Here is a 57,671-nt window from a genome sequence, read left to right as displayed (position 1 = left end):
GCTACTTGGACCCAGACGAGCAAATTTGAACATCAAGAACATTTCTGCGATCAAGAACAAAGTGTACAGACCACAAATCAGTACCATTGAGAAAATCAGATCACCAACACTGCGTGTCGAAGCAGCAACTGCGGTTGGCAGAATTTCACCAATCGCCCACGGCTGACGACCATATTCCGCAACAAACCACCCTGCTTCAATAGCAATCCACGGTAATGGGATGCTGAACAGCGCTGCACGCAGCAACCATTTCTGCTGACCAATGCGATTACGGATAACACTCAGAAATGCCAGACCGATAACCAGCAACATGAGAAAACCTGAAGCGACCATAATACGGAATGCAAAGTAGAGTGGCGCTACACGTGGGATAGAATCTTTCGCAGCGGATTTAATCTGTTCTTCTGTCGCATTTGCTACATCTTGGGTATAACGCTTCACGAGCATGCCATAACCAAGATCTTTCTTACTTTCATTAAATGCATTACGAACCGTTGGATCAATATTGCCAGAACGCAACTCTTCCAGTAATTCGTACGCTTTAATGCCGTTACGGATACGCTGCTCATGCTGGCCCATCAAGTCACGCAGGCCGACAACTGGCGTATCAGTGGAACGAGTGGCAATCAGACCAAGAATATAAGGAATTTGAATGGAGTATTTATTTTCCATTTTATCCTGATCTGGAATACCAATAAGAGTGAATGAAGCTGGAGGGGGTTGAGTTTCCCATTCAGCTTCAATGGCAGCCAGTTTGGTTTTCTGTACGTCCCCCATTTCGTATCCAGATTCATCACCCAGAACAATGACGGACAGTATCGCAGCAATACCGAAACTTGATGCAATCGCAAAAGATCGTTTAGCGAACGGAATATCGCGTCCTTTAAGCAGATAGTAAGAGCTGATGCCCAAGACGAAAACCGCACCTGTCACATAGCCCGCAGCCACAGTGTGTACAAATTTCACCTGAGCCACAGGGTTAAGCACCAACTCGCTGAAACTCACCATTTCCATACGCATGGTTTCGAAATTGAAATCAGACGCAATCGGGTTTTGCATCCAACCGTTCGCAACCAGAATCCACAATGCGGAGAAGTTAGAGCCTAGTCCAACCAGCCAAGTAACAGCCAGATGTTGTTTCTTACTCAGACGATCCCATCCGAAGAAAAACAGACCAACGAATGTGGATTCGAGGAAGAATGCCATCAGGCCTTCAATAGCCAGCGGTGCACCGAAAATATCACCAACGTAATGTGAGAAGTATGACCAGTTGGTTCCGAACTGGAACTCCATGGTCAAACCCGTTGCAACACCCAGAGCAAAGTTAATACCAAATAACTTCCCCCAGAATTTTGTCATATCTTTGTAGATCTGTTTGCCAGAAAGGACATATACCGTTTCCATGATCGCAAGCAAAAACGCCATACCGAGCGTCAATGGCACGAACAGGAAATGATACATAGCAGTTAAGGCAAACTGTAATCGTGACAGTTCGACAATATCAAACATCTTGACTCCTTGCTCCTAGCAGGAAGACACCGACTTGCGGCAACCCGACTCCGTCAAACGGAAGCCTCGTAACTACCAGCAATAAATGCCTAAAACGCAACAATGAATTATTAAGTAAATCAGATATTCAGTAGATACCACAATAATATTACGCCTATATTCACATACAATAAATAGGTTTTACGTGACTCAGCTTGGAATTCTGAATATAGGTCAATAATGCCGTACATTCATAGACTAATATCTAATTATTTTAGATCAATTTAAGCAAATTTAGCGAATACATTTCATAGTAATAAGTTGATTTTAGTCAGTTTTTTACTTTTTTTGTTAATCATTACAGCTATTATTTCATTCTGGTTGATTTAGTGTTAATGATTTGTTGTTTTCAATGACTATTGATTTATTTTTTGCTGTAAAAAACATTCGAAAATTAACTTTTTATTTTCATTCTTTGAAAAATATATTTTTTCAATATTTCCAATTAAATTAATCAAATAAATAACATATTCGAGTTCTAGTTAAGTTAAATTTAAAAATACCTACTTGTATAAAATAACTAACTTACTGTATATATTATAAATATAAATAAAAAGGTCACCCAAAGGTGACCTTTTTCAATAAAAATAGCTTATTTTTCGACTAGTTGCCTGCTAATAAACCTTTTACTGCATCACCGATGTCAGCAAGACTGCGAACAGTCTTCACTCCAGCCGCTTCCAGTGCAGCAAATTTTTCATCTGCGGTCCCTTTACCACCGGCAATAATCGCACCAGCATGACCCATACGTTTACCTTTAGGCGCAGTCACACCAGCAATGTAAGCAACGACAGGCTTAGTGACATGCTCTTTAATGTAAGCGGCCGCTTCTTCTTCTGCTGTACCACCAATTTCCCCGATCATGACGATAGCTTCAGTCTGCGGGTCTTCTTGGAACAGTTTCAGAATATCAATAAAGTTTGAGCCTGGAATTGGATCACCGCCGATACCAACACAGGTAGATTGGCCTAATCCTGCATCCGTTGTCTGTTTAACGGCTTCATAAGTCAATGTACCAGAGCGGGATACAATACCCACTTTACCCGCCTTGTGGATATGGCCGGGCATGATGCCGATCTTACACGCATCCGGCGTAATAACGCCCGGACAGTTAGGACCGATCATGCGAACACCTGCTTGATCCAGTTTTACCTTCACTGTCAGCATATCCAGAGTTGGGATACCTTCTGTGATGGTAATGATCAGTTTAATGCCTGCATCAATCGCTTCCAGAATGGAATCTTTACAGAATGGAGCGGGAACATAAATAACAGAGGCTGTCGCACCAGTCGCTTCCACTGCTTCACGTACAGTATTGAATACAGGTAGCCCCAGATGCTCAGTGCCACCTTTGCCTGGTGTCACACCACCAACCATTTGAGTACCGTAAGCAATCGCCTGTTCTGAATGGAAAGTACCCTGACTGCCAGTAAACCCCTGACAGATCACTTTGGTGTTTTTATCGATTAAAATAGACATTATTTATTCCCCGCTGCTGCGACTGCCTGTTTAGCCGCGTCTGTCAAACTGCTTGCTGCAATGATGTTCAAACCACTGTCTGCCAGTTTCTTCGCGCCCAATTCAGCATTGTTTCCTTCCAGACGAACCACTACCGGTACGTGAACACCAACTTCTTCCACTGCACCAATAATCCCGTCAGCAATCAAATCACAGCGGACAATGCCACCAAAAATATTCACAAAAACAGCTTTAACATTTTCATCTGACAGGATGATTTTGAATGCTTCGGTAACACGCTCTTTTGTCGCACCACCACCCACATCAAGGAAGTTTGCCGGGGCGCCACCGTGCAGTTTGACAATGTCCATGGTTCCCATTGCCAGACCAGCACCATTCACCATGCAGCCAATGTTGCCATCAAGCGCAACATAGTTCAGTTCCCATTGTGCAGCTTGGGCTTCACGCGGATCTTCCTGTGAAGGATCATGCATTTCACGCAATTCAGCCTGACGGAACATCGCGTTACCATCTGCACCCAGTTTCCCATCCAGACAGATAAGATCACCTTGGGTTGTGATAACCAGAGGGTTAATTTCGACCATAGCCAGATCACGCTCAAGGAACAGATTTGCCAATCCCATGAAAATCTTAGTGAACTGACCAACTTGTTTACTGGTTAAACCCAGTTTGAACGCTAGTTCACGGCCTTGATACGGCATAGGGCCAGCCAGTGGGTCGATGATTGCTTTATGAATCAGTTCGGGCGTTTCTTCCGCCACTTTTTCTATTTCGACACCACCTTCGGTAGAGGCCATAAACACTACACGACGTGTACCACGGTCAACAACAGCACCGAGATAGAGCTCCTTGGCAATATCGGTTGCCCCTTCTACCAAGATCTGATGAACAGGCTGACCCTGTGCATCAGTCTGGTAAGTTACCAGTCGTTTACCCAGCCATTGTTCAGCAAAAGCACGGATATCTTCCTTGCTGTTGACGACTTTCACGCCACCAGCCTTACCGCGACCACCTGCATGAACTTGACATTTAACGACCCAAGGACCTGAACCAATCTTGGATGCTGCTTCTTCTGCTTCGCGCGGTGTGGTGCAGGCATAACCAGCAGGAGCTGGTAAACCATACCGTGCAAAAAGTTGTTTTGCCTGATACTCGTGTAAATTCATGATGTTCTATCCATAATTTAGTCTAAGAAAGGTAAATTACCTTCTATTTTGTTGCTCTGGATATGACCAGCCCGGGGGCTGGCCTGCATATACATTTTTTACATCAACATTGCTTTACTTCAGACTGGGCGGAATTTAACACCCTCCGCCCCGATGGTGATGCTATACATCCAGCAACAAACGTGTCGGATCTTCCAGCATTTCTTTGATGGTTACCAGGAAGCCTACAGACTCACGTCCATCAACCAGACGGTGGTCATAAGACAGGGCCAGATACATCATCGGAAGAATCTCAACCTGACCATTCACTGCCATTGGGCGATCTTTGATGGCATGCATGCCGAGGATCGCACTTTGTGGTGGGTTAATGATCGGTGTAGACATCAGAGAGCCGAAAACACCGCCGTTGGTAATTGTGAAGTTACCACCAGTGAGTTCTTCAACGGTCAACTTACCGTCACGGCCTTTAATAGCCAGCTCTTTGATGCTCTTCTCAATATCAGCCATGCCCAGTGCATCTGCATCACGCAGTACTGGTGTAACCAGACCACGAGGTGTAGATACCGCAATGCTGATATCAAAATAGTTGTGGTAAACCACGTCAGTGCCATCAATAGAAGCGTTAACTTCTGGATAGCGTTTCAGTGCTTCAACGACTGCCTTCACATAAAAGGACATGAAGCCCAGACGCATGCCATGACGTTTTTCAAACGCGTCACCGTACTGCTTGCGCAATTCTTGAATTGGCTTCATGTTGACTTCGTTGAACGTCGTCAGCATTGCAGTGTTGTTTTTCGCTTCAAGCAGGCGTTCTGCAACACGTTTACGCAGGCGAGTCATTGGAACGCGTTTCTCACTACGATGTGGCAGCTGAGAAGACTGTGCTGGTGCAGCTTCAGCCACTTTGCCACTCTCTTTTTTATGCGCAGTGATATATTTTTCCACATCTTCGCGAACGATACGGCCACCAACGCCACTGCCTTTAATTGCAGCAGGATCTAAATCATGCTCTGCAATCAGACGACGAACCGTAGGACTTAATGCGTCGTTGCTTTCTTCTTCCAAAGAAGCAGTCTGGCGCTGCGCTGGTGTTGACTCTGTTTTTTCTTTTACTTCAGCAGGAATACCCGTGCTATCACTCAAACGGATACGACCGAGCAGTTGCTTGGACAGTACCGTGGCACCCTCTTCTTCCAAAATAGCTTCCAGAACACCGGCTTCACTCGCAGGTACTTCCAGAACGACTTTGTCAGTTTCAATTTCAACCAACACGTCATCACGTTGTACAGTGTCACCTGCTTTTTTATGCCATGTCGCAACAGTGGCATCTGCAACAGATTCAGGAAGGTCTGGAACCAGAATTTCTACGCTACTCATTTTCTATCCTTATTTATTCAACGTTCAGGGCATCATTAACCAGCGCTTGCTGCTGCTGCTGGTGAACAGACGTATAACCCACTGCCGGGGAAGCAGATGCTGGACGACCTGCATAACGTAAAGAAGCCCCAAATGGGATCACTTCACGGAAATTATGTTGACTGCAATACCAAGCCCCTTGGTTCAGAGGTTCTTCCTGACACCAAACGAAGTCATGAACATGAGCATAATGCTCAAGCAGAGTCTGCAAGTTCTGACGTGGGAATGGATACAGCTGTTCAATACGCACAATGGCAACATCAGCCTGCTCGTTCTTACGACGCTGTTCCAACAGATCGTAATAAACTTTACCGGAGCAAAGTACAACGCGTTTAACACCTTTTGGATCCAAGGCGTCAATTTCACCAATCACAGGCTCGAATTTACCGTTAGCCAGTTCATCCAGACTGGAGACAGCCAATGGATGACGCAGCAGTGATTTAGGTGTCATGACAATCAACGGACGACGCATACCACGCAGAGCCTGACGGCGCAGCATGTGATAAACCTGAGCCGGAGTTGATGGTACACAAACCTGCATATTCTGCTCTGCACACAATTGCAGATAGCGCTCCAGACGTGCTGATGAGTGTTCTGGACCTTGACCTTCATAACCGTGCGGCAACAGCATGACCAGGCCACACATACGGCCCCATTTCTGTTCACCGGAGCTGATAAACTGGTCAATCACAACCTGCGCCACGTTGGCGAAATCACCGAACTGAGCTTCCCAAATCGTCAAAGCGCGAGGTTCTGTCGTTGCATAACCGTATTCAAACGCCAGTACTGCTTCTTCTGACAGAACAGAATCCCATACGTTGAATACACCCTGACCATTGTGAACATTTGCCAGAGGGACATAAACAGCAGCATTCGGCTGATTATGGATAACGGCATGACGGTGGAAGAATGTACCACGACCCGCATCTTCACCTGATAGGCGCACAGGGATGCCTTCATCAACCAGAGTAGCGTAAGCCAGTGTTTCCGCACCACCCCAGTCAAACAGCTTATTGCCGTTGGCCATTTCTGCACGGTCGCCGTAAATTTTCGCAACACGTGAGTGCATTTCAACTTCAGCAGGAATAGTGCTGATACGTTTGCCGAGATCTTGCAGACGTTTCATCTCCACTTTATGTGGATAATCCTCATCCCATTCGTGGTTCAGATAAGGCTCCCACGTAAATGAATGCATTCCCATAGGACGCCATTCATCCACAACGCACTCACCATGGTCCAGCGCATCACGATACAGATTGGCCATCTCAGTAACATCGTTAGCTGCCAGCAGGCCTTCTGCTATGAGTTTATCTGCATAGATTTTACGTGGTGTTGGCTGTTTTTTGATTTTCTGATACATCAGTGGCTGAGTTGCACTTGGCTCATCAGCTTCGTTATGACCGTGGCGACGGTAGCAAACCAGATCAATCATCACGTCATGTTTGAAGGTATTACGGAAATCAAGCGCCAGACGAGTAACGAAGGCAACAGCTTCCGGATCATCCGCGTTAACGTGGAAAATCGGCGCCTGCACCATTTTCACAATATCAGTACAATATTGCGTTGAACGGGCATCTTTCGGATTAGAGGTAGTGAAACCAATCTGGTTGTTAACCACGATACGAACAGTACCGCCAACTTCATAGCCGCGAGCCTGAGACATGTTCAGTGTTTCTTGAACAATCCCCTGCCCTGTTACAGCAGCGTCACCATGAATGGTTACTGGCAGAACCATGTTGCTTCGGCCTTCATCAAGACGGTCACGGCGAGCACGTACTGAACCAATAACGACAGGGCTAACAATTTCAAGGTGAGATGGATTGAAGGCTAACGCCAAATGTACCAATCCCCCTTCAGTTTCGAAATCAGAGGAAAAGCCCTGATGGTATTTTACGTCACCTGTACCGAGATGCTCTTTGTGTTTACCCGCAAACTCGTCAAACAGATCGGCCGGCTTTTTACCAAAGAGATTAACCAGAACGTTGAGACGACCACGGTGAGCCATTCCCAGCACAACTTCACGGGTACCCTGTTTACCCGCATGGCGGATCAGTTCTTTCAGCATTGGGATAAGCGCATCACCACCTTCAAGGGAAAAACGTTTCGCCCCCGGGAATTTAGCACCCAAATAGCGTTCTAACCCTTCCGCTGCTGTCAGTTCCGCCAAGAAACGATGTTTTTCATCCGCACTGAACTGTGAACCTACCGCCACGGATTCCAGACGCTGCTGAATCCAGCGTTTTTCTTCCGTATTGGTGATATGCATATATTCTGCACCAATTGAACCACAGTAAATGCGTTTCAGAGCGTCATATAGATCAGCCAGTTTCATTGTCTCTTTGCCAATGGCAAACGAGCCAACATTGAACGTTTCTTCAAAATCCGCTTTTGTTAAATTATGGAAAGCAGGATCGAGATCGGGTACAGGTTCCTGTTTCCATAATCCCAATGGGTCAAGATTCGCACTTTGATGGCCGCGGAAGCGGAATGCGTTAATGAGCTGCAAAACTTTAACTTGTTTTGCATCCATTGCTGGATCGCTGACTGAAGTGTGATAACGCGTGGCATCTTTTGCCAGACGACGGAAGTAATCGCGCGTCTGTGAGTGAAGTTGTTCCCCGCTAAGTCCTGTATCCGGTAATTGTTGGAATATTTCTCTCCAACTTGCATCAACGGAGTTAGGATCGGTTATATAGTCTTCATAGATTTGCTCTATGTAAGACTGGTTTGCACCAGCCAGAAAGCTCGAGTCCAGCCAGTCCTTCATTGCGCCGTTCTGCATTGTGATCCCTTAAGCTTTAAAAGCTTTAGTTTTCGCCGTGGTTAACAAATACCGCTTAATGAGCGGTGTTGATAAAAGGTTCATTTGGACGTGCTTAATGCATGTTCTTTATTGGGGTTTTCCTACCCTTCAAGGAACCTTTAAAAACTGGATATCAGTTTTTAAAGGTTCCTTTATTTCAAAACATGCGCCGTCATTCGCAGTAGGCAATTTATCATTTTTCATTCTTAATGCCCTCCATCAGCTTGATATTTCTTTCAAAATTGTGGAGGGCAACATTATATGCATTATTTACACGCGATTTATGCGTTATTTATGCACTATATTTTACTTATGCGCTATGTTTCAGCAGCATCGACTTAATATGACCAATCGCTTTTGTCGGGTTCAGCCCTTTAGGACAGACGCTGACACAGTTCATGATGCTATGACAGCGGAAAACGCTGAACGCATCATTCAGGCCATCCAACCGTGAAGCCGTTTCAGTATCACGACTGTCAATCAGAAAACGGTACGCAGCCAAAAGACCTGCCGGCCCGATAAACTTATCTGGGTTCCACCAGAACGACGGACAAGACGTCGAACAGCAGGCACACAGGATACATTCATAGAGGCCATCCAGTTTTTCACGCTGTTCCGGTGATTGTAGATGTTCGCGCGCAGGTGGGTTTTTACCATCGTTAATCAAATAAGGACGGATTTTCTCATATTGCGTGTAGAACTGGCTCATATCAACAACCAGATCACGAACAACAGGCAAACCAGGCAACGGCCGAATGACAATTTTCTTATTACCCCGGCGCAGTACCGAAACCGGAGTAACACAAGCCAGCCCATTTTTACCATTCATGTTCACACCGTCAGAGCCACAAACACCTTCACGACAGGAACGGCGGAATGATAAGGTCGGGTCTTGCTCTTTTAACTGGATAAGCGCATCCAGCAGCATCATGTCACGCCCTTCTTCTGCTTCCAGCGTGTAATCCTGCATACGGGGTGCGTTGTCTACATCCGGATTATAACGATAAATCGAAAATTCAAGTTTCATAATCTCTTTCTCCGCAACTGGAACATCAGCAACTCAATTAGTAAGAACGCACTTTCGGCGGGAAAGCTTCACGCAGCGTAGGCTGCATGTTTACTTCACGGCGAGTCATGCTCTCAGTTTGCGGTAAATACAAGCTATGGCACAGCCAGTTCGCATCGTCACGCTCTGGGTAGTCAAAACGACTATGAGCACCACGGCTTTCTGTACGATAATTCGCAGACACTGCGGTCGAATATGCGGTTTCCATCAGGTTATCCAGTTCCAGACATTCGATGCGCTGGGTATTGAATTCTGATGAAGTATCATCCAGACGGGCATTTTGCAGACGTTCACGAATCACTTTCAGCTCTTCCAGCCCTTTTGCCATTGCATCACCTTCACGGAATACCGAGAAGTTGTTCTGCATGCAGGCTTGCAGTGCCTTACGGATTTCAACCGGATCTTCACCGGAGCGGGTATTATCCCAGCGGTTCAGGCGTTGCAGTGCTGCGTCAACATCAGACTCACTGGCGTCACGGCTGGTTCCCTGCTCCATCAGGCACTCTTTCAGGTGCAAGCCAGCAGAGCGGCCGAATACCACCAGATCGAGCAATGAGTTACCCCCCAGACGGTTTGCTCCGTGGACAGATACACAGGCAATTTCACCCACAGCGAACAAGCCTGGGATGATGACATCTTCGCCTTTTTCGTTGACAGTCAGCGCCTGACCCGTGATCTTGGTTGGAATCCCTCCCATCATATAGTGACAGGTTGGAATAACCGGAATCGGCTCTTTCACAGGATCAACATGAGCAAAGGTACGGGACAATTCAAGGATGCCCGGCAGACGGGATTCCAATACGTCTTTACCCAGATGATCCAGTTTCAGTTTCGCATGAGGTCCCCAAGGACCTTCACAGCCACGGCCTTCACGGATTTCGATCATGATGGAACGTGCAACCACATCACGACCTGCCAGATCTTTAGCATTGGGCGCGTAACGCTCCATGAAGCGCTCACCATCTTTATTCAGCAGATAACCACCTTCACCACGGCAGCCTTCTGTTACCAGAACGCCGGCACCCGCAATGCCCGTTGGGTGGAATTGCCACATTTCCATGTCTTGTACAGGAACGCCGGCACGCAGCGCCATACCAACACCATCACCGGTATTGATATGAGCATTGGTTGTGGATTGGTAAATGCGACCAGCGCCACCAGTTGCCAGAATGGTTGCCTTGGACTTGAAATAGACGATTTCGCCCGTTTCAATACAGATGGCAGTACAACCAACGATAGCACCATCCTGATTTTTGACGAGATCCAGTGAATACCATTCAGAGAAAATCGTCGTGTTATTTTTCAGGTTTTGCTGATACAGAGTATGTAACAAAGCGTGACCCGTACGGTCAGCAGCAGCGGCAGTGCGGGCAGCCTGCTCGCCACCAAAATTCCTGGATTGCCCACCAAATGGACGTTGATAAATACGGCCATTATCCAGACGGGAGAATGGCAGCCCCATGTGCTCCAATTCCAGAATAGCTTCAGGACCAGTTTTACACATGTACTCAATGGCATCCTGGTCACCGATATAATCGGAGCCTTTCACCGTGTCATACATATGCCATTCCCAGTTATCCTCATGGGTATTGCCCAGAGCGACCGTAATTCCGCCCTGTGCTGAAACGGTATGTGAACGGGTTGGGAATACCTTGGAGATCAAGGCACAGGATAAACCCATTTGTGAGATTTGCAGTGCAGCACGCATACCTGCGCCACCCGCACCAATAACAACAGCGTCAAACTCTCTTACTGGCAGTTTCATTTATGCACCCCACACAACAATTGTTCCGTAAATCAAATAAACCAACAGCGCAACAATAATGACCAGTTGCAGCACCAGACGCAGCGCGAGTGGCTTGACATAATCCGTCAGCACCTGCCACATACCAATCCATGCGTGAACCAGAATGGAAAGCAGTGCCAGCACGGTGAACACTTTAGTGAGAGATGAAGAAAAGAAACCACGCCAGACTTCATAGGTGATATCAGACATTGTTGCCACAAAACCAACAAGGTAAAGCACGTATAAAACAATAACGATTGCAGATGCACGCAGCAGCAGCCAGTCCTGAATACCCGTGCGACCCAATGCGGATGCGTTGCTTACCATAATAATACCCCAGCCAGAATAGACAGAATAACCGCGATCACTATTGCTACTTTGGCAGAAGCACTACCGGTAGCGAGGTTTTCTTCCAAGAAACCAAAATCCATCAATACATGGCGGATGCCACCACAAATATGGTAAGCCAACGCCGTCAATATCCCCCACAGGATAAATTTAGCGAAGAAGCCAGTCATGATTTCAGATGCTTGCAGGAAGCCCTCTTGCGAAGACAGTGACATCCCCAGCAACCACAGCAGAATGCCGACTGCGATAAAGGTAATGACGCCTGAGATACGGTGCAAGATCGAAGTTATCGCGGAGACGGGTTGGTTAATCGTCCGCAGATCGAGGTTGACAGGTCTTTGTTTTTTCACAATTTTGCCCACACAGCTTTTTTTTATTTTCCATCCTCCGGTCCTGGGCGGGAATCAGACAGCGCTAAGAGGATACAAAGACACAACATAATTAAATTAACAATCCTTACATGTTCATCAAAAGTTGTGATTTGGCTACGCTGGATGCTCCTGCAGCAGGGTAATCCGGAGACCTTAGGGCAGTATAAGTACTTCACATACTTATTACAATTCCCACACAATATGATTGTTAACATTTAGCTTGAACAGTGAGAAAGATCACGCTTCAAACATTTATCATAAAAACCATTATCTTATTTGACAAGGATTAAACATTTATCTTACATATATGACGGTATATATTGTTTACCGTCGTTTTCCGGCTGAAAAGTAAACTTCACGAAAAACAAAAGTTATGCAAAAGTACTAATTAGACACAAAATGACAACATTTTATGTTAAGAATACTTTAAACATAACACCCAGAAACTTTTTAACAACCTAAAAATCGTTGTCGCCCGTAATGAGATTTCAGCGTTATAAATGTGATACCAGCCTGATTTTAAATTCTCTCCGGTAGCACAATGCCATCGGCACAGTATAAATTGCGCCTATCATGGTTGTTAGGGGTTATAAAAATAAGCGCTAAGGAGATGTAAATGGCTGATAAAAAAGCTACGTTGACCATAAGTGGTGCAGCTGCTATCGAACTAGACGTACTAACGCCGACCCTAGGTTCTGAAGTGATTGACGTTCGTACCCTCGGCTCAAAGAGCTTCTATACCTACGATCCTGGCTTTACTTCCACGGCCTCCTGTGAATCGAAAATCACCTATATTGATGGCGACGAAGGCATTTTGCTGCACCGTGGTTTCCCGATCGATCAGCTCGCAACGGGATCAAGCTATCTGGAAGTCTGTTATATCCTGCTGTATGGCGAACCACCCACGCCTGAAGAGTATGAAACATTCAAAAAAACAGTGATTCGTCATACGATGATCCACGAACAGATCACCCGTCTGTTCCACGGTTTCCGCCGTGATTCTCACCCAATGGCCGTACTTTGTGGTGTGACAGGTGCACTGGCTGCCTTCTACCATGATGCACTGGATGTCCATAACCCTCACCACCGTGAAATTACTGCTTACCGTCTGCTGTCCAAAATGCCAACCGTAGCGGCAATGTGTTACAAATATTCAATCGGACAGCCTTTCGTTTACCCACGTAACGATCTTTCTTATGCAGCCAACTTCCTGCACATGATGTTCTCAACACCTTGTGAAGAATATAAAGTCAATCCAGTGTTAGAACGCGCCATGGATCGCATTTTCATTCTGCATGCGGATCACGAACAGAATGCTTCAACCTCAACGGTACGTACCGCAGGTTCTTCTGGTGCCAACCCATTCGCCTGTATTGCAGCGGGCATCGCATCCCTGTGGGGGCCTGCGCACGGTGGCGCGAACGAAGCCTGTCTGCGTATGCTGGAAGAGATCCAGACTGTCGAACATATTCCTGAATTTATCGCTCGTGCCAAAGATAAAAACGATTCTTTCCGCTTGATGGGATTTGGTCATCGCGTTTATAAAAACTATGATCCACGCGCGACAGTAATGCGTGAAACCTGCCATGAAGTGCTGAATGAACTTGGCCTGAATGACAGCCTGCTGGAAGTCGCGATGGAGTTGGAGCGTATCGCCCTGAATGATCCGTACTTCATTGAGAAGAAACTGTACCCGAATGTCGATTTCTACTCCGGTATTATCCTGAAAGCAATGGGTATCCCATCCTCCATGTTTACCGTGATTTTCGCCATTGCCCGTACTATTGGCTGGATTGCGCACTGGACTGAAATGCACGATGAAGGCTTGAGAATCGCTCGTCCACGCCAGCTTTATACTGGCCATACCCAACGTGATTTCAAAAGTCAGTTAGAGAATTAATTTAGTATTCTTTATTTCGTTGTCAGACATTATCTGACAAATGCATTAACTGCACCTCGCATATCAGGTTCAATCGTAATATTGAACCTGATTAGGGTGCAGTTATCGCTTGCAAGCACCGGCCATATACTCCCTCGGTGGTCTTCCCATATTTTTGCGAAAAAATGTCACAAACGCACTATCATTAGCAAATCCCAGCTCCTGTGCGACATAAGACAGAGTTTTATCCTGAGCAAGTAACTCAATTGCTTTTATCAGCCGCCATTGCTGCCGCCACTGTTGATAATTCATTCCCGTTTCACGCAGAAATATTCGGGTGATAGTTTTCTCACTGGCGCCAATATGAGTGGCAAGCATTTGTAATGGCGGAGGCAGTTGATCAAACGGCAAACGCGCCAGACGCCGATCAGAAGGTAGCGGTAATAAAGTCGGCTCTTTACCCGCCTCACTCATTTCATCAAAAAAAACCGCTAATAAATGCGCTCCCTTTCCCTGACGCCAATCGGTATCAAAAGGAGATATTGCAATACGTTCTAAAATCACCCGTAGCAATGGTGTGGTTTCCAAGATTTCACTCTGCCCCGAAATCCATTCTATCCCTGAAATATCCAGATAAATGGAGCGATACCCTACGGAGCCACGCATTTCCGCCCGATGCAATGTCCTTGGCGGTATCCATGCAACTCGGGTCGGAGGCAGGATAGAGAGCTGATTTGCCAGCGTGATCTTGATGCAACCCTGCTGAGTAAACAACAATTGCCCCATATCATGCTGATGAAAGCCTGAATCGTGCTGCCCCATCTCTGCTGCAATGCCTATCACGGGCACATTCAAACTATATTTCAAACCATCAGGATCAAAGTGATCACTTTGTCGCAGCCAGGCCATATTAATATCCTTTAACTTTATGTCCGATTACATAAATAAATTGCCTTTATTATCATAAGAAGACATACAGCAAAATGCTAACCTTTCGGGCTATAAATAACTCATCAGAAGAAAATATCATGCACACCAGACCATCGCTTTGGCTCGCTATCACCTTAATGATGTTTCCACAGATCGTAGAAACCATCTATAGCCCTGCCCTAACCAATATTGCCAGTGGATTTTCTGTCAATGCAGCACAAGCCTCCCAAACCCTGTCACTCTATTTCTTTGCTTTTGCCATCGGTGTTGTCGTATGGGGGCGCATGTGTGATGTCATTGGCAGGCGTCCTACTATCATTGCAGGATTATTGCTCTACGGCGCAGCTTCCTTGCTGGCACTGCTAACCGAACACTTCTGGCTATTACTGGCTGCCAGAATGTTATCCGCCTTCGGTGCAGCTGTCGGTTCTGTCGGTACGCAAACTATCATGCGTGATACTTACCACGGCGAAGAACTATCGCGGGTTTTTTCCATCATGGGGATCGCCTTGGCCGCCAGCCCTGCGATTGGCATGATCAGCGGCTCTACATTAAATCATTTTGGGGGTTATAAAGCGGTATTTGCCGGGCTGGCCATTCTGGCTACTATCCTGATGGGCTGGTCTGTTATTCGCTTACCGGAAACTCGGCCAATAAATGTGCCAAAAATTGCCCTATTTAGCACCGCCGTCACCATGTTCAAAGATATTTCGATTTGGCGAAATGCGTTTCTCATCGCATTTTTCAATATTTGCCTGTTCAGCTATTACCAGTTAGCTCCCTTTCGCTTTCAGCAATTCGGACTATCACAGGAACAGTTCGGTTATACCGGCCTGCTATTCACTTTCGGCGTTGGGCTCGGTTCACTATTGAACAAGCATCTGTTAAAAAAACAGTGGCTATCGGAAAAATTAATCTCTCTTGCCGCAATGATTGTTTTATTGAGCGGGATCGGCGTTTACCTGCTCGAAAATAGCTGGCTATTTATCTTTCCCATGCTGGGCATTGTTACCGCCTACGGCCTTGCTATTCCCAATATTTTAGCATCGGCCCTGAACAACTATGCAGATCGGCTGGGTACAGCAGGCGCCTTACTGGGGCTATTTTATTATCTCTTGCTGGGCGGCGGGTTAGCGCTGGCTGGCTGGAGTCAGGCATTGGGCAGCATACTGATTTGCTGTGGTGTATCAACCGTGCTTTTAACAAAAAAATGGGGATAGGCAGGTTCTACGAAAACAAATTGAGAAAAAACAACGGGGCTACCGTTCTGATAGCCCCGCCTGACAAATTGATAAGTTGCGCACAAATCAAGCCGGATTAGGAATATCAACAAAAGTGACATCCAACCCATAATGGTTCGCCAACCATTCACCGAGTACTTTGATACCATAACGCTCTGTTGCGTGATGCCCTGCCGCATAAAAATGCAGCCCCATCTCACGGGCAACATGGATAGTCTTCTCTGATACTTCCCCCGTCACAAAGGCATCGACACCAAACTCAGCCGCCTGCTCAATAAAACTCTGGCCACCTCCCGTACACCATGCCAGTGTACGAATTTCTTCCGGTGCATTATCGCCACAATGCAGTATCTTACGTTCTAATCTTTTTTCAAGCCGTTCAGTCAGCTCTGCGGGAGTAATCGGTTGGTCAAACGCGCCATGAGGAAGCAGGGAATCAATCTGCCCGATGATTTTTACCCCCATCTGACGCGCCAACTGAACATTGTTACCCAATGTAGGATGAGCATCCAAAGGAAGATGATAACCATACAGGTTGATATCATTGCTGAGCAGTGTTTGTAGACGACGGCGCTTCATGCCACGGATAACAGGTGATTCGTTTTTCCAAAAATATCCATGATGAACGATGACCGCATCAGCTTCAAGACGAACCGCCTCATCCAACAGAGCCTGACATGCTGTCACACCTGTAATAACCCGCTGAACATGGGGACGGCCTTCCACCTGTAAACCATTGGGGGCATAATCCTGAAATTCACGGACATTCAGTTCCGTATTGAGCACATGTTCCAATTCAACATTGTTCATCACACTTCCCCCGTCATTGAGCGCTTTCGCCATAAAATACTTACCTGTCATTAATTGCTCCCAAGATTGTTGCTTATATGCACCACATCAAGAATCGTATCAATAGCAATAAATAGCGATAAAAGCAAAACACCTCGCCAGCATAAACAGGCAAGGTGTCAAAATACTCTATCAGGGGAAAAGACTAAGAATGGAAAGTGACAAACCAGAGCAATACAGTCATGTTACTTACGTAATGATGCCGTCTTAGCGATTTCGAATACCTGCGGCCATTTCCGAGCTCTCCAGCCATACGGGTTTATCGCTGGTTTTTATCCATACCTTACGCAGATAGCTGTAAAAACGGGCACGATCCCGACGAAATAGCATAACAGGAAGCGCAATGACGCCCAATGTTACAGCGCCAATACGCCGCAAGAGAACCTGATGCCAAGAATATGCACGATATGTAGACATTAAGACCCTCCTCATGGGCTATATCTGTAATACGTACAAAATTTTACCCGACAAAATGAAAACTTGCTACTTATTCAACCCCTTTTTTAGCGCCATATATCACTCTTTTTTTCTATTGATGTAATTTAATTACAAATTAATACCTAAACAGAAACAAAACCAACACATTGAAAACAAAAAACCAACTTATAGAGTTTGATAAACTTTCCTTGGATACCTTATCAATTAATCCCTCTTATATTTTTATACTTTTTTTACGCTTTCATAATCTCTTTTAACAACTTCTTTGCATGGCTCTTCTTATGCTGTAACCACCTAGTGAATAAGGATATAAGCAATGAATACATTCATAATTATCGGCGTATTTCTGGCAGTGTCATTACTGTTCTATCTGATTTACGCGTTATTGAATGCGGAGGATTTTTAAATGGTAGTATCCGCTTTTTTGCTGATTACCAGTTTCTTGGTCATTCTCTTTATATTGAGCAAACCCCTCGGCAGTCTGATCGCAAATCTGGTCGAAGGAGAATTACCCCGCTGGCTAACAAGTGCAGAAACCAGCCTGTGGCGTTGCTGTGGCTTGCAAAAGCCCGGCGGCCACGTCAAAGAGATGAACTGGTGGCAATATGCACTCGCTATCATCACATTCAACATCATGGGGTTGCTGCTACTCTTTATTCTGTTGATAAGCCAAGAACATCTGCCGCTCAATCCACAGCATTTTGCCGGTATGAAATGGGATCTGGCACTCAACACCGCAATCAGTTTTATTACCAACACCAACTGGCAAGCCTACAGCGGTGAAAATACCCTCAGTTACTTGAGTCAAATGGCGGGTTTGACTGTTCAGAATTTCCTGTCAGCCGCAACGGGGATTGCAGTAGCTTTCGCCTTAATGCGGGCATTTTCCCGTCAGGGCGTTAAGACACTAGGCAATGCCTGGATAGATATTACACGCATTACACTTTATCTATTGCTTCCGCTGTCGATCATCATTGCACTTATCTTCGCCAGTCAGGGCGTTATCCAAAATTTCTCCCCCTATGCGCTTGCCCACACCCTTGAAGGGCAACAACAACTGATTCCCATGGGGCCAGTTGCTTCTCAGGAAGCAATAAAATTACTGGGTACAAATGGCGGAGGGTTCTTTGGGGCAAACTCAGCCCACCCCTTTGAAAACCCGAATGCCCTCAGTAACTTTGTGCAAATCCTTACCATTTTCCTGATCCCCTGTGCACTGTGTTTCGCGTTCGGTCTCGTGGTCGGGGATAATCGACAGGGACATGCTTTGCTGTGGGCGATGACGATTGTCTTTATCATCGCCGTTACGATTGTGATCTATGCCGAAATCATGGGTAATCCCCACTTCATCCAGGCTGGTGCCAGCAGTAATCTGAACATGGAAGGGAAAGAGTCCCGCTTTGGTATCCTTGCCTCCTCTCTTTATAGCGTCGTCACAACTGCGGCTTCCTGTGGGGCTGTAAATGCAATGCACGATTCCTTCACGGCGCTGGGTGGCATGATACCACTCTGGTTGATGCAAATTGGTGAAGTCATCTTTGGCGGCGTAGGTTCCGGCTTGTACGGCATGTTGCTATTTGTCCTGCTGGCTGTGTTTATCGCCGGTTTGATGATTGGCCGCGCTCCAGAATACTTGGGCAAGAAAATCGATGTCCATGACATGAAAATGGTCGCGCTGGCAATTTTGGTTACACCCTCCCTTGTCCTATTAGGAACCGCTCTGGCAACTTCAATCGATGCAGGACGCGCTGCGATCATGAACCCCAGCGCCCACGGTTTCACTGAAGTGCTTTATGCTCTCTCATCCGCTGCCAATAACAACGGTAGTGCATTTGCTGGTCTGAATGCCAACAGTGTGTTTTATAACCTGCTGTTGGGGGCAATCATGTTTCTAGGACGCTTTGGTGTGATTTTGCCAGTTCTGGCCATCGCTGGCTCCATGATTAGCAAGAAACGCCAGCCTATCAGTAGTGGAACCCTGCCGACTCACGGCTCTCTCTTCACTGGATTACTGATTCTGGTGGTTTTGCTGATGGGTGCACTCACCTTTATTCCTGCGCTGGCGCTTGGCCCTGTCGCAGAACATTTACAACTTTGGCAAGCACCACGATAAGCGAGATTGCGAGATAACTCATGAAAGACAAACAACAAGCATTATTTGAACCCGCTTTAATACGCCATGCACTTATCGACGCAGTGAAAAAATGCCATCCCGCTACCCAATGGCGTAATCCCGTCATGTTTGTCGTCTATCTGGGAAGCTGCCTGACCACTGGGTTGTGGCTGGGGATGTTAACGGAACAGCTCACCGGTAATGCCCTCTTTACCGGCTCCATTGCCTTATGGTTATGGTTCACTGTACTGTTCGCTAATTTTGCCGAAGCACTGGCAGAAGGCCGTAGCCAAGCTCAGGCGTCCAGTCTGAAAGGCGTAAAAAAAACCACGTGGGCGACCAGACTAGCTTCCGCTAGCCATGATGCAGCAAAGGAAAAAGTCACTTCAGACCATCTACGCAAGGGCGATATTGTGCTGGTGGAAGTGGGCGAAATTATCCCCTGTGATGGTGAAGTTCTTGAAGGGGGTGCTTCCGTTGATGAAAGCGCCATTACAGGAGAATCGGCTCCCGTGATCCGCGAATCAGGCGGTGATTTTGCTTCAGTCACTGGCGGGACACGGGTTTTATCGGATTGGCTGATTATCGAATGTTCTGCCAATCCGGGCGAAACCTTTTTGGACAGAATGATTTCGATGGTTGAAGGTGCCAAACGGCGCAAAACTCCCAACGAAATTGCTCTCACTATTTTGCTCACTGCGCTGACTATTATTTTCCTGCTGGCCTGTATCAGCCTACTGCCCTTTTCCTTGTTCAGCGTTCAAACCAATCAATCAGGCGATCCCATCAGCATCACCGTGCTGGTTGCCCTGTTAGTCTGCCTGATCCCCACCACCATCGGCGGATTACTTTCAGCCATTGGCGTTGCAGGTATGAGCCGCATGTTGGGCGCCAATGTCATTGCCACCAGTGGACGCGCGATTGAGGCTGCTGGCGATGTAGACGTTTTGTTATTGGATAAGACGGGCACCATTACTCTCGGTAATCGTCAGGCATCCCAGTTTTTACCTGCACCGGGCGTCACCGAAAAACAACTGGCCGATGCGGCGCAACTTTCCTCACTCGCGGATAAAACACCGGAAGGACGCAGCATCATGATTTTGGCAAAACAGCGTTTCAATATGCGCGAGCGCGATCTGCGCGCACTCAACGCGACATTCATTCCTTTCTCAGCCATGACACGCATGAGCGGCGTCAATATAGGCACCCGCATGATCCGCAAAGGCGCAGTAGATGCCATCCGCCGTTATGTTGAGGCCAATCACAATCAATTTCCCGATGCCATTGATCTATTGGTGCAGCAGGTCGCCAGTAAAGGTGCAACGCCATTAGTCGTTGCGGAGAATCAGCGTGTTTTGGGTGTGGTCGCTCTGAAAGATATTGTGAAAGGCGGCATCAAAGAGCGTTTCAGTGAGATGCGCAGAATGGGGATCAAAACGGTGATGATCACAGGTGACAATCACCTAACTGCCGCTGCAATTGCAGCAGAAGCCGGCGTTGATGATTTTCTGGCAGAAGCTACGCCCGAAGCGAAACTCGCCCTGATCCGACAATACCAGTCTGAAGGGTGTCTGGTTGCCATGACCGGTGACGGGACAAACGACGCCCCCGCGCTGGCTCAGGCGGATGTTGCCGTTGCCATGAATTCAGGTACACAAGCCGCAAAAGAGGCTGGAAATATGGTGGATTTAGACTCCAATCCCACCAAATTGATTGAAGTGGTGCATATCGGCAAACAGATGCTGATGACCCGTGGCTCCTTGACCACATTTAGCATCGCCAATGACATTGCTAAATATTTTGCCATCATTCCCGCTGCATTTGCGGTCACTTATCCCCAGCTTAATGCCTTGAATATCATGCATCTTCATTCGCCGGAATCGGCGGTGCTGTCTGCCGTTATTTTCAACGCGATAATCATTATCGTTCTGCTTCCTTTGGCGCTAAAAGGCGTCAGTTACCGCGCGATGAACGCACTGTCACTCCTGCGCCGAAATCTTTGGCTGTACGGCCTTGGCGGGCTGCTCGTCCCTTTTGTTGGCATCAAACTCATCGACATATTGCTCACTGTTCTGGCTTTCAAATAAGGTGATGAACATGATCTGGTTACGCACCTCCATCGTCCTACTGACATTCCTGACTCTAATCACTGGCATCGCTTATCCGTTGCTAATAACAGGCATAGCAAACGCCTTGTTTCCCCATCAGACCAAAGGCGCCTTGATTGAACATAATGGCAAACTAGTTGGTTCGGAATTAATGGGTCAGTCATTTACCCAAGCCATCTATTTTCATGGACGTCCGTCCATGACGTCGGAACGGCCTTACAATGCCCTGTCATCTGGGGGAAGTAATCTCTCAACAACCAATCCCGCTTTGACTCACCAAATACACCAGCGGGTTACTCAGGTACGTTTATTCAATCATTCAGAAAACAGCGCCATTCCTGTCGATCTCATCACCGCATCCGGCAGTGGTTTAGATCCCCATATTTCCCCCAATGCGGCTGAGTTTCAGGCACAACGTGTCGCCACTGCCCGCCACTTATCCATAAATGTGATCAACAAATTGATTCAAGCGTATATTGAATATCCTCCACTGGAATATATGGGTGAACCCGTGGTAAATGTACTGGAGCTTAATCTGGCGCTGGATAACCTGAAACCACAAGGCAGATAATATATGGATCAGATTGAACCCTTGCGCCCCGATCCGGATGATTTGCTGACACTGGCAAACGAAAAACCCCGTGGCAAACTAAAAATATTTTTCGGGGCCTGTGCGGGAGTGGGTAAAACCTATGCCATGTTACAGGAAGCGCAGCGGCTGCTGTCTCAAGGGCTGGATGTTATTGCTGGTGTTGTCGAAACCCATGAACGGCAAGAAACCGCAGCACTGCTGACAGGCTTACCCCAATTGCCACCAAAGCATATTCGTTATCATGAACGCAGAATTACCGCATTTGACATTGATGCAGCCATTGCCCGTCATCCTGCCATTATCCTGATGGACGAACTGGCCTTCAGCAATCCTCACAACAGCCGCCATCCCAAACGTTGGCAAGATGTGGAAGAGTTGCTGGAAGCGGGCATCGATGTCCTGACCACTATCAACGTGCAACATCTGGAAAGCCTGAACGATGTGGTCGGCGCCATTACCGGTATTCGTGTTCGCGAAACCATTCCCGATCACATATTTGATCATGCCGATGACGTCGTGCTGGTTGATATTCCACCGGATGATCTGCGCCAGCGGCTTAACGACGGCAAAGTCTATATTTCCGGTCAGGCCGAGCGGGCTATTGAGCATTTCTTCCGCAAAGGAAACTTGATCGCGCTGCGTGAGTTAGCATTGCGCCGCACGGCAGACCGTGTAGATGATCAGATGCGGGCTTTCCGTGATACACGGGGAAAAGAGCCTGTCTGGCACACACGGGATAACCTGCTGCTGTGCATTGGCTGTAATGCAGGCAATGAAAAGCTGATCCGAACTGCGGCTCGTCTGGCGGCAAAACTGGGTTGTGAATGGCATGCCGTTTACGTTGAAACCCCCAAATTACACCGGCTGCCAGAAATCAAGCGGCATACCATCTTGAAAGCATTGAAGCTGGCACAGGAGCTGGGGGCTGAAACTGCTACGCTTTCCGATCCTCATGAAGAAAGAGCCATTCTGCGCTATGCAAGAGAACACAATCTCGGCAAAATCCTTGTTGGCCGCTATTATGGTTCACATTCGACTTCATTTAGTGATAAATGGTTTGGTTTTAAATGGCACCCTGATTTCGTTGAACGTTTAGGAAAACTGGGGCCTGATCTCGATCTCATCATTGTTGCGCTGGAAGACAAAAAACGCTGGGATAAAGAACAACGCGATAACCGGGCATTCCATGAAAAATGGCGCGGCCAGATTCACGGCTTCCTCATGGCGATTATACTCTGCACCTTAATCACCCTGTTCTCCCATACCTTTTTACTCACCCTTGATAAAGCCAATCTGGTAACACTCTACCTGCTCGGCGTCGTTATTATTGCCCTGTTTTATGGCCGCTGGCCTTCTGTCTTTGCCGCCTTTATCAATGTCATCAGTTTCGACATCTTTTTTGTCCAGCCGCAATGGTCACTGGCCGTCACAGACATGCAATATCTGCTTACCTTTACCGTGATGTTAATCGTGGGGGTGGTGGTAGGAAACTTGACTGCGGGCATACGCTATCAAGCCAGAGTAGCCCGCTACCGTGAACAGCGAACGCGGCACTTATATGAAATCACGCGTGAACTCAGCCGTGCCTTGAATGAAGAAGACGTTGCCCGCATCAGCTATCACTTTTTGTCCAACAGCTTTCAGGCAAAAACGGGCTTGCTGCTGCCGGATAGCGACGCACGTTTATATCAGGTGAAATCCAATAACGGCGGACAAATGCAGATCGATGAGGCGATAGCCAAATGGAGTTTTGACAAGAAACAACCTGCGGGGGCAGGAACCGACACACTACCCGGCGTACCCTATCAGCTATTTCCTATCGCCACGGCTTCACAGGTATTTGCTGTCCTTGCTATCGAATCGCCTAACTTGCGCCAATTATTAGTCCCGGAACAACAGCGGTTATTACAAACGTTCACCGGGCTTATCGCCAACGCACTGGAACGTTTGCACCTTTCCCGTCGTGCGGAATCCGCCAAGCTAGAGACCGAACGGGAGCAATTGCGAAATTCACTACTGGCCGCACTTTCCCACGATTTACGCACCCCGTTGACTGTTCTGTTTGGGCAGACAGAGATACTGATGCTGGATTTATCCACTGAAAATTCGCCTCATACCCAACAGGTTAACCAAATTCGTCAACAGATCCTCAGCACCTCACGTTTGGTCAATAACCTGCTGGACATGGCACGTATTCAATCCGGCGGTATTCAACTTAATCTTGAGTGGCAGTCACTGGAGGAAATTGTCGGTAGTACCCTGCGCTCATTAGAATATACCCTCAGCCGCTACACGGTAGAACTTTCCCTGCCAGCCAATTTATTATTGCATTGTGACGCATGCTTACTGGAACGAGTCTTCATTAATTTGCTGGAAAACGCCATTAAATATACCCATGAACAGACACCACTAGGCATACGGGCAACGACTGAACACAAACAGGTACATATTGAAATTTGGGATGCAGGCTCCGGTATTCCACAAGGACAAGAACAATTTATTTTCGACAAATTCTCACGCGCCCGTAAAGAATCCGCCATTCCCGGTGTTGGATTAGGGCTGGCGATTTGCCGTGCCATCATTGAAATTCACGGTGGCCATATATGGGCAGTTAATAATAAAAAAGGTGGAGCCAGTTTCCACTTTGTTCTACCGTTAGAAGAAGCGCCCAAAATTGAAGAAGTCATTGAGGAAATGTGAGCATAGCCAAAAACAGTACAATCTTGATCGTTGAAGATGAAAAAGAGATCAGGCGTTTCGTCAGATTGGCTCTGGAAGGCGAAAACTGGCGCGTATTTGAATGTGACACACTGAAACGAGGTTTAATTGAAGCCGCCACCCGCAAACCCGATTTGCTGATCCTTGACTTGGGATTACCCGATGGTAACGGCATTGATCTGATCCATGATATCCGCCAATGGAGTAGCATTCCGATCATTGTGCTTTCCGCACGCGATAATGAGCAGGATAAAGTTATGGCGCTGGATGGCGGTGCTGACGACTATCTGAGCAAACCTTTTGGTATCAACGAACTGCTTGCCAGAGTCAGAGTCGCCCTGCGCCGCGCCACCAAAGCCAATCAGCCTGATCCCGTGATTCATTTTGCCGATATCAGTGTTGACTTGATCAACCGTCGGGTCTTAAAAGGTCAGGAAGAGCTCCATCTCACACCTACAGAATATCGTCTGCTGACCGAATTGTTGATCAACAGCGGCAAAGTGCTGACCCAACGCTATTTGCTCAATCACGTCTGGGGGCCACATTATGTCGAGCATAACCATTACCTGCGGATATACATGGGGCATCTACGGCAAAAACTGGAAGAAGACCCTGCCCGTCCCAAGCATTTACTGACAGAGACTGGAGTAGGTTATCGATTTATGCCCTGATGCCCCGATAAAGCTTCCTGTTACTTTCTACGAACAGGTAAACCCGTACCTCGGATACCCTTCTGTGGTAAAACCAGCACCGCGGCTGACCAAGCTGGCATTGTCACCATGCCATCTTCGGTTATTTTGATCCCGGCAGCTAAAGATGCATTCCCTAACCCGCTTTGAATATCATTTAATTTCAAACCATGAGTATTGAGATCTCTCACCGTGACGGGTTTTGACGCAGCATTAATCACCACCACTAAACCATCAAACCGCAAATCACGATCATCATCGGTAGTGTTACCGTCATCAATGGTCATGACCAGTAATCCGAGTTGCTGATGTGGCCCCACATTACGAAAATCGATACGTTGCTTGACTGATTCACCCTTGCCAAGGGTCATCAAAGGTGAAAATTGACGCAGACGTAACAGTTCCTGATAGAAAGCCATCATCTGTAATAACTCACTTTGGCCTGGTTTTTTCACCTGATTTTTCACTCTATGAATCAGTGCATAATTTCCACCGTCATCCCGTTTCCCCGGCATACCAACATCATAGTTGTTATCTTTGTAGGTATAACTGACACGGTTAAACCAATCGCCTGCATTATAAGAATCACGAGTAAACGATTTTGAGCGCAGTAATTCCGACCCTTGCTGATCGAAAGCCAGCCCTTGTCCGAGGAGTACTGTGGAAAGCGAAATTGCCTGCATACGAAGCCTTGTCGCCAGACTCGCCTGATAGGCAGCTTTGTAACTGATGATGTCCCATAATGTCTGGTTATCGTGCTTGGAGACATAATTAATCACTTCGATGGGATCCGCGGCATAACCCGCAGCGGCACCTTTGTAGTTAATTTCCCGGCCCGCTTTCACTTTTCCATCTTTATCGATCATGACAAAGTCAGCCAGATTACCCGCCATCCCAAGACGAACCAGATCTGCCAGATGACGTGCCTCATTCGCATCTAATCGGGCAATTTCGTTAGGCAATGTTCCCGCACCGTTGCCCACTCCCTGATTAATACGAATACCATCGGCAGAATCAAACGGCCCGCCACCGCGTACCGCATCCCGCAATCGATCCGAAAAAGTACCGATACCGGAGCCTTTAAGATTAATCTGTGAAGCCGTCTCAAATCGATCGTCCTGCCCAGAATTCCAACCCTCACCGAAAAAATAGACCGAGGGATTAATTGTGCGGACTTTTGCCAGCGCCGAGACAATCTGAGCCTTAGGATGGTAGCCCATTAAATCAAAGCGGAACGCATCTATCTTATAGTGCTTAACCCAAGTCACTAATGAGTCTTCGATAAGCTTGGCGAACATCCGGTGTTCTGGTGCGGTATCAGAGCAACAGGTATTATTTTCAACATTGCCCGTAATTTCATCCAAACGGTGGTAATACCAAGGCACGACTTTATCCAGCACCGAAGTTCGATGTGCAGGGCCAGCAGCATTAGTATGGTTATACGCGACATCCATGATCACATTCATTCCCAGTTGCTGCTTGATGGCCTGAACCATGGCACGAAACTCTTTAATACGCACTGAGCCTTCTGCATGAGTGGCATAAGAGCCTTCTGGTACTGAGTAATGGAACGGATCGTAACCCCAGTTATAGGAGTCGGTTTCTGCAATCATTTCGTTTAACTCTTGTACTTGCGGATTGCTGGCACTGTCACCGCGTTGTAACGCCTGCAATACTTCCCTCACGGTCAGGGAACGGTTGCAATAATCAGCGAAGCGGCTATTTTTCACCGTTGTGTTGACTTGACATAACCGATTGAAGGGCTGATTAAGATCAGCCACGTTATGACTAAATTCATTAATAGAAGCGATATCAAACACGGGCAACAGTTCTATATGAGTCATTCCGGCCTGACTCAATGCCTTTAGGTGTTTGAACATATCGCTGCTGTTAGCCGTGAGAGCCAGATACTTACCACGCCAAGCTTGTGGTACTGTGCTGTCCGCAACGGAGAGATCCCGGATATGCGCTTCATAGAGGGTCATACGCGCAATATCCGCCGGTGTCTTCTGCGGATGCGGCATGCTCAGATCATCCCAGTTTTGTGGCTTCAGTGCTTCGTCATCCAGATTGATGACCTGGCTATATTCCGAATTCGTAGACAGACTATGAGAATAGGGATCGGTAACCTCATAGCGTTCCACCTTGCGGGAATACGGAAGATACACGGTTAAAGCATAGCGGTAGTAAGCCCCGATCAAATTCGTATCACCCTGCCATGACCAAGAGCCACTCGCTACATCACGATTCATTGTATGATTGGCGATGGCCTGTTTATCTTCATTATAAATAACCAGACCAACATCCTGAGCCGTCGGCGCCCACAGGCGAAAAGTCACATTCGTGTCGTTTATCAGTGCGCCATATTCCAGTGTTTCAGCGGTGCTGGCAAAGCGGTCGTCCAGCACACCAGCAATTTGTACTTGAGTTGCCGATAATAACAAGCCTTCTTCATTGGTCGCCAATGCCACCAGATCACCGGTAATCAGCTGATCAACATCCGTATTCTCCGGCAGATGGAATGCGGGTAGCTCCGCCAGATGAGGGAATCTTTCGGCTGTCTTTTTGCTCAGCGTTGTCGGTGTTAGCACCAGATAACTATCGGTGAAATTTCCTTCGTCATTCGCCTCTACCTTGTTATGTCGGTTGTAATATAAACGGACATGAGGCTTATCTGCTCCCTCTGGCCATAATAGTGTCCGTTTATCGACCCAATGTGCTGAAGCCTGAAGATCGTCAGCAGTGGTGACTTTAGCAGATATGTTACTCGGGATATAAGCCATCGGTTCCTCGGCAATTTTGGGTAAATTATTGTTGTTATCACAGCTTGTCAGTAGTAGAGAAAATAGACTGCCTAACAGGATCAGGTAAGCCCTTTTCCAAAACTGAGATTCCATAGCCAGACCTTTTAATAGCAAGAGAGCATCGACTATTTTAGGGTTAAAAAAATGAGATTAGATATTAAATGCTGTCTCAAACGATTAGGCATCCTCCTTGGGTTATAAAGGGAGGGAGGAGAAAATAGGCGGAGTTATTTCTGTCACAATATCGTGATAATCAATGCAATGACTATTTTATTATGAAATCAAAAAGAACAGGTAAAAATGGGCATCGTATTTTCTTGAATCTATATTAATAATGGGAATATCATGCATTCCCTTGCTGTTACCAATGGGATTGATTGAATATGAGCACATGGTTGATTTATGCTCTGCTATCCGCACTGACGGCAGCGCTGGTCGCTATTTTTGGCAAAATCGGACTGCAAAATCTGGATGCCAATACGGCAACAGCAATCCGAGCCGTTATTATGGCTCTGTTTCTGGTGGGCGTTGTTGTCGTTCAAGGGAAATTGAATCTTATCGGCGAAATCCTTGCCAATCGCAAAGCGCTGCTGTTTATCTTGTTAAGTGGTATTGCAGGCGCGCTTTCCTGGCTATTTTATTTTCTGGCGATCAAACAGGGTCATGTTTCCCAAGTCGCCCCCATCGATAAACTGAGTGTCGTATTTGCCGTGATTCTAGCCGTGATCCTATTTGGTGAGAAAATTTCATTAATAAGTGCTGCGGGTGTGGCATTGATTACTGCGGGGGCTTTAATGGTCGCTTTGGGATAACCCCACTCGCCGAAAGCAAAAAGCCGCAGCAACAGTCTATTGCTACGGCTTTTATAATCTCTTCAAATAATCAATCAACCGGCGGCAAACACCTGATTGACAATTTCCAGCGCTTCCTGCTCAATCTTCTCGCGATGTTCTGCGCCGAGGAAACTTTCACAGTAGATTTTGTAGGCTTCTTCCGTACCTGAAGGGCGAGCCGCAAACCAGCCGTTGTCGCTCATCACCTTTAAGCCACCAATGGAAGCACCATTACCGGAAGCGGTAGTCAGGCGTGCAGTGATAGGATCGCCGGCCAGTGTGTTCGCCTTGACCATTTCCGGTGACAGTTTGGACAGCAGGGCCTTCTGCTGATGGCTCGCCGGAGCCTGAATACGGCTATAACTTGGCGTACCGAAACGTGCGGCCAATTTGTCATAGCGCTGCTGCGGATTCTCTCCGGTAGTCGCCGTCATTTCCGCCGCTAACAGGCAGAGGATAATACCGTCTTTATCCGTTGACCACGGCGTACCGTCAAAACGCAGGAAGGAAGCGCCAGCACTCTCTTCACCACCAAAGCCCAGCTCGCCTCGATATAACCCATCGACAAACCATTTAAAGCCGACAGGCACTTCCAACAGTTCGCGTCCCAGATCCGCGACTACGCGATCGATCATGGCACTGGAAACTAAAGTTTTGCCCACAGCAACTTTTGCAGACCATTGTGGACGGTGACGGAATAAATAATCCACAGCCGTTGCCAGATAATGGTTGGGATTCATCAAACCGGCTGGAGTGATAATCCCGTGGCGGTCGTAATCAGGGTCATTAGCGAAGGCTAAATCAAACTTACCGCGCAGCTCCAGCAGACCCGCCATCGCCCAGCGTGATGAACAGTCCATGCGGATCACACCGTCATGATCCAGCGTCATAAAACGGAATGTCTGATCGACCTTATCATTGACCAGCGTTAAATCGAGATTGTAGTACTCACCGATCCGCTGCCAATAAGCAATACCCGAACCGCCCAACGGATCAATACCGATTTTCAACCCTGCCTGCTGTATGGCCGCCATATCCACAACATCCCCCAGGGATGTCACATAAGGATCAACCAAATCCTGTGAATGCAGATATTCACTCTTCAGTACCCGCTCATAAGGCAGACGCTTAACGCCGTTCAGGTCATTCGCCAGCAATTGGTTGGCACGTTTTTCAATGATGGAAGTTAAATCAGTATCGGCAGGGCCGCCATTAGGAGGGTTATATTTAATACCGCCATCTTCTGGCGGGTTATGGGATGGTGTAATCACAATCCCATCCGCCCGGTTTTTCCCCTGACGGTTGTAGCACAAAATAGCATGGGAAATAGCGGGAGTCGGCGTAAAACCATTATTTTCCTGCACAATCACTTCCACACCATTCGCGGTCAGGACTTCCAGCACAGAAATAAAAGCGGCTTCGGAAAGTGCGTGGGTATCTTTGCCTACATAGCATGGGCCAGTAATCCCCTGCTGTGCACGGACTTCCACTATCGCCTGAGAAATTGCCAGAATATGCGCTTCATTAAAACTGTTGCGGCCAGAACTGCCACGATGACCGGAAGTGCCAAATTTGACCTGATGAGCCGGATTTTCGGGATGGGGCTGTAGGGTGTAATACTGGGATGTGAGCTGTGCAATATTGATTAAATCATGCTGCTGGGCAGGCTGCCCTGCTCTTGGATGAATTGCCACTTTATTTCTCCTGAAAGGCTACACTGGCTTATTCACCAGTGCAGTTTAATCAATTCAGCGGTTTAAATCAGTTAACTGATCGAGTTCAGTTAAATAGTGCCACACACTTTTTCAATCACATTTGCCGGAAATTTCATATCCTGCATAACGTGTTCAACCATGCTGCGTTTACGGTCGGTATTGGTATTAGTGATAACCCAGAAAGGTGTGCCAGGGATATGACGTGGCTTGGTGTGATTGCCACTGGCCAGTAGAGTTTGCTCATCTCCCGCAAAATAGGTACGGGTACGGCCATGCATGGCTTCTGTTGTTTTCGCAAAGCTTTCGCTGTTCAAGCTATACAGAGTGGACAGAATCGACATGAAACGCTCAACGGATTTTTTCTTTTCAGCATACTCGTCAGAAAGCAATAATTCACGAACAACGCGAACAACATCACGGGAGCGTGCAGCCGGCACTTTGCTGGCAGAGACAGATTCTCTGGCAGGCGGTGTAGTTTGTACTGGCTGCCCGGCGTCCACTTTCAATATGCGCCGCAAAATATCAGATGCACTTTCACCGATATGCAGGGTTTGGCTTGCAATAAAGCGGTAAAGGTCTTCATCAACTTCTATCGTTTTCATTTCTATCCAGTACTGTTCTTAATGAAAAAATTATTCTGAGATTATAAGATATAATACAGCAAAACAAAACAATTAAACTTTCAATAACTTAAAGTGATTCTTTCTGAAATTAAGAAACAAAAAAAACTTGTCTTTTCCTCTAAAATAAATCAACCAGTTACAGTCATTTTATGCCATTTAGTTTGTCACTGCCGACAGGTCATGGTATTAAACATCACGATATTAAACGTTGTATCAATGACATTAAATTCAGGCAGACTATGAACTCAAATAATCAATTAAATTATCATTTTCACACGCCGGAAAACCCACAGTCATCAACCCCCATTGTCTTGATTCATGGGCTTTTTGGCGATTTGAGCAATTTGGGGATATTGGGGCGTGATTTGCAGCAACATTATCCGGTCATTCAGATTGATGTGCGTAACCACGGTATTTCTCCACGGATGGAAAACATGGATTACCGCGATATGGCACAAGATGTTTTATCTCTCCTTGATGAGTTGAATGTGGCAAAAGCTATTATTATCGGGCATTCAATGGGAGGTAAAATCGCCATGACCATCACGGCGGTTGCGCCGGAGCGTATTGAACAAATCGTGGTTATCGATATAGCGCCAGTGACTTACCTGACTCGCCATCACGACAGCATTTTTGCTGCACTGAACCAAGTCACGGAAGCAGGTGCTCAGACTCGGCAGGCGGCGACGGAAGTTATGCGGAAGGATATTCATGAGGATGGCGTGATTCAATTTCTGCTGAAATCATTCCGTCAAGGAGAATGGAAATTCAACCTACCGGTTTTGCAAAAAGAATATGAAAAAATTATCGGCTGGGAAGCGATTCCTGCATGGCCCAAACCAGCGCTGTTTATTCGTGGCGGAAATTCAGATTACATTACCGAAGCCTACCGCGAAGATATCATGCGCCAATTTCCTCAGGCGACAGCATGGGTTATAGCGGGTTGCGGTCACTGGGTACATGCGGAAAAACCTGAAGCAGTACTCAGAGCAATTCATCGTTTTTTAGCAAAAAAATAATTACCGTACCAGTCCACACGCTATGTGGACTGATAATAAAATTAAATTCCCTTTTGATGTCAGGGAATAACAAAATCTGTCTTTTTTATATACTGTGCATAAGATGCTTCACTTCCAGCAAAAGCATTTAGAACGAAAGATGATAATAACAAAATAAATAATGCAATAAAAAATCTAATAACTCTATTTAGATAGAATTCCATAGATAAATACTCCTGTCGCATTATATAAAAACAATCATAAAAAATCAGACAATTATCTATTTTCATATAGTAGATAGAACATCAAAGTATATATAATAAAAATTATTACAAAATTATTTAGTTTAATTAAAAAACAGTAACAGATAAAACAATCACTTTATATTTTTATAGAAAATAGATTATTTAACTTCATCTCCACACAAATTAAACGATAATTTAACAATGGCGTATAATGAAAAATAGTTATTACATAATAAAATTATTAAATGATAATTATTTATATAACACAATAATAAAAATAAATATAATCAACCAATTCAAATATTAATAAAATTAAATATTTTCATATGATAATTATTATGTTATTCATGTCATAATATTGTTTTTTATTATTGCATGAATCACAAAAACCAATTAAATTCATTACCAATTAGTAATGATATATTTAAAAATATAAACCTAACCTTAATATGATAATACCGATAAATATATTATATCGAATAAATCACTACAGGAGGAATCATGAATATAACAAATAATACACAAAGTAATATCATAGTTTCTGTTAATAAATGGGGCGATGATGGACAAACGGGTCGGTTTACGGTATCACCTGGCATCAGTGAATCATGGGATCGCACTGATGAGCGCGGGTTTGTCATGACAATACTGAAAGAGGGTGTACAAGATTCCTTTTATATTTTTGCTGATAGTTACATCAAGATTTTCGACAGTTATGTCACTGATAATGGCAGAAGAATCAAACCCGCAACTGACCGATATTATTAGTCTTACCGTGTACTAATTTTATCAAAATGGCTTGCTAAATAGTTAATTAGGACAATGTCCGATTCCTTAATCTTGAGTGAACATTGTCCATTTAACCTAAGTATTCCCCCAATAAAAAATTGTTTCAACAGATGAAACTAGTGAAATTTCTCTGGCTATAACAATTTATTTATGATTTCTCCAAAAAATCGAAAATACGCGATAAAATAGATTTACCTCAGTAAAATAAGCCAGAGAAATTACTCTATCTCTGATAGCTATCAGGAATGGAGCAAATAAGACTAGCATTACAGGGACAAGTACTTTGACTATCCAAAGTCCCTGCCAGTTTCGTTCCCTTATCTAAAAAAGAACTGACTCCTCCCACAATGACATAATTTCCTGAGTATCTCCCACAGGTAACAGTGGAACCTTCAATTGCAGCCTGTCGCCCATAAAATTTAATGTTGCTCGTTCCCGTAAGAATCTCACCACCACAAGTTGTTTTATCGCTGACGGTTAAAAAATATCCCTTTGACATTTGATTTCCTCTCTTTTCAGATTCGACATGAACTCATAAATTATTCATTTTCAGCGTAATAATATTTCACTTACTATGAAAAACCAAGTAAAAAATATATATTAAATAAGCTCATTTTTATCATTAATTCCATTTTTAGTATATTAAATTCACCTATTATAATATTGAAATCACACACCTAATTTATTGATATTACTAACATTAACGTTAAATCCACTAAATTTCCATGTGGATTTAATGTTTATTTTAAAAGATAATTAATTTTATATAAAAAAGTAATTTATTTCCTAATTAAATCAAAATATTATATCATCTCATAATCATCAATATTAGTAGCTTCATAGTTTTCTTCACCAAACATAAATTCCATACATAAATATAAAAACCGCTAACAGTGATTAGATCTGGCAATCTAATAACTGGAGAAAATCTGGTATTTTTCTACTTCGGTCAGTTGTGTATAGGTCATAGTGCATTTTCCTGTGGCGGGAAAGGTGCTTACTAAAGCAACTGACTCCCTTTCTGAAAAACTACACTTATTAGTCTACCCCGCCATATTAGTCATATTTGTAGGTTATATCAGTATTACTGCATCACAAAAAAATGGCCCACTTTCGTGAGCCATTATATTTAATGAAGATTACTGCTTAAAAACCCTTTCCGGCCATTAGGCCAGTTTGGATTTTCCGCTTGTGGTGTCCGCCCAAGCGGTCAGAATAGTCGATTTCGTCTGGCTATCAAGTGTATCAATAAAGCCGGTGTCGCCCATATTTGGCGCAAACCCGCTCATCGCCTGAACCAACGAATCCACTGAATTGGCAGAGAGTGCCGTATATTCACGTTCACCCTGTGCATCTTTGTCTCCCATTTGGGTGACAATATCCGCACGGTTGCCATTGAAGTAATCGTTGAAGGTCACAGAACCCATCGCCTCAAACTTCCCTTGTGCCGAGGTGTCTGTCACATCACGGCCAGTCAGCAGAACCAGATCGTAACCGCTGCGCTGGAACCACAGCTTTTGCCAGTTGGGGTTGTTGAAAATGATCTTGTCGCCGCGTTTGATATCTTCAACCACGTTGTCAATCACCGCCCCGCTGACCAAAAAGCTATTGACGCCCGTGCCACCCTTGAAGTGGTTTTGGTATCCGCCCAGTACCAGCAGGTCATCGCCATCGCCGCCGTTCAATTGGCTGAACTTGGAAACCACATCGGCAATCAGATGATCGTCGCCCGTACCGCCATTGATCGCCGCGTGATAACCCATCAGTTTGATCGCGTTATTGCCGGCGTTGCCATCAATGTTGTTATAGTTGCCGAATACGGTGGCAAAGTCGTCACCTTCTCCCAAACCCACCTGGTTGTTGTTACCAATGGCAACAACATAATCCTGCCCTTCTCCTGAATGGATATTATTGAAGTTACCGGAAGCCACGATATAGTCGCGCCCTTTGCCGCCATCAATCACACCGCCTTCACCGAAGACAAAGACCTGATCATCACCGTCGCCCATGTAGGCGTAGTTAATACGTCCGGCCAGTACGGCAACATCATTGCCCGCACCACCAAACATCATGTTCTCACGCCCCATCAGGACACCCATATCATTACCTTCACCACCGGTGAAGATATTGGAGGTTCCTACGGAGTAATAGACGTCATCACCACGACCGCCCCAGAAGTTGTTGTTATCTCCCAGATAAGCGCCAAGGTCTTTGCCGTCTCCGCCCCAGTTAAAGTTGTAGTTACCGAGAGAGACATGCATATCACCGTCACCTTGCAGATGGCCGCTGTTACGCAGGAAGTCAAACGTTTTGTCCTGCATGTTCAACAAATCGGCGGTCAGATTCTCTTTCAGATCAGCGACCAGTGATGCCATCTCAACCTGCTTATCCTGCTTGAACAAGGTGGTGAACAGGTTTGGCAAGTTAAAGCCAAAGGCACGATCTGACGGTAATTCTTCAGCTTCCTGAACAGGTTTACCCTTTTCACTGATTGATACATGTCCCTCTTTGTTTTCATCAGGCGCTTTTGCTTTCAGGCCGTGGCTTTCCGCAAAAGATTTAACGCCATCTGCGCCCATATTCAGCCCGGCTTCCAAGCTGTCGAGCAGTTTTGCCGGATCAGTAAATGCCTGTAGTTGATCGCCGCTGAATTCACCGATCACTTCCAGCATTTCACGCAGAATCGCAACGCCATCAACCGATTGATTGGAACGGGAAACAATATAGCCATCCGCGGTGTAATCAACACCAAAGATATCTGCCAGTGTCGTATCTGCACTGACACCCGCCAGATTGCCGAGCAGCTTGTTTTTAAGCTGACGTGGTAAGTCCGTCGGGCTGAAAGTAAACGTGGTTTTAGCCATACCCGTGGAAGTGTATTCCTGTGTCATCAGGCCAAACAGTGAACCCAAGTTGGTATCCAAAATCGATTGGATATTGTCACCAAACATAAAGTTCCAGTTACCCGTCGTTACCTGAATATCGGCACCCTGTCCACCAACGGCGAAGTTAAAGGCCAGTTTTTCATTCATCTGACGGAATTTATCCGCCCGACTGAGTTCGCTCATTTCACGCTTATTATCTTTATTACCCAACCACTCGTTATACTTCTTGTTCAGTGCGCTTTCGGTATCACTTTTCAGGCCACGACTGCTTCGTTCATTCTCCGCATCAAGATTGGTCAGAGTGTTGTAATTGACATTGCTGGTCAGATCGAGACCTGACAGGTCGCTGACGTATTTTTTCGCGCTCTCCAGTGTCCACTGCTGATCTTGGGCGGTCAGCCAATCTGGTGAATCAAAGGAGCCGGCAATGCCCTGCAAGACACCAGAAATACGGGAAGCCCCATCAAATGGATTGATCAACGGAGGGGTTGGAATGGATTTATCCATCATCACGATCAGATCGTTGCTGCGCCCCTGATTGAAGCTGACGTTCCGGTTACCCATAAAGAATTGTGCACCTTCCAGTGCCTGATAACCGGCAATATTGACGCTGTGTTTACTGTCACCATTGCCCATATGAACCATGACGTTGTTATCACCAAAGGCCAGTGACTTGAAGCCACCTGTACCGACTTTGATACCGACGTTGGTCGTTCCCCAGTTGATAGCGGTAAATTCGCCATCACCCGCTTGTACCTGAATATTGCCGGAATAGCTCAGTTTGTTGTTGGATGACTTCGCCGGTGGCGTGGCCGATGAATCATCATTCACCTTCTTGTGCTGTTCCGGGGCGTGGAATTTTTCTGTATTTTCTGCAATCGCGCCTTTCGCTTTCACATCAGTATCCATGTGACCGATACGGGACAAGTTAATGTCGCTTTCAGAGATACCCCGGCGGATCCGTTCAGCGTGAGTTTCCAGCTCTCCCTTGTCATTCCAGCCCAGCACAATCTTGTTATCCACGAGTTTGTGAACCCACTGTTCTTCGGCATTGCGCGTGAATTTACGGCCAATGCTGTCTACCGCAACTTCACTGCTGCGGGCAGATACTGTGGTTCGGATGCCCTGCTTATCCAACTCTGAAATAAAGTGACGGGCAAAGCCATCGCGTTTGTCATCGCTGATCAAGGAGCAGCCGACAAGACTGATATGATCAGGCGAGCCGGCCTGCTTGAAGTCGGTGCGGAACTGTTTCAGTTTCAACGCGAGTTCATCGGCACTATAGCCACTCATGCGAGTGTGGTTCTGTACTGATTCATCACGCCCATGTCCGACGATCTGCCAACGTAATTTGCCAGACAGCGTCGCAGGATCACCATACATCACTCGATATCGGCCATTAGCATCAAGTTGCACAATCACACTGGAGTCTGGGTGCTTACCGGCCAAGCGTGCGGCAGCCTTGGCCGCGACAGGATCATTTTCCGTCTGGATGATGACCTGACCGTTAAAGCGACTGTCACCCCCTTCTGCCTGCGGTTTGACAAAAGCCGGTTCCCAATATTCGACATTCTCGTTGTTAACCACACGGTCAACACCTTCCGGGAGGTTGTCCTTGAGTGGTACTTTCACCTCATGGGTAATTTCAACGCCTGACGGGGTCTTCATGGGTGTTTCATCAAAGACATTCAGATCAAGCATACCCTGCATGGTGGTCTTGTCAGTCAGTGTCGGGCTGTAAGTCGCCAGTACGTTGCCATCCATCACCACCACACGGTTGAAGGTAATTTCACCCGCGTCATTTTTTGGCAGTTTGTAGCTTTGCTCCATATTCAGGCCAGATTTGCCGAAGAAGCGAGTAAGGTAATCACCAAATTTCTCCGCAGACGAGAATTCGACAATACCTGCGTTCGGATCGTAGAAACCATAAACGCGATTCTCACCACTGCCTTTCGCCCATGCAGCCATCGCATGGCCTGGTGCATCCAGCTCAAGCAGAACCGGTTTGCCATCCGCATTTGCGGCAGTCACTTTCCCAATCACGCCATTGACGGTCAAGGCCTGCTTACCTTCCAGCTTCTCCTGCCACACCTTCATAGAAGTGTCATGCATCGGGTTCCGGGCATGAAGAGCAGCCAGAGAACCCAATAATTTACTGGCATTGCCGCGTTCAGTGTCTGAATACAGCTCTGGATTGCTAAGTACTGCAGCCGCAGAATACATTTTTTCCAACAGCTTGCGAGCAACGCCATCCTGACCATTGTTTTCCAGCTGTTTCGCAACCAGAACCAGTTTTGACAATGGATCACAACGCCCGCCAAAACCGTCATTCGACAGGTTCAATAGCAGCAATTGTGGTGCAAGATGCTTGTTCGCCTTGGTGTCAGCAACCCCGGCCGAAACAACGTCATTGAACAGCCGATTGTGTTTCTCCGCCTGAGGCTGGAAGGTCACCTTCAAGGCCCTGCTCTCAATTTCCCAAGCCAGTGAGCCTTTTTGTTCTGCTGTCCAGTTACCTTTAACCAGCAGATCCACCAGTTGTTTGATGTTCATGTCTGAACGGAAACCATCAACGGTCTGCTCTGCATGCCCTTGCTGATAACCGGTAAGGAAGTCTTGCGTCGCACGGATATCTTTCGTTTTACCCGGTGCGCTTTGCTGTGGTTTCAGCGCTTCACCATAGCGCTTCAGATCACTCTTGATACCTTTAAGTGCCGTTGATTCATCCGGCTGACGCTTCACATCAAACAAACCTGTCACAATCTGTTCAGCATATTGGTTCATCAACCGGCCGCTGGCCTCATGACCATAGAAGGTATGTTCACCCGATACCTGATAACCCTCGATAACCAGTTTAGCGCGCAGTTTTTCTCCCGCTTCACCCAAGCCTTCATTATCGGTCAGCAACATGATTGGGGTTTGCTTCGAAATACCTTGCAGGTTTTTCTCTACTGAGAACTGACCATTGACCGATTTTGCCAGTACGCCCGTAATTCCTGCTGGGTTTGGCACTTCGTGAGCAGTAATCGCTTTGGTCATACTTGGCATGGGTCTATCGAGCAGCAAGCCAGAAACGGTTTGTCCGTTCCGTTCGGCATAACGGGCAAGATTAGCCGCAATTGGTCCACCCATAGAATAGCCATGAATAATGATATTTTCCGGCCTGACGCCGCGATCATTAACCAAATAACGGAACATCGTGCGGGCATCATGATACAGCCCTTTTTCGCTCGGACGACCATCACTGGAACCATAACCCCGCATGTTCACCGCGAGCATATCAATACCCTGTTTCTGGTATTGGTTCTGGATGACACTGGCTTGTTCTTCCGCAGAGGAGCCAGAACCATGAATGAACAGAACCACTTTTTTCGCTGCATTCGGCTCGGTTGCTACATCAGGCTTCTGTTCGCCCTGATGGTAATAGCCGGTCAGACGCCCAGCGTCGCCCCGTAACGTGACTTTATCCGCCGTGCCGTTGGTCACAGCAGTGTCCAGCGCCGTTTGAGTGTAATCATGCACATTGCGGCGATCTTCCTTAGCGCCGTAAAGCTCATTGTTCAGGAAGCGGGTTATTGGATTGAAGGGTTCTCTGTCACGCGGTGGTTTGCCGTCGTTGTCAATGGCAACTTTTTCCAGCACGTTGTCTTTTTTATCGGGCTGGCCCAACGCTTCCAGATCTTCACCCACAATGCGTTTCGGCTTATTGGCGATTCTCTCAATCTGTGCTTCTTGCAATTTCTGCGCATAATTGAATAATTCGGTTGGGGTCCAGATACCAAAGTTTGGCCGCCATGTATGACCGATCACTTTATCGGCTCCACCGGCCTTGAGCACTTTGGCTACGATACTTGAACAGTTACCGTTCAATATTTGATAGCGGGCATCAGGGTTCTGGCTGATTTTATCCCATTCTGCCTGCATTGCTGCGGCATCCAAGCCTGCCAGATTGATGCGGAATACACGCCCCTGATCGGCTTCGCTGGCCTTGAAATCCTGAATGTCGCTCAATTCACGTTCGGCAAACTGACGAACGATATTAGTGATGCGTTTTTCAGTCAGCTCAGGCGTGACTTTCTGTTTCGCGGCTGTCCGCAGTGCTTCGGCAAAATCTCGGCCAATGTCCTGCATGTCAATGTTGCCATTTTCCCATTGTTCGATAAACGGTCGGGAAATATGCTCAGGTATACCGGCTGATTTAAGCAGGTTAGGGTTAGCCAGCGCAGACATGGCAAAGCCCTCGCTGATATCCTCGAATTTTGCATCAACGCCTTTGGCAGCCTTTAATTTTTCAATAAATTTCTCCAGCTTGTATGTACCATCCTTCAAGCCAAAGTTATCCCCTTCTTCAGAGGCGACATCAAATTTCAGCGCCTCATTCGGAGAAGCCGGCTGGCTGAGATCACGCCAGCGTAACCTCACGTCTGGATTTTCTTCCGTGGAAACATTAAAAATGTGTCCAGGACTGGTCGATTTACCGCCTTTCGGCCACCAGCTTACATAGTTTTTCTCATTGAAGCCTCCGGCATCTTCTGCGCTAACCTGAATACGTCCTTGCCCAATTTGCAGGGCGGCATGTCCCAGTCGGCTGTGATCGCTCGGTTTCCAGACAAACAGGGTGGCACTGACCGGAGACAGTTGCTGTTCAATTGCCTGATGCACTTTTCTCAAGCCAGACACATCGATGCCGTTGCCATCTTTCGACAAATCGTGGGGCTTCAGGTTTGAGAAGACGGTTTCTGCCACTTCCTGACCATATTCTCTGGTGACAGCTACTTTGATCTGCCTGACCGCTTTTTCCGTCTCTTCCGCTTTCATCACTATCTGAATATTGGATTTACCACGGGTAACAAAATCACCCTGTTCATCAATATAAAGATGCTTCGAATCTTTGAGATTGGCATTGCCGAGTTTGTTATACAACTCGCTGAAACTGCCCTTGCCCGTACTTGTCAGCGTAGGTTCTGCCAGTACCCGCGATTCTTCCATGCGCACATTGATTTGTGACAGCAGGTTTGTCATGGCGGGTAAGCGTTTTGAATCAGGATGCCCTAATAGATAGCCTTCAACTTGCTGGCGCAGGCTGATGAGTTTTTCCACGGCATCCAGGTCATAGTCTGCGCCGTTTTGCAGGGCTTTTTCGTAACTGCCGAACGCTTCCAGTACGTTGCGGTAACTGTCACCAAGGATTTTACCCTTAACGGAAGCCGCATCCTTAAACTCACTGACAGACATCAAGTCAGTCTTCGGTTTGTAGTTCCAACTGCCATCCACTTTTTTAGCCACGATACGGGTACGCCCCTGCTCGTGGGAAACAATCTGGTCTTCCACCAAATACAAGGCATCCGGCAGTTTTTCGTAGTCGTCATAGTTGGCAAGGATGAAACGCTCAATGGTCTTGATCTGAGCCGGATCTTGCGCATCTTCCACCATGATCGTCTTGAAATCATCACCGTCATGACCCGGCCACCGGCGCACTTCAAAGCCTTCATCATCAGCTTCACGTATCAGCAGGTTGCGCTCTGTCCGCAATCCGTAGAATGGCAATGCCTGATTCAACATGTTGTCGATGGCGCTCAGTTTTATGTCGAGATCAATCAGTGTATCCGGCTTATACCCTGTCGGGTTCAGCGTAAGCAGTCTTTCCTGTTCTTCAATGCTGAGAGAATCAAAACGTGCCTTCACAGAAACGCCGGCTTCGGTCAGCCTACGACCAATGGTTTCAGGGGCTGCACCCTGATATTCACGGGCAGGTTTATCCAGCAGGCGGATTTCTCCCACCAGCCCTTCACGCTGCAATTGACGCAATACTGGCAGTTCAACATTCCAGAAGTAGTTGCCAAGACGCAAGCCGCCTTCTGCGATCACATACACATCATCGCGTGATCCGGTGGCATAGAGTGAACTCCAGAACCCGGTGTTGCTCCGTGCTGAAGCATTAATGGCCGTTTGTAATGCGTTATGTTCGGCATTGTCAGAATCGAGATATACGTTGCCCCAACGCATCAGGGTTTTGTTCAGTTCGATGGCAAAAGAGTTACCTTTCACATCAATATCGTAGACCACTTTCTTGCCGTCGGTCTGCACGGCATCAAGAACATTGCGGTATTGCTTGAAGTTTTTGCCAGACCAGAACGACACGATGCTTTTATCACCATGGACAGGCTCAAAACTATAACCATATTGTTCCAGCTTAGAGACGAATTCGACACGCTTATCCCAGTTACAATCAATCGTGGCATCAACGAACAGTTTCGCCAGCGGGGCGACTTGATCTTCCGGCACACTATTGTCAGTCCCCTTAAGGTATCCCTCAACAAAGGTCACCAGTTTCTGTCTGATGTTATCGGGAATATCAGCATCCCCACGATCAAATCCGGGCACCGGAATATAAGTGTCTGTAGCAATGTTGTTGTCACTGTCCAGCCAACGGTAAACATCTGCAACTTTTTGCGCTCTTATGGCAGTGGCAGACGTTTCGGGTACATCAGCGGAGCCCTGCTGAACATGGGTTTCACCCAGCGCTTGCAGGCCACTGAGATCCAGACCTGAAATTTTCGGCGCGTTTCTGACCCATTCGGTAGACACATCTGCGGTCTTGCTGACAGGCTGACTGACAGACGTTTCTGTATAAGCCGATATCAGGGTAGCCCCGGTATTTTTACCGCGTTTTGCTACTTTGATCTGTGAGCCATTCAGTAGTACTTCTTTTGCCTCAGGCAGCCCGTTGAGGTCTTCATCCAGATATTGTAATTCCTGACTGAATCCGGTATTTGTCTCATCTTTCGGTGCAAAACCGATAGGATTATCCGTTTTTACCCGCTCAGGCTGGTTTTCAGCCGCATGGGACTCATAGGCGGTGCCTGACAGACCACTGCCTGCTGCTCCCGCGCGATTCGGTTTGTAGTTGTCACTCTGTTTTGCGGCTTTGGCATCAGATTGCACCCGTGCAGTCTGGCTGTCTGCCGCAGAAATTTCATGTTGACCACGCTGTTCGGCTTTCTGCACTGCGGCTTTAGCATCACTTTCAGCGTGTTCGGCCTGTTTCCTTTGGCTTAAGGCTTGTTGCTTCCTGAATTCAGCATTAGTGCGGGTCTGTTCAATCTCTTTTTGAGACTGTTGCTGGTGTTGTTCGCCTTTGCTGACCCCGGCTTCCGATTTGGCCACCGCATCTTTGAGATCACCAAAACGTTCTGAGGCCGCGCGCTGTGAGCGATCTAACTGCTGTTGTGCTGTTTCGTCTGCACGATTCAGTTGTGTCTGAACCTGTCCTAACAAACCACCCGCAAATTGAGCACGCCACTGTTCACCGGATTTCCCATGATGCTTGCCGTAGCTATCCAGCGCTGACAACCCTTTAGCTTGTTCCGTCAATTCTTTGGTAACAGCTTCGGCTTCATTATTTATTGCATCGCGCTGGTCTTGTCCATTCCCATTCAGAGCCTCCAGATCCGTGGCTTCCAATTGTGCTTGAGAGCCAGAAACGGCGGCCAGTTGTGTATCCCTTTCCTGTTCCAGACGCCGACGATCCGCTTCTACTTTTTCCTTATCCTGTAATGCATTCTGTGCGGCGGCGTCCTGCTGCACATGGTCAGCAATGGTACTGTCTGGCAGCTCAGATTTGGCAACGACATTATCCAGAATGTAGCCCAGACCATCATTTGTGCCTGTGCCTTTAAATTCCAGCCGGTTGCTGCCCGCCTGTGCGGTTAATGACAATGTTTTATTCTGCCATTCCGCGTTACCTGCGGAAATTGAGAAGACGGTTTTTCCGTTCCACAGTACTTCCATACCGTTGTCAGCAGAAATACCGGCGCGTTTTGCAAAATCAAAACTCAGCGTGATGGATTCGTCCACCGTGAGATCACTAATATCCTGATAAATACTGGTATTAGAATCCTTATCAGCATGGGTATAAGCATCGAGTTCACTGACACGTTCGCCATGACCCTCATTACTGAGGCCATAGGACTGTGCAGCATAATAGGCTTCAATACCATTGGTAGATTGCCAGCCGTCTGCGCCCTGCTCAAAGTCTCCATTGACAATTAAATTGCGCGACTGATTAGAACTCAACCGTTTTTCATTGCCCAATGTATTCTGGATACTGTCAGTGTCCGGGGTATCAACGCCCGTCACCGAACCTTTCAGGCTATTCTGCAAATCAGATTTGACCTGCTCCATTTCAGTCAACTGGAAACCCTTCAGCGCGGAAACTTCGGGCAGATTAATTGCACCGCGTCCCTTATGAGTTCCCGATGTGTTGGCTTCGTCGCCATTAACCAGATAGCTAATACCCTTACTGCCCGCCACGCCAAGCAGTGTCTGCTTCACGTTGTCAAATAAGGCACCCAGCTTATTGCTCTCGGTATTACTTTCCGCAACGGCAAGGCTATAGAAATCGCCATTACCCACCTGAATCGCCACGTTATTGCGTGCATAAGAAGCGTTAATGTTTAGACCATCACCCACACGGATATTGGCATTTGCCTGACCTTTCATGACGGAAACATTCAGGCCATCACCCACTCGGGTATTGACGTTGAGTTTGCCCCAGGCCACATTGACGGAAACGCCATCACCCACTTTGGTATTGACATTCAAATCACCGTGAACGGTGGTAACACTCAGGCCATTGCCTACAGTCGTCGTGATGTTGCCCTTACCTTTGGCTGCTGTGACTTGCATGCCATCACCGACTTTGGTGACAATATTGCCCTCACTCCACAGTGCATTGAAACTGTCTCCATTACCGATCTGGGTCACGATATTGGCATCACCTTTGGCAAGTACGACATTACGTCCATCACCCACTTTGGTGATCACGTTGGCTTTGCCCCAAGCGCCCGTGTAATCATCGCCATTGCCCACATGAGTCACAATGTTGGCTTGACCTTGCACTACGGTAACTTCCTGACCATCACCCACTTTAGTGATGATATTCGCTTCACCTTTGGCAAAGTTATAGCGATCACCCTCGCCAATATGGGTCATGATGTTGGCCTTGCCCCAAGCGGCATTGATTCCCAACCCATCACCCAACTTGGTAATGATGTTGGCTTCACCCTTGGCGAACCCGATGGTGGTTCCATCACCAAGATGGGTCATGACGTTGCCGATTTTGGAAATCAGTAAGCCCACGGTGGTTCCGTCACCCACTTTGGTCAGCACGTTGCCTTTGCCAAGCAGCAGAGCGGCTGTGGTGCCATCACCAACATGGGTCACCACGTTGGCTTCAGCAGCCGCAACAACCCCCATGAAATCGTTGCCGACTTTTGTCATGATGTTGGCTTTGCCCAATGCAAGGACGCCAGTCAAACCATCACCGACATGCGTCATGATATTGGCTTTGCCAAACATGGCCGCAAGGGTGGTTCCATTACCCACTTTGGTCATCACGTTGACAGAACCCACAAACAGACCGATGCTGGTTCCATCACCCACATGGGTATAAACGTTGGCTTCACTCACCATCAACGCGGCTGTCAGACCATTGCCGACTTTAGTCAGAATGTTCGCTTTACCCAGCATGGCGGCAAAGGTGTCACCGTTACCAATCTGGGTAAGGATATTGCCCTCGCCAATCATGGCAGAAAGCACTTCACCATGACCGACTTTAGTCGCAATGTTGCCTTTGGCAACCATCAGAGCCACGCTCATACCATCACCAACGTGCGTGAACACATTGCCGGCAGCCAGCATTAATGCCAGTGCGTCACCATCGCCAACTTTGGTGAAGATATTCCCGATACCGCCCATCAGCGCCCAGGCATTTCCCTGACCAACGTGAGTGAAAATGTTACCTGCTCCCACCATCGCCGCGATGGTTGTCCCATCGCCCACTTTGGTGAAAATGTTACCCGCCGCCGCCATCACGCCCAGCGTCTGCCCATTGCCGACATGCGTCAGAATGTTACCAAGACCCAACATGATGCCCGTAGTATCGCCGTTGCCGACTTTGGTCAGAATGTTCGCGCCGCCCAGCAGGATACCGGTGGTTTTGCCATCCCCAACATGGGTCAGAACGTTGGCACCGCCGCCCATGACAGACAATACGTCTCCCTTGCCCTTTTTAGTCAGGACATTGGCACCACCCAGTGCGATGGCTTTCGTGTTGGACGTTTCACGATCATTGCTGATATGGGTAATGATGTTGGCGCCGCCTAACATGCCGGATTCAAGATCACCTTCACCAACTTTGGTCAGAACGTTAGCGCCGCCCAGCAGAATTGAGGAAACATGACCTTTCCCCATTTGAGTCAGGACATTGAAGCCACCAACACCAGACCAGAATGCGTCGCCATGACCGATTTGGGTGTGGGTATTGAAACCACCGCCCATTGAGATACGGCTGTTGCCGTTGCCCTTGTGAATGGAGATATTGCCGACCGCCAGAAGATGGGCGAGATAGCGGCCATCACCGACGCGAACCAGTATATTAGCCGCGCCGCCCGCATTCACGTCCATGTCGCCACGCAATCCTTGATGCAGCAGTACGTTGGCAATGCCGATACCGTTGAAGGTCAGGTTGCCTTCTTTGCCTTTTTTGACGATGACGTTCGCCGCTCCGCCGCCATTAAATTCCGTGTTACCAAACTCAGAAGTATGTTCAATAACATTGGCGATGCCGGCTCCATCAAAATAGACATGACCTCGGGTTACGTTGGATTGGATAACGTTGCCACCACCCTCGCCTGTATACCGGACATCACCGGAACTTTTACCGCTACTCGTCGGCGCTTTGAATAACGCCAGATCACTGTATTCGTGCATGCCAGATACGCGCCCTGAAGCTGTACGTACTGCCTTGGCACTGTAATGAAGATCACTCAGAGTATAGATACCCGCTGGCACGGCTTGATAGCCATTAGCAGAAGAAATATCTTCGTTCGCCAGTTTCGCCATGCGATCTTCCAAACTGAGCCAAGCCTGTGCGTTATATTGCAGCATGCCTGTTTTTGGATCGTTCCTCAGTTCAATAACCACAATTTTGGTGTATTTATCGATTCGCTTGGCATAGATATAAGTGTTCGATTTATGGTTGGATTTCACCACCTGTACATCGGCGGTGCCTCCCTTACCGTCAATCGCATAGCCACCCATTTTAGCATTTGACAATGTGACATCTGCTACATCAACCAGCACGCCATCGCCATGATTCATCCATTGGTCTTCAGCCAGTTTTTCCTCAACAGCGTGAACGGTAACAGATTGCTGGTGTTCAACCGTCAAGTTTGACAGGGTGTAAGCACCGTCAACATTGACGTCCTTAAAACCACCCTGAACAGAGATATCCTGTTTCTCTAAGTCCTTGAGATGGTTCCCTTCCTTATACCAAGACATCGAGTGATAAATCAGTTTGCCGGTTTCAGGATCATTACGGAGCTGAACTTTGTTGACTTTGGTATACATGCCATCCGCAAAGGCAAACAGATAAGTGTTCAGTTCCCCTGCCGATTTAAGACCCGTCACCTGCTGGTTGTAGCCAATCCACTCACCACTCATGGTGGCATTTTTCAACACAATGTCTTCGGCCTTGGCATATTCCATGCCTTCGTTATCGAAGTCAGTGGCCGCTCCCTTACGGGTAATATGGTTATACCCCCCCACGCCGGCAAAACGGATATTACCGTGCGCAACATCGGAATACAGGCTGTTATAACCACCCGCGCCTTCGAACTTGATATCACCTTTGGTTTCAGAATAGACGTCATCTGCCTGACGGGTACGTTCAATACGGTTAGAAGCCCCTGCGCCCGTTAAAGTGACGTTGCCAATTTTTCCTCTGCGGACAAGATTGTTAGCCGCTCCTGCGCCTTCAAAAACAATATCACCACTTTCGACTCTGGAGCTGATGATGTTTGCCGCACCGATGCCTTCAAAGGTCAGATCGCCGTTAGACCCCTGATAACGGTTGAACCATGTGCGATCAATCTTGTTTCCACCCCCCGCGCCGGCAAAGTAGAAATTTCCCTGATTGGTTTCATGCCAGAGTTCGTTATACGCCCCTGCGCCCTTAAAAGTGAAATTTCCTTCCAATCCCTTACGGGTGATGCCATTGTAGCCAGACGCGCCAGAATAATCGATTCGGCCTTTATCACCTGTGTGATTGATTTTCAGTCCACCAGCAGCGCCAGCAAAATCTATCGTGCCATCGCTTGTTTTATTGATGGAGGTATAACCTGAGCCTCCTTTTACCGTCAGAGTACCGCTCGTATCGTTAATATCCAGATACCCGGCCGCCCCCACGACAGTATCGTGCCCCCATGTCGTATTGACTGTTGCACCAACGGAACCCACTACAATGTAATCATTCCCGCCATAGGCGTTAATGACGCCGCCAATGCCGATGGCGTGTATTGTATTTCCATCATTATCATCTTCATATTTACCGGTAAAGGCATATGCCGCACTTCGGTTGGATGATTTTCCCATAAGTAATCCTGGTATTGGGCAGAAAAATTAAACGGTAAACCACTGTACCCGACGGATACAGTGGTCATTTTGTGTGTCCAGCATTCCCCGGACAGTACAGGCTTTTTGCCCCTTCCATGCTGCAAAGACACGCCGGCGAAGATCACGGGCGATACCCTTCGCATGCCCAAAAGGGGCAATCATTTCCGGAAAAAAGATATGCTGTCCTGAACGCCAGTCTTCCTGCGAAATCTCCCGTTCACCGGAAAGAATCGCATCCCGACTGCTATCAGACAAAAAAGCCCAATTACAAAAAGCAACTGGGCGTTGGTGTTCATCTTCGTAATAGCAAAACTGATTGAGCTGGAATGAAGGAAAGATACGCTGTTGCCACTCAGCAACTAAATAGCGTCGGTGTAAGGGTGAATGCTGACAAAGCAACATCACCCCACCTATCATTGCCTGTATTTCAGTGTCACTCAGTGTTGCGGGTTGATGTGTGATCATCATAAGCTAGCAACCATCTGATATGATTTTACTGATACCTGATATTATTTTGATTTTTCCGCGTCGCGGGCTGGGCGTTTTTTAGGCTCAACGGTTTCTGCAACAGCCGTTTCCGGCTCGGCTGGCATTTCACCTTCACTCATTTCAGGTACAGGCAAGAACCCTGCTGCGATCAGCTTATTCATTTCGGCTTCCATCCGAGGGTCTTCAAGCATACTTTTCACCATGGAAACCATATACATAAAGCCGGATGCAGGCATGTGGATCACTTGCTTTAATTGTAATTCCTGATCGTTTTCAGCCAGTATGCCATTTGCCATTCGGTTAGACTCTTGCCCAACAAAATAAAGGGAAAAAACGCCTTTATTATAATTAACACTTGAAATGGTTTGAACGAATTTTTCAGACATATCATTATCCATTAAATAAATTTAAATTTAATGTTGCAAATATATTAAATTTAAACCTAATGTTACAATTATATTAAATTAAATGATTAAAACCCTATATCGTTATGGTTTTATTTATCATTAAATCTCGTTGTTGCGATCAGCTTGAATAGGAAATACTAGGCAAAAACAACATGAACACAACATTTGTTAAAAAATTAAGAATGAGTACACGCAGATTTTGAACGCTGCTCAAACTCAAAATGGCAAATAAAATAGGCTATTAGAAACCAAATAATTTATCGACTGCTTGAACGAAAATATATCTATTTACTTTTTAAAATCAACATATAAAAATAAAAATGTCTGTTTAACCACCGCATTTTGTCCTAATTACCAACCCTGATATCCTCATTGATAACAGATAATACCTTTTATCGTATTTATTAAGATTATCTTATAAAGAAATACCATACTCTTCTTCTGGTTCTTTCCTTAATTTGGGTTTTGGTTTTTATTAAAATAAATTTACCCATATGAATGAAATAGAAAAAACAACAATATCATTAATTAAATTAATAATAATGATATCTAATGGCAAACACACCGTTATACCCGATAAAAACATAAATAATAATGATGATTATCTTTTTACTTTAAATAAATTAAAGAAAGAACATCATATTTCTATTAAAAATAAACGTTCAATAAATAAGAAATTAAACACGTTATCTTTACCCGCTATTCTGTTCGATGGTAATGGAAATCCCTTTATTTTAGCAAAACATGATGAACAGCGAGTGTTGATTCAAAAACCTAATCAGGAAGCGCCTGAGATATTGGATAAAGAAAACTTTATCCGTTTATGGAGCGGACGCTGGATAAAAATAAAACAAAAAAGTAACCAATTTAATATCCGCTGGTTTATTCCCGAATTTATCCGACAAAGGAAAAATCTGACTGAAATTCTGCTGTTTTCGTTCATTTTGCAGATTTTAGCGTTGATTTCTCCTCTGGTCGTGCAGGTTGTCATGGATAAGGTACTGGTTCATCAGGCGTTATCCACCTTAGATGTGTTGATTTTTGGTCTGGTGGTTGCGAGCCTGATTGAAGTGGTTCTGCGTGGACTACGCGAATATCAGTATGCCCATACAGCCAATCGCATTGATATCAAACTGGGGTTAAAGCTGGTTCGGCACCTGCTTGGCCTGCCTTTGCTGTTTTTCAAATCCCGCCAAGTGGGAGCAATTGTGACGCGGGTACGCGAACTCGAAACCGTACGGGAGTTTTTAACCGGTTCCATGTTCACCCTGTGTATTGATGTCCTGTTCATGTTCGTATTTATTTACGTGATGAGCCTGCTATCCGGCACTCTGACTTTACTATTTTTAGCTACCATCCCTTTCTATGGCCTGCTGGCATGGTGGGTCACGCCCAAAATCGAGAAAGCAGTCGAAAAACAATTCACTCATGCTGCGATCAATACCTCTTTCCTGACCGAAACCGTCGCCGGTGCCGAGACACTGAAAAGCCTTGCAGCGGAACCCCGCTTTATCCGGCGCTGGGATAGCCAGACCGAAAATATGGTGAGTACCAGTTATGATGTGCAGCAATGGGATAACCGCTCCAGCCATCTTGTAATGCTGTTACAAAAAGTCACCAGTGCGGCCATTATCTGGCTTGGTGCCTCCGAAGTGCTCTCCCTGCACATGACCATCGGCCAGTTGATCGCGTTCAATATGATGGTAAGCCATACCCAGCAGCCCCTGGCCAAGTTGGTGCAACTCTGGGGGCAATTTATCCGTTCACGCATTGCCATTGATAAACTGGGGGATATGTTGAACCTGCCGACAGAGCAGCAGTCAGGCAAAGAGCGAGTCTCATTGCAGGGTGCTATTTCATTCTCTGATATCGTATTTCGCTATCAGCCCGATCTCTCCCCCACCATCAACCGTTTTACGCTGGATATCCGGGCAGGAGAAACGCTTGGCGTAGTAGGAACATCCGGTTCAGGAAAAAGTACCCTCGCGCGCCTGCTGCTTCGGCTTTATACCCCGGAACATGGCTCCATCACATTGGATGGCATTCCATTGCAGGAGTTCAATATTGAATCTCTGAGACAGCAAATAGGCATCGTGTTACAAGAAAATTTTCTGTTTAATAAAACCGTACATGAAAACATTGCCCAATCACGACCCGATGCTCCTCTGTCTGATATTATTGAAGCGGCCAGTCTGGCGGGTGCACACGATTTTATTCTCAAGCTGCCGATGGGATACGACACCATCATCGCAGAAGGCGGCCAATCCCTCTCCGGCGGGCAGCGACAGCGTCTGGCCATTGCCAGAACCCTGCTGTCTGATCCCACCATTCTGATCCTTGATGAAGCCACCAGCGCACTGGATGATGAGTCACAATCGGTTATTCAATCCAATATGGCAGACATTGCGCAGGGCAGAACGGTCATTACCATCGCCCATCGACTCTCCACAGTACGCCAATGCGACCGAATCATTGTGCTGCACCAAGGTCAAATTATTGAACAAGGTAGCCATGAACAACTGCTACAGCAGGGCAAGCAGTATCGAAAACTCTGGCAATTGCAACAGGAACTGAAACAGGAGGTGACTTCCCATGTTTAAGGCCATCTTACGCAAAGGGATTAAAAACCTGCGTACTCCTTCGCCTCATTATGATTTTTTACCCACACATCTGGCATTGTCACAACGCCCGCCTTCCCCGTTCGCCCGTTATACGGCGATCACTTTGAGTATCGGGGTACTGGTGGTACTGCTATGGGCGTATCTGGGAAAATTGGATGTACAGGCAACCGCCACCGGGCGTCTGATAGCTTCCGGCCGTTCCCAAATCATTCAGGCGTATGAACAGAGCCGTCTGCTCTCTATTCATATTCAAAATGGGCAGCACATTGAAAAAAATGCCCCTCTGCTTACGCTGAATACGCTCGGCGTTAATCAGGACGTTACACGCCTGCTTGAACAACGTGAATATCTGACCGAAGAGAAAATCCGCTATCAGGCACTGCTTGAGAAACATGATCCCGAATCACTGCCTCTCTTTCAGCAGCAGACTCTCTCCCAACAAGAAAAAATCCAGGCGCATTACGAGCACGAAAAGCATGAATTCGATGCCATTATCACCAATCTTTACGCTGAAATGAACGTCAATCTCTCTTCTCAAAAAGCCAAAAACGGGGATATTCAGGCTCTGACCAACCTGCGTGAAAATATCAATCAACGCTTAAAGGCACGAAAAATATTGAGCCAGAAGCAGGTGATTAGCCGAGTAGAATATCTGGAACAGGAAAAAGAATTGCTGGAAACAGAACGGGTGATCGCGCAACAAAAAGCAGAACTAGGCATCTTGATGACCCAATACAAGAGTTTGGAAGAGCGGTTAAAGGGGATCAACACGCAAAAAGAGCGGGAATGGTTTGAGAAAAAAAAGCAGGCAGAGATGCAACTGGGCGTGCTGAAACAAGAACTTTCAAAAATGCAGGAACGAGAAGCCCTTGAGATCGTGCGTTCCCCTGTGGCGGGTACGGTTCAGCAATTGAGTGTCCATACCCTCGGCGCGGTTTTACAGCCTGCACAGAATTTGATGGTGATTGTACCGGATGACCATGTGCAACTCGCGGAAATCCAGATCCTGAATAAAGATGTCGGGTTTGTCCGCCCCGGCCAGCATGTGACGGTTAAAGTGGATGCCTTCCCTTATACCCGCTATGGCACCATCGAAGGCGAACTGCTCAGTATTTCACGGGATTCCACGACCGATGAGCGCCTGGGTCTGGTTTTTCCAGCGCAAATCAGCCTCAGACAGAACAATATCATCGTTGATGGTAAGCCTGTCGAAATCACCGCCGGGATGTCCATCACCGCAGAAATCAAGACCGACCAACGACGAGTGATTGATTACCTGCTCAGTCCGATTCAGGAATATCAGTCTGAAGCGTTGAGGGAAAAATAATCATGGTTGACGCATTTTCCTTTACGAATGATGCAGGCACGGAAGACCTCACCAATAATCACGCACTGGATTGTGTCACCTATCTGGGAACACAATTTCATAAGGTCGCCTCCGTCAGACAATTGCATCATGCGTTGGGTCTGGATTCTCTGACACTGACAGACTGGCAGCTACGCGAGGCTATCGATGCCATCGGCCTGCACAGCAAATTTGATCGTCTGACAGCCGATACCGCAGCCACGTTGCCTTTACCGGCACTGATTGAATTGGATCAGTGCTGGTGGGTGCTGCTCGAAATCAGCCCAGACCAATTTACCGTGCTCAATCCCATCACGGAAAAACAAGAAATACGCCCATTACACGGCACACAGACGGAACCTGACGAAGCTAAACACAGTGAGTATAAAATCCTGCTGGTGGCAGATAAATCCCTGACCAAACAGCAAGTTAAATTCGGTTTGAGCTGGTTTTACCCTTCGATTTTCAGGCAGAAAAACCAGTTGCGGGATATTTTCCTGTTCGCCATTGTGCTGCAACTTTTTGCGCTGGCGTCTCCTTTGCTGTTTGAAAATGTCATCGACAAAGTACTGGTCGGACGCAGCTTATCCAGCCTGCATGTTCTTGGTCTGGCGATTCTGGCGCTAGCCGTGGCAGAACCCTTGTACGGTTTTCTGCGCAATACCGTGTTCGGACATATGGCAAGCCAGATCAACGCGGAACTCTCCGGCAGGCTTTACCGCCATCTGGTGGGATTACCCCTGCCCTATTTCAAGCAACGCCAAACCGGACAAATTATCGCGCGCGTCAGAGAAATGGCACAAATCCGCCAATTCCTGACCGGCTCCACCCTGATGTTGCTACTCGACCTGATCTTCATCATCCTGTTCCTTGGCGTCATGTTCCATTATTCCACCCTGCTGACTTGGATCGTAATCAGTTCGCTGGCACTCTATTTCCTGCTTTGGATCGCCATCGGGCCTGTCATCCGACGCAAGGTAGAAACTGAATATGAAGCCGATGCCCATGCCACCAGTTTCCTGACGGAATCCGTCATGGGCATCGAAACTATCAAGACCACGGCAACGGAAAAACGCTTTCTGTACCAGTGGCAAAAAGTGTTAAGCCAGCAATTGATCCAGCGTTTTTCCGCCCAGAAAAGTGGGCTTGCGGCCGGACAGGGGATCGCGTTGATCCAGAAAATCGTGGCAGCATTACTGCTATGGTGGGGGGTCAGAAGCGTTCTTAACGGCGAATTATCCCCCGGGGAGTTAATTGCCTTCAATATGCTGGCAGGACACGTCACCCAGCCGATCTTACGGCTGGCGCAAGTCTGGCAGGATTTCCAGCATACTTTGATCGCTTTGCGACGGGTCGGCGATATTCTTGATGAGCCAATGGAGAGTAGCAAACAGGGGCTGGCAGCTTCCCCTGAACTTGCCGGCCAGATTGAGTTCAGGAATATTCGCTTCCGCTATCACACAGATACGCCCGAAGTACTGGCAAATCTGTCACTGACCATCAAAGCGGGCGAATTTATCGGCATAACGGGGCCATCGGGTTCAGGTAAAAGTACCCTGACCCGGTTGTTACAGCGTCTGTATGTGCCACAGCATGGTCAGGTTCTGGTCGATGGTATGGATTTGGCGATCGCCGATCCCGTATCACTCCGACGTAACATGAGCGTGGTATTGCAGGAAAGCATTCTGTTTTCCGGCAGCATTGCGGACAATATCCACCTGTGCAAACCCAATGCCAGCGATGAAGAAGTCTACCGGGCGGCGACCTTGGCGGGTGCAACTGACTTCATCAATGAATTTCCGCATAAATTTGCCCATCCTGTCGGGGAGAAAGGAAGTAACCTTTCCGGTGGGCAACGGCAGCGTATCGCATTGGCAAGGGCCTTGTTGAATGATCCCAAAATCCTGATTCTGGATGAAGCGACTTCCGCGCTGGATTATGAATCTGAGGCTGCCATCATGAGCAATCTGGACGAAATCCGCCGTAATAGGACGGTCATCAGCATTGCCCATCGGCTGAACACGATCCGCCATGCGGATAAAATTTTTGTTTTAGATCAAGGAACAATCGTCGAATCGGGCTCCCATGATGACCTATTGCAACAACACGGCCTGTATGCACAACTTTGGTATCAACAAACAGAGTGACTATCACGATAGAAAATTCATTGAAGACATGAGACTTGTTTCGTTTTAAAATTAATTTCGTAACGAAATTAACACAACATAACAAAATGTTCTTAAGGAAGAGAATATAACTATGAAACAATTATCTATCACAGCCCTGGTCTTTTCTCACACCTCGGTGACATCGGTTGCTATGCCGATTGAAATACTCACCATCGCCGCCAATGCCATTGGCGGCCCCATTCCCCATGTCCGCATTATCTCGCCAGCAAGTCAGGAAATGAACGGAACCAATAGTCTGTTGACTGAACCCGCCCCGACTTCCCATTCCGATCTCTATCATGGCCAACAACCCGATATTATTCTGGTTGGCTCTCTGGGTTTCCCGGTATGGCAGCCGCAATACTGCTCACCGGAAATAATAGAGTGGCTCAGAGCGATGGATGAAAAGCACATTCCTATCGTTTCAGTCTGCTCAGGCACATTCATCCTTGCCAAAGCCGGGTTACTGAAAACCAGCGCAACAATCCACCCTCATTTTTCCCGCGAATTCAAAGATCTATTTCCCCATATTCCCCTGTATACCGACAAAAAAATCACCCGTGACAATAACCGTTTCTGCATTTCCAGCGCCTATGGGTGCAGCAAAAGTATGATGAGTATTGTTGAGTTGATTTACGGACAATATGCCAGAGAACAGTGTGCACAATTCTTGTTTGGCGAAAATGACCCCAAAGTTTCGTCTGATTCCGTCAGTTTTGCCCCTTATCGTCAACATTCAGATTCTCTCATCCACAAATTGCAAGATTGGATGCACACCTCACCTTCCGAAATTTTATCCGTGGCCGATTTAGCCAACAAAATTCACCTTTGTGAACGACAAATGAAACGGCGCTTCAAAATCGCCACCGGAAAAACTCCCATCCAGTACATCCAGCAGATACGTCTGTTACAGGCCAAGCACTGGCTGGAAAAGTCTCAGAAAACCATCGAAGAAATCAGCCATGAAGTCGGTTACGAAGATACCCGTTATTTCAGGGAGTTATTCAAACGCTGCAATGGTCTGACGCCGAAAGAGTATCGCCAAAAATATCACCATAGTGGGAGTTTTTCTGCGGGCTAACATTGCACTCCGTAAATAATCAGCAACACTGATCAGTGTTACATTTAATTATCGTCTGATTAATCACGCTATAAGGCGAATACCATGTTAAAGCGTAAGTACCTGACGCAATCTGAAATTGAAATGTTGCTGACTGAATTAGGCAAACATACTCATGCGGCACGTAATATCTGCATGATGTTTATGGGTTTTATTCATGGTTTTCGGGTGTCTGAACTCCTCAGTCTGAAGCTGTCAGATGTAGATTTGGACAGCCGCAGCCTGCGCGTACAACGCCTGAAAAATGGCTTTTCCACCATCCACCCAATGGTCTCCCGTGAGATTCAGCTTATACGTCAATGGCTAAAGGAACGACCGAATTATTTGCCAAAGACACCACAGGCCAACAACGAAACCCCCGACTGGTTATTCCTGTCCCGTACCGGTCAGCGGATGTCACGCCAGCAAGTGTATAAAATCATCCGCCAGACCAGTTTGAAGGCAAAATTGTCGATTTGCGCGAATCCGCACATGCTCAGGCACGCCTGCGGTTATGCACTGGCAGACAATGGCGTAGACACACGGCTGATTCAGGACTATTTAGGGCACAGAAACATCCGTCATACCGTGCGCTACACCGCGAGTAATGCGGGTCGCTTCGAGACAGTATGGGACGGGAAAGGAAAACGAAAA

35 protein-coding genes (1 of these 35 running past the window's edge) are annotated in these 57,671 nt (G+C 46.9%); 16 read left to right on the top strand and 19 right to left on the bottom strand.

All coding sequences use genetic code 11. The features are described from left to right. The 9 genes from cydA to sdhC form a co-directional block, all read right to left on the bottom strand. Positions 1 to 1,509: the 5' portion of a cytochrome ubiquinol oxidase subunit I gene (gene cydA / locus PSI22_RS02385; RefSeq protein WP_038206409.1), read on the bottom strand. The gene continues 63 nt to the left of window position 1, outside the view; only the first 1,509 of its 1,572 coding nucleotides appear in the window; it begins with the start codon at positions 1,507 to 1,509; the stop codon falls past the left edge of the window. Between the two features lie 642 nt (positions 1,510 to 2,151). Next, the gene (gene sucD, locus PSI22_RS02380; RefSeq protein WP_038189179.1) at positions 2,152 to 3,027 is read right to left on the bottom strand and encodes a succinate--CoA ligase subunit alpha; all 876 of its coding nucleotides are present in this window, start codon (positions 3,025 to 3,027) and stop codon (positions 2,152 to 2,154) included. Further along, entirely contained in the window at positions 3,027 to 4,193 is a 1,167-nt protein-coding gene (sucC, locus tag PSI22_RS02375; RefSeq protein WP_038189181.1) for an ADP-forming succinate--CoA ligase subunit beta, read from the bottom strand. Before sucC ends, sucD begins: the two co-directional genes overlap by 1 nt. Before the next feature lie 162 nt (positions 4,194 to 4,355). Beyond that, the gene (odhB, locus tag PSI22_RS02370) at positions 4,356 to 5,570 is read right to left on the bottom strand and encodes a 2-oxoglutarate dehydrogenase complex dihydrolipoyllysine-residue succinyltransferase (protein WP_273578366.1); all 1,215 of its coding nucleotides are present in this window, start codon (positions 5,568 to 5,570) and stop codon (positions 4,356 to 4,358) included. Between the two features lie 13 nt (positions 5,571 to 5,583). After that, complete coding sequence (sucA, locus tag PSI22_RS02365; protein WP_273578364.1) at positions 5,584 to 8,391, bottom strand: 2-oxoglutarate dehydrogenase E1 component; 2,808 nt, start codon at positions 8,389 to 8,391, stop codon at positions 5,584 to 5,586. A 331-nt stretch (positions 8,392 to 8,722) separates the two neighbouring features. Next, the gene (locus tag PSI22_RS02360) at positions 8,723 to 9,439 is read right to left on the bottom strand and encodes a succinate dehydrogenase iron-sulfur subunit (RefSeq protein WP_012987615.1); all 717 of its coding nucleotides are present in this window, start codon (positions 9,437 to 9,439) and stop codon (positions 8,723 to 8,725) included. Positions 9,440 to 9,476: 37 nt separating this feature from the next. Beyond that, the gene (gene sdhA, locus PSI22_RS02355) at positions 9,477 to 11,243 is read right to left on the bottom strand and encodes a succinate dehydrogenase flavoprotein subunit (protein WP_273578360.1); all 1,767 of its coding nucleotides are present in this window, start codon (positions 11,241 to 11,243) and stop codon (positions 9,477 to 9,479) included. Further along, positions 11,244 to 11,591, bottom strand: a complete 348-nt coding sequence (gene sdhD, locus PSI22_RS02350) for a succinate dehydrogenase membrane anchor subunit (protein ID WP_273578358.1) — start codon at positions 11,589 to 11,591, stop codon at positions 11,244 to 11,246. It abuts the gene before it with no gap. Then, entirely contained in the window at positions 11,585 to 11,974 is a 390-nt protein-coding gene (sdhC, locus tag PSI22_RS02345; RefSeq protein ID WP_012987618.1) for a succinate dehydrogenase cytochrome b556 subunit, read from the bottom strand. Before sdhC ends, sdhD begins: the two co-directional genes overlap by 7 nt. Before the next feature lie 625 nt (positions 11,975 to 12,599). Between sdhC and PSI22_RS02340 the strand changes: the two genes are divergently transcribed. Beyond that, the gene (locus PSI22_RS02340; RefSeq protein WP_273578354.1) at positions 12,600 to 13,883 is read left to right on the top strand and encodes a citrate synthase; all 1,284 of its coding nucleotides are present in this window, start codon (positions 12,600 to 12,602) and stop codon (positions 13,881 to 13,883) included. 102 nt (positions 13,884 to 13,985) lie between these two features. Here PSI22_RS02340 and PSI22_RS02335 read toward each other — a convergent pair whose 3' ends face one another. Beyond that, entirely contained in the window at positions 13,986 to 14,771 is a 786-nt protein-coding gene (locus PSI22_RS02335) for an AraC family transcriptional regulator (protein ID WP_273578352.1), read from the bottom strand. A 119-nt stretch (positions 14,772 to 14,890) separates the two neighbouring features. On the opposite strand from PSI22_RS02335, the gene PSI22_RS02330 reads away from it, so the two are divergent. Continuing rightward, on the top strand, positions 14,891 to 16,012 hold the full coding sequence (locus PSI22_RS02330) for a multidrug effflux MFS transporter (RefSeq protein WP_273578350.1): 1,122 nt from the start codon (positions 14,891 to 14,893) through the stop codon (positions 16,010 to 16,012). Positions 16,013 to 16,099: 87 nt separating this feature from the next. Here PSI22_RS02330 and PSI22_RS02325 read toward each other — a convergent pair whose 3' ends face one another. Together PSI22_RS02325 and PSI22_RS02320 are read right to left on the bottom strand one after the other, a co-directional pair. Next, positions 16,100 to 16,843, bottom strand: a complete 744-nt coding sequence (locus PSI22_RS02325) for a type 2 GTP cyclohydrolase I (RefSeq protein WP_273578538.1) — start codon at positions 16,841 to 16,843, stop codon at positions 16,100 to 16,102. Between the two features lie 246 nt (positions 16,844 to 17,089). Then, positions 17,090 to 17,299, bottom strand: coding sequence for a YbfA family protein (locus PSI22_RS02320; protein WP_273578348.1), 210 nt, complete (start codon positions 17,297 to 17,299; stop codon positions 17,090 to 17,092). Positions 17,300 to 17,636: 337 nt separating this feature from the next. Here PSI22_RS02320 and kdpF point away from each other — a divergent pair, with 337 nt between their 5' ends. From kdpF to kdpE, 6 genes are read left to right on the top strand one after another with little or no spacing between them, the layout of a single operon-like run. Then, positions 17,637 to 17,726 carry a K(+)-transporting ATPase subunit F gene (kdpF, locus tag PSI22_RS02315; protein ID WP_038191844.1) on the top strand — a complete coding sequence of 30 codons (90 nt, stop codon included), beginning with the start codon at positions 17,637 to 17,639 and terminating at the stop codon, positions 17,724 to 17,726. After that, on the top strand, positions 17,727 to 19,433 hold the full coding sequence (gene kdpA, locus PSI22_RS02310) for a potassium-transporting ATPase subunit KdpA (protein ID WP_273578345.1): 1,707 nt from the start codon (positions 17,727 to 17,729) through the stop codon (positions 19,431 to 19,433). It abuts the gene before it with no gap. 20 nt (positions 19,434 to 19,453) lie between these two features. Beyond that, positions 19,454 to 21,520: a potassium-transporting ATPase subunit KdpB gene (gene kdpB, locus PSI22_RS02305; protein ID WP_273578343.1), complete on the top strand. Its 2,067-nt coding sequence runs from the start codon at positions 19,454 to 19,456 to the stop codon at positions 21,518 to 21,520. Positions 21,521 to 21,530: 10 nt separating this feature from the next. Further along, on the top strand, positions 21,531 to 22,112 hold the full coding sequence (gene kdpC, locus PSI22_RS02300) for a potassium-transporting ATPase subunit KdpC (RefSeq protein WP_273578341.1): 582 nt from the start codon (positions 21,531 to 21,533) through the stop codon (positions 22,110 to 22,112). 3 nt (positions 22,113 to 22,115) lie between these two features. Continuing rightward, positions 22,116 to 24,833: a two-component system sensor histidine kinase KdpD gene (kdpD, locus tag PSI22_RS02295; RefSeq protein WP_273578339.1), complete on the top strand. Its 2,718-nt coding sequence runs from the start codon at positions 22,116 to 22,118 to the stop codon at positions 24,831 to 24,833. Then, positions 24,830 to 25,522 carry a two-component system response regulator KdpE gene (kdpE, locus tag PSI22_RS02290; RefSeq protein WP_273578337.1) on the top strand — a complete coding sequence of 231 codons (693 nt, stop codon included), beginning with the start codon at positions 24,830 to 24,832 and terminating at the stop codon, positions 25,520 to 25,522. The genes kdpD and kdpE overlap by 4 nt, the downstream gene beginning before the upstream one ends. 20 nt (positions 25,523 to 25,542) lie before the next feature. On the opposite strand, the gene pulA is transcribed toward kdpE, so the two are convergent. Next, positions 25,543 to 28,437 carry a pullulanase-type alpha-1,6-glucosidase gene (gene pulA, locus PSI22_RS02285; protein WP_273578336.1) on the bottom strand — a complete coding sequence of 965 codons (2,895 nt, stop codon included), beginning with the start codon at positions 28,435 to 28,437 and terminating at the stop codon, positions 25,543 to 25,545. Positions 28,438 to 28,727: 290 nt separating this feature from the next. Here pulA and PSI22_RS02280 point away from each other — a divergent pair, with 290 nt between their 5' ends. Continuing rightward, positions 28,728 to 29,156, top strand: coding sequence for an EamA family transporter (locus tag PSI22_RS02280; RefSeq protein WP_273578335.1), 429 nt, complete (start codon positions 28,728 to 28,730; stop codon positions 29,154 to 29,156). 74 nt (positions 29,157 to 29,230) lie between these two features. Here the strand turns inward: PSI22_RS02280 and pgm are convergent, their stop codons facing one another. Both pgm and seqA read right to left on the bottom strand, forming a co-directional pair. Continuing rightward, a complete protein-coding gene (pgm, locus tag PSI22_RS02275) occupies positions 29,231 to 30,871 on the bottom strand; it encodes a phosphoglucomutase (alpha-D-glucose-1,6-bisphosphate-dependent) (RefSeq protein WP_273578334.1) in 1,641 nt (546 codons plus the stop codon). 89 nt (positions 30,872 to 30,960) lie between these two features. After that, the gene (gene seqA, locus PSI22_RS02270) at positions 30,961 to 31,494 is read right to left on the bottom strand and encodes a replication initiation negative regulator SeqA (RefSeq protein WP_273578332.1); all 534 of its coding nucleotides are present in this window, start codon (positions 31,492 to 31,494) and stop codon (positions 30,961 to 30,963) included. 260 nt (positions 31,495 to 31,754) lie between these two features. On the opposite strand from seqA, the gene ybfF reads away from it, so the two are divergent. Further along, complete coding sequence (gene ybfF, locus PSI22_RS02265; RefSeq protein ID WP_273578330.1) at positions 31,755 to 32,534, top strand: esterase; 780 nt, start codon at positions 31,755 to 31,757, stop codon at positions 32,532 to 32,534. A 725-nt stretch (positions 32,535 to 33,259) separates the two neighbouring features. Beyond that, entirely contained in the window at positions 33,260 to 33,526 is a 267-nt protein-coding gene (locus PSI22_RS02260; protein ID WP_273578329.1) for a hypothetical protein, read from the top strand. 244 nt (positions 33,527 to 33,770) lie between these two features. On the opposite strand, the gene PSI22_RS02255 is transcribed toward PSI22_RS02260, so the two are convergent. From PSI22_RS02255 to rtxH, 4 genes are all read right to left on the bottom strand, one after another. After that, complete coding sequence (locus tag PSI22_RS02255; protein ID WP_273578326.1) at positions 33,771 to 34,046, bottom strand: PAAR domain-containing protein; 276 nt, start codon at positions 34,044 to 34,046, stop codon at positions 33,771 to 33,773. Between the two features lie 667 nt (positions 34,047 to 34,713). Beyond that, entirely contained in the window at positions 34,714 to 48,867 is a 14,154-nt protein-coding gene (rtxA, locus tag PSI22_RS02250; protein WP_273578324.1) for an MARTX multifunctional-autoprocessing repeats-in-toxin holotoxin RtxA, read from the bottom strand. Between the two features lie 27 nt (positions 48,868 to 48,894). Continuing rightward, the gene (gene rtxC / locus PSI22_RS02245) at positions 48,895 to 49,356 is read right to left on the bottom strand and encodes an RTX toxin-activating lysine-acyltransferase RtxC (RefSeq protein WP_038183015.1); all 462 of its coding nucleotides are present in this window, start codon (positions 49,354 to 49,356) and stop codon (positions 48,895 to 48,897) included. Between the two features lie 41 nt (positions 49,357 to 49,397). Continuing rightward, complete coding sequence (rtxH, locus tag PSI22_RS02240; RefSeq protein ID WP_038206361.1) at positions 49,398 to 49,763, bottom strand: protein RtxH; 366 nt, start codon at positions 49,761 to 49,763, stop codon at positions 49,398 to 49,400. A 515-nt stretch (positions 49,764 to 50,278) separates the two neighbouring features. Between rtxH and PSI22_RS02235 the strand changes: the two genes are divergently transcribed. From PSI22_RS02235 to PSI22_RS02215, 5 genes are all read left to right on the top strand, one after another. After that, on the top strand, positions 50,279 to 52,384 hold the full coding sequence (locus PSI22_RS02235) for a peptidase domain-containing ABC transporter (RefSeq protein ID WP_273578316.1): 2,106 nt from the start codon (positions 50,279 to 50,281) through the stop codon (positions 52,382 to 52,384). Further along, the gene (locus PSI22_RS02230; protein WP_273578314.1) at positions 52,377 to 53,732 is read left to right on the top strand and encodes an HlyD family type I secretion periplasmic adaptor subunit; all 1,356 of its coding nucleotides are present in this window, start codon (positions 52,377 to 52,379) and stop codon (positions 53,730 to 53,732) included. Before PSI22_RS02235 ends, PSI22_RS02230 begins: the two co-directional genes overlap by 8 nt. A gap of 2 nt (positions 53,733 to 53,734) precedes the next feature. Next, positions 53,735 to 55,897 carry a type I secretion system permease/ATPase gene (locus tag PSI22_RS02225; protein WP_273578312.1) on the top strand — a complete coding sequence of 721 codons (2,163 nt, stop codon included), beginning with the start codon at positions 53,735 to 53,737 and terminating at the stop codon, positions 55,895 to 55,897. A 112-nt stretch (positions 55,898 to 56,009) separates the two neighbouring features. Next, positions 56,010 to 56,999, top strand: coding sequence for a GlxA family transcriptional regulator (locus tag PSI22_RS02220; protein ID WP_273578310.1), 990 nt, complete (start codon positions 56,010 to 56,012; stop codon positions 56,997 to 56,999). A gap of 84 nt (positions 57,000 to 57,083) precedes the next feature. After that, positions 57,084 to 57,671 (top strand): tyrosine-type DNA invertase (locus PSI22_RS02215; RefSeq protein WP_273578308.1); only part of this gene is annotated, 588 nt, incomplete at its 3' end.

The sequence above is a fragment of the Xenorhabdus aichiensis genome, from assembly GCF_028598775.1.
Taxonomy (GTDB): Bacteria; Pseudomonadota; Gammaproteobacteria; order Enterobacterales; family Enterobacteriaceae; genus Xenorhabdus; species Xenorhabdus bovienii.
Note: the sequence above shows the minus strand (reverse complement) of the source record. Positions and strands in the feature narration are given on the sequence as shown.

Coding starts and splice junctions, on each gene's coding strand:
- sucC (WP_038189181.1), bottom strand. CDS start 4,193: ATGAATTTACACGAGTATCAGGCAAAACAACTTTTTGCACGGTATGGT.
- PSI22_RS02230 (WP_273578314.1), top strand. CDS start 52,377: ATGTTTAAGGCCATCTTACGCAAAGGGATTAAAAACCTGCGTACTCCT.
- kdpB (WP_273578343.1), top strand. CDS start 19,454: ATGAAAGACAAACAACAAGCATTATTTGAACCCGCTTTAATACGCCAT.
- rtxH (WP_038206361.1), bottom strand. CDS start 49,763: ATGTCTGAAAAATTCGTTCAAACCATTTCAAGTGTTAATTATAATAAA.
- PSI22_RS02360 (WP_012987615.1), bottom strand. CDS start 9,439: ATGAAACTTGAATTTTCGATTTATCGTTATAATCCGGATGTAGACAAC.
- PSI22_RS02260 (WP_273578329.1), top strand. CDS start 33,260: ATGAATATAACAAATAATACACAAAGTAATATCATAGTTTCTGTTAAT.
- odhB (WP_273578366.1), bottom strand. CDS start 5,570: ATGAGTAGCGTAGAAATTCTGGTTCCAGACCTTCCTGAATCTGTTGCA.
- PSI22_RS02280 (WP_273578335.1), top strand. CDS start 28,728: ATGAGCACATGGTTGATTTATGCTCTGCTATCCGCACTGACGGCAGCG.
- rtxC (WP_038183015.1), bottom strand. CDS start 49,356: ATGATGATCACACATCAACCCGCAACACTGAGTGACACTGAAATACAG.
- PSI22_RS02340 (WP_273578354.1), top strand. CDS start 12,600: ATGGCTGATAAAAAAGCTACGTTGACCATAAGTGGTGCAGCTGCTATC.
- PSI22_RS02255 (WP_273578326.1), bottom strand. CDS start 34,046: ATGTCAAAGGGATATTTTTTAACCGTCAGCGATAAAACAACTTGTGGT.
- PSI22_RS02320 (WP_273578348.1), bottom strand. CDS start 17,299: ATGTCTACATATCGTGCATATTCTTGGCATCAGGTTCTCTTGCGGCGT.
- kdpC (WP_273578341.1), top strand. CDS start 21,531: ATGATCTGGTTACGCACCTCCATCGTCCTACTGACATTCCTGACTCTA.
- PSI22_RS02220 (WP_273578310.1), top strand. CDS start 56,010: ATGAAACAATTATCTATCACAGCCCTGGTCTTTTCTCACACCTCGGTG.
- PSI22_RS02325 (WP_273578538.1), bottom strand. CDS start 16,843: ATGAACAATGTTGAATTGGAACATGTGCTCAATACGGAACTGAATGTC.
- sdhA (WP_273578360.1), bottom strand. CDS start 11,243: ATGAAACTGCCAGTAAGAGAGTTTGACGCTGTTGTTATTGGTGCGGGT.
- sdhD (WP_273578358.1), bottom strand. CDS start 11,591: ATGGTAAGCAACGCATCCGCATTGGGTCGCACGGGTATTCAGGACTGG.
- rtxA (WP_273578324.1), bottom strand. CDS start 48,867: ATGGGAAAATCATCCAACCGAAGTGCGGCATATGCCTTTACCGGTAAA.
- PSI22_RS02330 (WP_273578350.1), top strand. CDS start 14,891: ATGCACACCAGACCATCGCTTTGGCTCGCTATCACCTTAATGATGTTT.
- pulA (WP_273578336.1), bottom strand. CDS start 28,437: ATGGAATCTCAGTTTTGGAAAAGGGCTTACCTGATCCTGTTAGGCAGT.
- kdpF (WP_038191844.1), top strand. CDS start 17,637: ATGAATACATTCATAATTATCGGCGTATTTCTGGCAGTGTCATTACTG.
- PSI22_RS02235 (WP_273578316.1), top strand. CDS start 50,279: ATGAATGAAATAGAAAAAACAACAATATCATTAATTAAATTAATAATA.
- sucA (WP_273578364.1), bottom strand. CDS start 8,391: ATGCAGAACGGCGCAATGAAGGACTGGCTGGACTCGAGCTTTCTGGCT.
- kdpA (WP_273578345.1), top strand. CDS start 17,727: ATGGTAGTATCCGCTTTTTTGCTGATTACCAGTTTCTTGGTCATTCTC.
- ybfF (WP_273578330.1), top strand. CDS start 31,755: ATGAACTCAAATAATCAATTAAATTATCATTTTCACACGCCGGAAAAC.
- seqA (WP_273578332.1), bottom strand. CDS start 31,494: ATGAAAACGATAGAAGTTGATGAAGACCTTTACCGCTTTATTGCAAGC.
- PSI22_RS02225 (WP_273578312.1), top strand. CDS start 53,735: ATGGTTGACGCATTTTCCTTTACGAATGATGCAGGCACGGAAGACCTC.
- kdpD (WP_273578339.1), top strand. CDS start 22,116: ATGGATCAGATTGAACCCTTGCGCCCCGATCCGGATGATTTGCTGACA.
- sucD (WP_038189179.1), bottom strand. CDS start 3,027: ATGTCTATTTTAATCGATAAAAACACCAAAGTGATCTGTCAGGGGTTT.
- PSI22_RS02335 (WP_273578352.1), bottom strand. CDS start 14,771: ATGGCCTGGCTGCGACAAAGTGATCACTTTGATCCTGATGGTTTGAAA.